The 50,417-nt window shown below is 57.4% G+C and carries 49 protein-coding genes and 2 tRNA genes (1 of these 51 only partly in view); 33 read left to right on the top strand and 18 right to left on the bottom strand.

Annotated elements, in window-relative coordinates:
* Window positions 1-190: 190 nt before the first annotated feature.
* Both cysE and ACYVIS_RS05350 read right to left on the bottom strand, forming a co-directional pair.
* Complete coding sequence (gene cysE, locus ACYVIS_RS05355) at window positions 191-1,138, bottom strand: serine O-acetyltransferase (RefSeq protein WP_460873432.1); 948 nt, start codon at window positions 1,136-1,138, stop codon at window positions 191-193.
* Window positions 1,139-1,212: 74 nt separating this feature from the next.
* A complete protein-coding gene (locus ACYVIS_RS05350; protein WP_232743931.1) occupies window positions 1,213-1,986 on the bottom strand; it encodes an RNA methyltransferase in 774 nt (257 codons plus the stop codon).
* A gap of 107 nt (window positions 1,987-2,093) precedes the next feature.
* Here ACYVIS_RS05350 and ACYVIS_RS05345 point away from each other — a divergent pair, with 107 nt between their 5' ends.
* The 3 genes from ACYVIS_RS05345 (at window position 2,094) to ACYVIS_RS05335 (ending at window position 5,456) form a co-directional block, all read left to right on the top strand.
* Entirely contained in the window at window positions 2,094-2,885 is a 792-nt protein-coding gene (locus ACYVIS_RS05345; protein WP_232743930.1) for an inositol monophosphatase family protein, read from the top strand.
* A 79-nt stretch (window positions 2,886-2,964) separates the two neighbouring features.
* Window positions 2,965-4,539: a TerC family protein gene (locus ACYVIS_RS05340; RefSeq protein WP_232743929.1), complete on the top strand. Its 1,575-nt coding sequence runs from the start codon at window positions 2,965-2,967 to the stop codon at window positions 4,537-4,539.
* Window positions 4,540-4,598: 59 nt separating this feature from the next.
* Window positions 4,599-5,456 carry an undecaprenyl-diphosphate phosphatase gene (locus ACYVIS_RS05335; RefSeq protein ID WP_460873430.1) on the top strand — a complete coding sequence of 286 codons (858 nt, stop codon included), beginning with the start codon at window positions 4,599-4,601 and terminating at the stop codon, window positions 5,454-5,456.
* Here ACYVIS_RS05335 and ACYVIS_RS05330 read toward each other — a convergent pair.
* From ACYVIS_RS05330 to ACYVIS_RS05320, 3 genes are all read right to left on the bottom strand, one after another.
* Window positions 5,453-6,220, bottom strand: a complete 768-nt coding sequence (locus ACYVIS_RS05330) for a UDP-2,3-diacylglucosamine diphosphatase (protein ID WP_460873434.1) — start codon at window positions 6,218-6,220, stop codon at window positions 5,453-5,455. The genes ACYVIS_RS05335 and ACYVIS_RS05330 overlap by 4 nt on opposite strands.
* On the bottom strand, window positions 6,213-6,722 hold the full coding sequence (locus ACYVIS_RS05325; protein ID WP_232743927.1) for a peptidylprolyl isomerase: 510 nt from the start codon (window positions 6,720-6,722) through the stop codon (window positions 6,213-6,215). The genes ACYVIS_RS05330 and ACYVIS_RS05325 overlap by 8 nt, the downstream gene beginning before the upstream one ends.
* A 140-nt stretch (window positions 6,723-6,862) precedes the next feature.
* A complete protein-coding gene (locus ACYVIS_RS05320; protein ID WP_460873429.1) occupies window positions 6,863-7,684 on the bottom strand; it encodes a tetratricopeptide repeat protein in 822 nt (273 codons plus the stop codon).
* A 187-nt stretch (window positions 7,685-7,871) separates the two neighbouring features.
* Here ACYVIS_RS05320 and cysS point away from each other — a divergent pair, with 187 nt between their 5' ends.
* From cysS to ACYVIS_RS05285, 7 genes are all read left to right on the top strand, one after another.
* The gene (gene cysS / locus ACYVIS_RS05315) at window positions 7,872-9,320 is read left to right on the top strand and encodes a cysteine--tRNA ligase (protein WP_460873428.1); all 1,449 of its coding nucleotides are present in this window, start codon (window positions 7,872-7,874) and stop codon (window positions 9,318-9,320) included.
* A 16-nt stretch (window positions 9,321-9,336) separates the two neighbouring features.
* Window positions 9,337-9,981, top strand: coding sequence for a DNA-3-methyladenine glycosylase family protein (locus tag ACYVIS_RS05310; protein WP_370635997.1), 645 nt, complete (start codon window positions 9,337-9,339; stop codon window positions 9,979-9,981).
* 35 nt (window positions 9,982-10,016) lie between these two features.
* Entirely contained in the window at window positions 10,017-10,982 is a 966-nt protein-coding gene (locus ACYVIS_RS05305; protein WP_232743923.1) for an acetyl-CoA carboxylase carboxyltransferase subunit alpha, read from the top strand.
* Window positions 10,983-11,025: 43 nt separating this feature from the next.
* A complete protein-coding gene (gene tilS / locus ACYVIS_RS05300) occupies window positions 11,026-11,997 on the top strand; it encodes a tRNA lysidine(34) synthetase TilS (protein ID WP_460873433.1) in 972 nt (323 codons plus the stop codon).
* 105 nt (window positions 11,998-12,102) lie between these two features.
* Complete coding sequence (locus ACYVIS_RS05295) at window positions 12,103-13,365, top strand: aspartate kinase (RefSeq protein ID WP_232743922.1); 1,263 nt, start codon at window positions 12,103-12,105, stop codon at window positions 13,363-13,365.
* A gap of 131 nt (window positions 13,366-13,496) precedes the next feature.
* Window positions 13,497-13,589 (top strand) — tRNA-Ser (locus ACYVIS_RS05290).
* A 421-nt stretch (window positions 13,590-14,010) separates the two neighbouring features.
* Entirely contained in the window at window positions 14,011-14,490 is a 480-nt protein-coding gene (locus tag ACYVIS_RS05285; protein WP_460873427.1) for a VOC family protein, read from the top strand.
* Between the two features lie 149 nt (window positions 14,491-14,639).
* Here the strand turns inward: ACYVIS_RS05285 and ACYVIS_RS05280 are convergent, their stop codons facing one another.
* Both ACYVIS_RS05280 and ACYVIS_RS05275 read right to left on the bottom strand, forming a co-directional pair.
* Window positions 14,640-15,476, bottom strand: coding sequence for a pirin family protein (locus ACYVIS_RS05280; protein ID WP_460873426.1), 837 nt, complete (start codon window positions 15,474-15,476; stop codon window positions 14,640-14,642).
* Between the two features lie 47 nt (window positions 15,477-15,523).
* Window positions 15,524-16,765, bottom strand: a complete 1,242-nt coding sequence (locus ACYVIS_RS05275) for a hypothetical protein (RefSeq protein ID WP_460873425.1) — start codon at window positions 16,763-16,765, stop codon at window positions 15,524-15,526.
* Between the two features lie 558 nt (window positions 16,766-17,323).
* On the opposite strand from ACYVIS_RS05275, the gene ACYVIS_RS05270 reads away from it, so the two are divergent.
* The 6 genes from ACYVIS_RS05270 to ACYVIS_RS05245 all read left to right on the top strand — a co-directional run bounded on the left by ACYVIS_RS05270 (window position 17,324) and on the right by ACYVIS_RS05245 (window position 22,696).
* Window positions 17,324-18,589, top strand: coding sequence for an ABC transporter substrate-binding protein (locus tag ACYVIS_RS05270; RefSeq protein WP_232744415.1), 1,266 nt, complete (start codon window positions 17,324-17,326; stop codon window positions 18,587-18,589).
* Window positions 18,590-18,785: 196 nt separating this feature from the next.
* On the top strand, window positions 18,786-19,655 hold the full coding sequence (locus ACYVIS_RS05265; RefSeq protein WP_232744414.1) for a branched-chain amino acid ABC transporter permease: 870 nt from the start codon (window positions 18,786-18,788) through the stop codon (window positions 19,653-19,655).
* Between the two features lie 53 nt (window positions 19,656-19,708).
* Window positions 19,709-20,599: a branched-chain amino acid ABC transporter permease gene (locus tag ACYVIS_RS05260; protein WP_232744634.1), complete on the top strand. Its 891-nt coding sequence runs from the start codon at window positions 19,709-19,711 to the stop codon at window positions 20,597-20,599.
* Window positions 20,596-21,345: an ABC transporter ATP-binding protein gene (locus tag ACYVIS_RS05255; RefSeq protein WP_460873424.1), complete on the top strand. Its 750-nt coding sequence runs from the start codon at window positions 20,596-20,598 to the stop codon at window positions 21,343-21,345. Before ACYVIS_RS05260 ends, ACYVIS_RS05255 begins: the two co-directional genes overlap by 4 nt.
* The gene (locus ACYVIS_RS05250; RefSeq protein WP_232744412.1) at window positions 21,342-22,064 is read left to right on the top strand and encodes an ABC transporter ATP-binding protein; all 723 of its coding nucleotides are present in this window, start codon (window positions 21,342-21,344) and stop codon (window positions 22,062-22,064) included. The genes ACYVIS_RS05255 and ACYVIS_RS05250 overlap by 4 nt, the downstream gene beginning before the upstream one ends.
* A gap of 38 nt (window positions 22,065-22,102) precedes the next feature.
* Window positions 22,103-22,696 (top strand): phenylacetic acid degradation protein PaaY, encoded by a 594-nt coding sequence (locus ACYVIS_RS05245; protein WP_232744411.1) that lies wholly within the window; start codon window positions 22,103-22,105, stop codon window positions 22,694-22,696.
* 5 nt (window positions 22,697-22,701) lie between these two features.
* On the opposite strand, the gene ACYVIS_RS05240 is transcribed toward ACYVIS_RS05245, so the two are convergent.
* Window positions 22,702-23,541, bottom strand: a complete 840-nt coding sequence (locus tag ACYVIS_RS05240; RefSeq protein ID WP_232744410.1) for an IclR family transcriptional regulator — start codon at window positions 23,539-23,541, stop codon at window positions 22,702-22,704.
* A gap of 402 nt (window positions 23,542-23,943) precedes the next feature.
* On the opposite strand from ACYVIS_RS05240, the gene ACYVIS_RS05235 reads away from it, so the two are divergent.
* The 7 genes from ACYVIS_RS05235 to ACYVIS_RS05205 all read left to right on the top strand — a co-directional run bounded on the left by ACYVIS_RS05235 (window position 23,944) and on the right by ACYVIS_RS05205 (window position 29,553).
* The gene (locus ACYVIS_RS05235) at window positions 23,944-24,627 is read left to right on the top strand and encodes an amino acid ABC transporter permease (RefSeq protein WP_232744409.1); all 684 of its coding nucleotides are present in this window, start codon (window positions 23,944-23,946) and stop codon (window positions 24,625-24,627) included.
* Between the two features lie 11 nt (window positions 24,628-24,638).
* A complete protein-coding gene (locus ACYVIS_RS05230) occupies window positions 24,639-25,286 on the top strand; it encodes an amino acid ABC transporter permease (RefSeq protein ID WP_232744408.1) in 648 nt (215 codons plus the stop codon).
* A complete protein-coding gene (locus tag ACYVIS_RS05225) occupies window positions 25,270-25,998 on the top strand; it encodes an amino acid ABC transporter ATP-binding protein (RefSeq protein WP_232744407.1) in 729 nt (242 codons plus the stop codon). The genes ACYVIS_RS05230 and ACYVIS_RS05225 overlap by 17 nt, the downstream gene beginning before the upstream one ends.
* 65 nt (window positions 25,999-26,063) lie before the next feature.
* The gene (locus ACYVIS_RS05220) at window positions 26,064-26,891 is read left to right on the top strand and encodes a transporter substrate-binding domain-containing protein (RefSeq protein ID WP_232744406.1); all 828 of its coding nucleotides are present in this window, start codon (window positions 26,064-26,066) and stop codon (window positions 26,889-26,891) included.
* 110 nt (window positions 26,892-27,001) lie between these two features.
* A complete protein-coding gene (locus tag ACYVIS_RS05215; RefSeq protein WP_232744405.1) occupies window positions 27,002-27,748 on the top strand; it encodes an SDR family oxidoreductase in 747 nt (248 codons plus the stop codon).
* Window positions 27,749-27,772: 24 nt separating this feature from the next.
* Complete coding sequence (locus ACYVIS_RS05210) at window positions 27,773-28,630, top strand: fumarylacetoacetate hydrolase family protein (RefSeq protein WP_232744404.1); 858 nt, start codon at window positions 27,773-27,775, stop codon at window positions 28,628-28,630.
* Window positions 28,631-28,728: 98 nt separating this feature from the next.
* The gene (locus tag ACYVIS_RS05205; protein WP_232744403.1) at window positions 28,729-29,553 is read left to right on the top strand and encodes a transporter substrate-binding domain-containing protein; all 825 of its coding nucleotides are present in this window, start codon (window positions 28,729-28,731) and stop codon (window positions 29,551-29,553) included.
* A gap of 222 nt (window positions 29,554-29,775) precedes the next feature.
* Here ACYVIS_RS05205 and ACYVIS_RS05200 read toward each other — a convergent pair.
* Window positions 29,776-29,852 (bottom strand) — tRNA-Arg (locus ACYVIS_RS05200).
* A gap of 246 nt (window positions 29,853-30,098) precedes the next feature.
* Here ACYVIS_RS05200 and ACYVIS_RS05195 point away from each other — a divergent pair.
* The 3 genes from ACYVIS_RS05195 to ACYVIS_RS05185 all read left to right on the top strand — a co-directional run bounded on the left by ACYVIS_RS05195 (window position 30,099) and on the right by ACYVIS_RS05185 (window position 33,407).
* Window positions 30,099-31,274, top strand: coding sequence for an alpha-hydroxy acid oxidase (locus ACYVIS_RS05195; RefSeq protein WP_255696722.1), 1,176 nt, complete (start codon window positions 30,099-30,101; stop codon window positions 31,272-31,274).
* Window positions 31,275-31,385: 111 nt separating this feature from the next.
* Entirely contained in the window at window positions 31,386-32,267 is an 882-nt protein-coding gene (locus ACYVIS_RS05190) for a LysR family transcriptional regulator (RefSeq protein ID WP_460873423.1), read from the top strand.
* Between the two features lie 117 nt (window positions 32,268-32,384).
* The gene (locus tag ACYVIS_RS05185) at window positions 32,385-33,407 is read left to right on the top strand and encodes an NAD(P)-dependent oxidoreductase (protein ID WP_460873422.1); all 1,023 of its coding nucleotides are present in this window, start codon (window positions 32,385-32,387) and stop codon (window positions 33,405-33,407) included.
* Between the two features lie 933 nt (window positions 33,408-34,340).
* On the opposite strand, the gene ACYVIS_RS05180 is transcribed toward ACYVIS_RS05185, so the two are convergent.
* From ACYVIS_RS05180 to ACYVIS_RS05170, 3 genes are read right to left on the bottom strand one after another with little or no spacing between them, the layout of a single operon-like run.
* Window positions 34,341-35,504 (bottom strand): acyl-CoA dehydrogenase family protein, encoded by a 1,164-nt coding sequence (locus tag ACYVIS_RS05180; RefSeq protein ID WP_460873421.1) that lies wholly within the window; start codon window positions 35,502-35,504, stop codon window positions 34,341-34,343.
* Between the two features lie 8 nt (window positions 35,505-35,512).
* Complete coding sequence (locus ACYVIS_RS05175; RefSeq protein WP_232744399.1) at window positions 35,513-37,621, bottom strand: acetate--CoA ligase family protein; 2,109 nt, start codon at window positions 37,619-37,621, stop codon at window positions 35,513-35,515.
* 27 nt (window positions 37,622-37,648) lie between these two features.
* Window positions 37,649-39,001 carry an MmgE/PrpD family protein gene (locus ACYVIS_RS05170; RefSeq protein WP_232744398.1) on the bottom strand — a complete coding sequence of 451 codons (1,353 nt, stop codon included), beginning with the start codon at window positions 38,999-39,001 and terminating at the stop codon, window positions 37,649-37,651.
* A 236-nt stretch (window positions 39,002-39,237) separates the two neighbouring features.
* Here ACYVIS_RS05170 and ACYVIS_RS05165 point away from each other — a divergent pair, with 236 nt between their 5' ends.
* A complete protein-coding gene (locus ACYVIS_RS05165) occupies window positions 39,238-40,251 on the top strand; it encodes a Bug family tripartite tricarboxylate transporter substrate binding protein (RefSeq protein ID WP_232744397.1) in 1,014 nt (337 codons plus the stop codon).
* A gap of 18 nt (window positions 40,252-40,269) precedes the next feature.
* Here the strand turns inward: ACYVIS_RS05165 and lon are convergent, their stop codons facing one another.
* The 3 genes from lon to ACYVIS_RS05150 all read right to left on the bottom strand — a co-directional run bounded on the left by lon (window position 40,270) and on the right by ACYVIS_RS05150 (window position 43,779).
* Entirely contained in the window at window positions 40,270-42,690 is a 2,421-nt protein-coding gene (gene lon / locus ACYVIS_RS05160; protein WP_460873420.1) for an endopeptidase La, read from the bottom strand.
* 22 nt (window positions 42,691-42,712) lie between these two features.
* Window positions 42,713-43,117: an Hsp20/alpha crystallin family protein gene (locus ACYVIS_RS05155; protein ID WP_232744395.1), complete on the bottom strand. Its 405-nt coding sequence runs from the start codon at window positions 43,115-43,117 to the stop codon at window positions 42,713-42,715.
* Between the two features lie 110 nt (window positions 43,118-43,227).
* Entirely contained in the window at window positions 43,228-43,779 is a 552-nt protein-coding gene (locus ACYVIS_RS05150; protein ID WP_255696721.1) for a DNA-3-methyladenine glycosylase, read from the bottom strand.
* A gap of 167 nt (window positions 43,780-43,946) precedes the next feature.
* On the opposite strand from ACYVIS_RS05150, the gene ACYVIS_RS05145 reads away from it, so the two are divergent.
* From ACYVIS_RS05145 to ACYVIS_RS05120, 6 genes are all read left to right on the top strand, one after another.
* A complete protein-coding gene (locus ACYVIS_RS05145) occupies window positions 43,947-44,483 on the top strand; it encodes a hypothetical protein (protein ID WP_460873419.1) in 537 nt (178 codons plus the stop codon).
* Window positions 44,480-45,970 carry a cbb3-type cytochrome c oxidase subunit I gene (locus ACYVIS_RS05140; protein WP_232744392.1) on the top strand — a complete coding sequence of 497 codons (1,491 nt, stop codon included), beginning with the start codon at window positions 44,480-44,482 and terminating at the stop codon, window positions 45,968-45,970. Before ACYVIS_RS05145 ends, ACYVIS_RS05140 begins: the two co-directional genes overlap by 4 nt.
* Complete coding sequence (locus ACYVIS_RS05135) at window positions 45,942-46,562, top strand: SCO family protein (RefSeq protein ID WP_232744391.1); 621 nt, start codon at window positions 45,942-45,944, stop codon at window positions 46,560-46,562. The genes ACYVIS_RS05140 and ACYVIS_RS05135 overlap by 29 nt, the downstream gene beginning before the upstream one ends.
* Window positions 46,559-47,134 carry a hypothetical protein gene (locus ACYVIS_RS05130; protein WP_232744390.1) on the top strand — a complete coding sequence of 192 codons (576 nt, stop codon included), beginning with the start codon at window positions 46,559-46,561 and terminating at the stop codon, window positions 47,132-47,134. The genes ACYVIS_RS05135 and ACYVIS_RS05130 overlap by 4 nt, the downstream gene beginning before the upstream one ends.
* Before the next feature lie 239 nt (window positions 47,135-47,373).
* The gene (locus ACYVIS_RS05125; protein WP_013741470.1) at window positions 47,374-47,583 is read left to right on the top strand and encodes a cold-shock protein; all 210 of its coding nucleotides are present in this window, start codon (window positions 47,374-47,376) and stop codon (window positions 47,581-47,583) included.
* Between the two features lie 238 nt (window positions 47,584-47,821).
* On the top strand, window positions 47,822-48,268 hold the full coding sequence (locus ACYVIS_RS05120) for a hypothetical protein (protein WP_232744389.1): 447 nt from the start codon (window positions 47,822-47,824) through the stop codon (window positions 48,266-48,268).
* Here the strand turns inward: ACYVIS_RS05120 and ACYVIS_RS05115 are convergent.
* The 3 genes from ACYVIS_RS05115 to hexR all read right to left on the bottom strand — a co-directional run.
* Window positions 48,255-49,118, bottom strand: coding sequence for an alpha/beta hydrolase (locus ACYVIS_RS05115; RefSeq protein ID WP_232744388.1), 864 nt, complete (start codon window positions 49,116-49,118; stop codon window positions 48,255-48,257). The two genes, ACYVIS_RS05120 and ACYVIS_RS05115, sit on opposite strands and share 14 nt — an antisense overlap.
* 52 nt (window positions 49,119-49,170) lie before the next feature.
* Entirely contained in the window at window positions 49,171-50,220 is a 1,050-nt protein-coding gene (locus tag ACYVIS_RS05110) for an adenosine deaminase (RefSeq protein ID WP_232744387.1), read from the bottom strand.
* A gap of 130 nt (window positions 50,221-50,350) precedes the next feature.
* On the bottom strand, window positions 50,351-50,417 hold the end of the coding sequence (gene hexR, locus ACYVIS_RS05105) for a transcriptional regulator HexR (RefSeq protein WP_232744386.1). The gene runs 767 nt beyond the window's last position; only the last 67 of its 834 coding nucleotides appear in the window; its start codon lies off the right edge, out of view — the gene reads right to left on this strand; its stop codon occupies window positions 50,351-50,353.

The raw sequence follows: 50,417 nt of genomic DNA, 5'->3' as shown, positions 1-50,417 counted from the left end.
CGCGCCAGCGGCGTAGCGAGTTTGGCCCGACGCCCGCCTGGACGAGGTAGATCCGGATCCAGCACGCCGTGCCGGTCCTGACCCCAAGCCCCGATAGACGGCGTCTTTAAATACCAAACCGTCGAATGCACAGTAAACACTTCGAACAAAAAATGCGCTGGAAATGACGCTCCACCGAGGCAAGAACGGCTTATTCGACCATGCGGTTCAGGCGCTCGGCATCCAGCGGCGTCTGACCGTTTTCCACGCGCTGTCCCAGTTCCTCCATGGCCTTGCATAATTTACCGATGCGTTTTTCCTGGCTCGCCGCATGATTGATAAGCTCATGCAATACCTTGACCAGAGGATCGTCGTCATTTTGATCGACCCCGTACGGGGCAAAGCCCTCCGTATGCTGGGCGGCTTGTTCGGGCCGATTGTTACGGCGCAACAATTCTTGCAGGGGCTTGCCGTTCCAGTCGGTTTCACAGGGCGAGCGCTCGCCTTCGGCGGAATTTGCCGGCGTCGCGGCCGGCGTCGGTACAGCGGCGCCGGCTGCGCTATCCGGAACGACAAGCTCCTGCTCGGCGTCCAGGCCGGCAGGCTGCGCTTCACTGCTTGGCGCAGTTGTCGCGCCCGCGTCTTCCCTGAGTATGATGCGGGCTGGATTGCCGACTGCGGTAGCGCCGGCTGGAACCGGCTTGACAACGACCGCGTTGGAGCCGATGCGCGCATCTTCGCCCACGGTAAAGCCGCCCAGAATTTGCGCTCCGGCGCCCACCACCACTCCGCGCTCAAGAGTAGGGTGGCGTTTTTCGCCTTTGTACAGACGCGTGCCACCCAGCGTTACACCCTGGTAAATGGTGCAATCATCGCCTATGGCGGCGGTTTCTCCGATAACCACGCCGAAGCCATGATCGATAAACACGCGGCGTCCAAGCGTAGCCCCGGGGTGGATTTCTATGCCGGTCAGGATGCGGCCCAGGTGGGAAATGAAACGGCCCAGCCATAGCCAGTTGCCGCGCCATAGGCGGTGTGCCAGGCGATGCACGAGAATCGCATGCAGGCCCGGATAACAGGTCAGGACTTCCAGACGGCTGCGAGCGGCGGGGTCGCGCTCGAGAATGCAGGAAATATCTTCGCGTAGTTGTGTCAGCATAGGGGGAATCTTAATGCAGCCTTGTTTGCATTACAGGCTAAACCATGTATTTTGTCGGATATTCCAGTATATGGCTATGACTTGTTTGCCGTTTTTATCATGGCCGTGCATAGTCCGCGCAGCATATCGACTTCGTCTTTGCTGAGCGCATTGCGCGCGAACATGTGGCGCATGCGCGGCATGAGCTTTTTGGGGTGCAAGGGATCCAGAAACTGGACGCTGACCAGAGCCTGTTCCCAGTGTGTCATGAGCGCCTGGATTTTTTCATTCGAGGCGGGCTCGTCGCCCGCCTGTGCGTGGCCTTCGGTTTGAGGCAGCAGCGGCAGGGATGCGCTGAGAGCAAGCGCATAGCGCAGCTCCCAGGCAGCCAGTTGCAGAGCCTGCGCCACATTGAGCGAACTGTATTCCGGATTGGCCGGTATGTGGCAAATGCGCTGGCACAGGGAGATGTCGTCGTTGGTCAGCCCGGACCGTTCCGTACCCAGGACAATGGCGATTTGCCCGTCCGGGTATGAATTCAGGTGCTGGCAGCCCAAGCCGGCGGCTTCGCGAATGTCGCAGGCGGGAGGGCCCAGCATCCGTGCCCTGGCCGTCAAGGCGAAGGCCAGGGTGACCGGAGCCAGGGCCTCGGCCAGCGTTGGAACAATACTGACCGCGGCGAGCACGTCGCCGGCTCCGCTGGCCAGGGAATGCGCTTCAGGAAGGTCGAGCACATCGGGGAATCGAGGAGCAACCAGGCAGAGATTCTGGAACCCCATTGTCTTGATGGCGCGTGCCGCCGCGCCGACATTTCCCGGGTGGCTGGGATGCACCATAATGAAGCGAACGCGTGAAAATGCCTGAGTCATTTAAAATAACTGGTTTCCATAAGGTGTTGACTGACTATTTAGGCCTTGTTCAGGCCAAATTTGGTTAAGCTAAGCACTTACGATCTTTTTGTTTAATACGGAATTTTATGCACCCGATGCTCAACACCGCCATCAAGGCGGCACGCCGTGCCGGCACGATTATCAACCGCGCCAGTCTTGACCTGGAACGTTTGCAAGTGGCACGCAAAGGGCCTAAAGATTATGTCACGGAAGTCGACCAGGCGGCTGAAGAAGCCATTATCGACGTTTTGCGTACAGCATATCCCGATCATGGCTTTTTGGGCGAAGAGTCCGGCCTGCAACTGGCCCCAGGCCAAAATGCCGATGCTCAAGCTGAATTCCAATGGATTATCGATCCCCTGGACGGTACCACCAACTTCATCCACGGTTTTCCCGTGTATGCGGTGTCGATTGCCCTGGCCCATCGCGGGCAAATTACCCAGGCCGTCGTATACGATCCGTCCCGCAATGAACTGTTCACCGCCAGTCGTGGCGGCGGCGCTTTTTTGAATGATCGCCGCATTCGCGTATCGGGACAGTCCCGCTATCACGATGCCCTGCTCAGCGCCCATGTGCCCGGGTCGGCGGGGGGGGCCACTCTGTCTTCGCAGTTTTCCAGCCTCTTGTCTGAATGCGCCAGCGCGCGTCGCGTTGGGTCCACCGTGCTTGATCTGGCCTATGTGGCCAGTGGCCGTTTCGATGGCTTTTGCGGTGTCAATCTGAAGCCATGGGATGTCGCCGCCGGAAGTCTGCTCGTACTTGAGGCGGGCGGCCTGATTGCCGATTTCGACGGCGAGCAGGGCTGGATGAAAAGCGGCAGCGTGCTGGCGGCCAGCCCCAAAATATTCACCCAGATGCTGAGCTACGTCCAGGCATAAGCGGGGTGTTGCACGAACGCGGTGGCGTATGGCTTGTCGTGGCGATAAGCGATTGTTTTTCCATTAACGGAGCTCTCTGATGGAGTGGATGCTGGACCTGTCGTCATGGGTCGGCTTGTTAACCCTGGTCGTTCTTGAAATTGTTCTGGGGATAGACAATTTAATTTTTATTGCCATTCTGGTCGAGAAGCTGCCGCCCGCCCTGCGCGACCGGGCCCGGGTAATGGGATTGTCGCTGGCGCTGGTCATGCGTCTGTTGCTGCTGTCGGTGATGTCGTGGCTCATCAAACTGACAGACCCCTTGTTTTCTGCCGGCCCCCTGGCTTTTTCGGCGCGCGATCTGATACTGATCGTGGGCGGTTTTTTCCTGTTGTTCAAAGGCACGATCGAGCTGCACGAGCGTATAGAGGGGCGCACCGCGCACGTGTCGGGTTCGCGCCTGCATGCCAGTTTCTGGGTCATCGTCACGCAAATCGTGATTCTGGATGCGGTTTTTTCCATTGATGCCGTAATAACCGCTGTGGGCATGGTCGATCACCTGGCCATCATGATGATGGCAGTCATCATTGCCATAGGCGTCATGCTGGTAGCGTCCAAGCCCTTGACGCGTTTTGTCAACGCCCATCCCACCGTTGTGGTCCTGTGCCTGGGGTTTTTATTGACGATCGGCTTTTCACTGGTGGCTGAAGGCTTCGATTTTCCCGTGCCCAAGGGCTATCTGTATGCCGCCATTGGTTTTTCGGTAGGTATCGAAGCCCTCAACCAGATTGCGCGCCGCAACTTGCGGCGCGTGGATGCCAAGCGCCCCATGCGGGAGCGAACGGCAGAGGGCGTGCTTCGCATGTTGGGCAAGCGCCCGATAGAAGGCCCCGAGCAGCAGGCTGAGGTATCCGAGGCGCCGGTGCCTGTGTTCGGCGTGGAGGAACGCAATATGGTCAGCGGCGTGCTGACGCTGGCGGATCGTTCCATACACTCGATCATGACGCCGCGCACGGATGTTTCCTGGATCAACCTGGACGATGCGCCGGCCACGCTGCGCCAGCAGATTGCCAAGGCGCCGCACAGTTTTTTTCCGGTATGCCGGGGTTCGCTGGACGAGGTCATCGGTATAGGCCGCGCCAAGGAAATGATCGCCGATCTGATCACGCAGGGAAATATCAAACTGTCGCGCCTGCGCGATCCCATCATTGTGCACGAATCCATAGGCGTTCTGCGACTGATGGATACACTCAAGCGCTCGCGCGGCCAGCTGGTCCTGGTTACCGATGAGTTCGGCGAAATCGAAGGGGTGGTCACGCCTATTGATGTATTCGAGGCGATCGCCGGCGAATTCCCCGATGAGGATGAAACTCCCGACATTGTCGCCGAAGGCGATGATCGCTGGCGTGTCGATGGCGCGGCCGACTTGCATCATCTGGAGCAGGTGCTGAATACCGAAGGCCTGGTCGATGACGACGAAGGCTATTCGACCCTGGCTGGATATTTGCTGGAGCGTTTTGGGCATCTGCCCGCTCCGGGCGATAGCTGCGAATTGAAACAACCTTACGCCACTTACCGGTTTACAGTACTGCGTCTGGATGGACGGCGCATCGCTACTGTGCAGATCGAACGCCAGCATGGATCGCAGATCGACGATATCGACGATCAGGATTAGCGTGTGGCGCCGGATTGCTCCCCTGTCGAGTGACGATTTTCTTTATGTCTTGAGGATGTATGACCGAAAGCACGTTTTATTTTATCAAGGCCTTGTTTCTGGGCATTATTGAAGGTTTTACCGAATTCATTCCGGTATCAAGCACCGCGCACCTGCTGTTGATTGGCGACTGGATTCATTTTTCCTCGAACGACGCCAAAGTCTTCGAAGTGGTGATCCAGTTCGGGTCCATACTGGCCGTCATGTGGGTGTTCCGGGAGCGCCTGTGGCAATTGATACGCGGCACGTTTGGCGGTGTGCGCAGCGAGATGATGTTTACGCGAAACCTGCTCGTTGCCTTTTTGCCTGCGGCGGTGATAGGCGCCCTGGCAATCAAATACATCAAGGCCATGTTTCATCATCCCGCTGTGTTTGTCGTGACTCTGATTGTGGGCGGCCTGATCATGTTGTGGGTGGAACGCAAGCCCCATTTTTCCAAGCACGCGGCCGAGGCCGACGATAGCGTGGCCAACGAGCATGTGTCGGCCCGCACCCTGGAAGAAATTACCTGGAAGCAGGCACTGATCGTCGGTTTCGCTCAATGCCTGGCAATGGTGCCTGGCACGTCGCGGTCGGGAGCAACCATTATCAGCGGCATGATGGCGGGAATACAACGCAAGACGGCAACCGAGTTTTCGTTTTTCCTGGCCATGCCCACCATGCTGGCGGCCACGGCCTACGATCTGTACAAGCACGGCAGCGTGCTGTCCGGACAGGAAACCACTGCAATTGTCATTGGCTTTGTCGCGGCGTTTTTAAGTGCGCTGGTGGTTGTGCGCGCGGTGTTGCGCTTTGTCTCCAGGCACACGTACCGTCCTTTTGCCTGGTACCGGATTGCCCTGGGTCTGGTGGTGCTTGCCTGGCTGGCCCTGGCCTAAGGCAGCCGGCAAAATTCGGGACCGTTCCGATCGATTGTCAGCCAGCCGCCGCGTGGAGGCTGGCTGTGGTCGTAATCCCAGTCGGGCAATACGATACGGGTGCAGGCCCGAGTGCCGATCTGGATACGATGGAACGCCGGGCGGTGCGTGTGGCCATGCACCATCAGGTTGATGTCGGTGGCTGTAAAGGCCTGTTCCACGGCGCTGGGCGCGACATCCATGATGCGGTTTGTCTTGTAGCGGTTCGACGATTTGCTGCGGCCCCTGGCCCACGCGGCAATCTTGCTTCGCAGGCTCAAGCTTAGCGATAGAAACAGGCGCTGCACGCGCGGGTTGCGCACCACGCGGCGAAAGCGCTGGTACGCGAGGTCTTCGGTGCAGTATTCGTCGCCATGGCTGAGCAGTACGTCGCCATAGTCTGTCTGCAGGCAGCAGGTATCGGGCAGCAATTGCGCACCCAGGTCATCGACCAGGGTGGCGCCCATTAAAAAATCGCGATTGCCATGGCCCAGCCAGAGCGGGATGGCTTGCGCCGTCTGGCGGAATTTCCGCATTGTTTCGATCAGCCAATCGGGGGGCGCCGCCAGGGCAAAGTCATCGCCTATCCAGGCATCGAAAATATCGCCGCATAAAATCAAGGCATCCGCCTGGGCGCATGCCTTGTCGAGAAATGCGTGGAAGGCAGCTCGCGTGGCCGGTGTTTGGGGCCCCAGATGAATATCCGAGGCAAACCAGACCGCGCCCGCGAGCCGTATCTTATTCAACAATCGAGGCTTTCTCGATAATGACATCTTCAAGAGGTACGTCTTGGTGGAAGCCTTTGCTGCCGGTTTTGACGGCTTTGATTTTATCGACGACATCGGTGCCTTCGACCACCTTGCCAAAGACGGTATAGCCCCAGCCGTTGGGAGTGGGTGCGGTGAAATTCAGGAAATCGTTGTCGGCGACATTGATGAAAAACTGCGCGGTGGCCGAATGCGGATCGCTGGTGCGGGCCATGGCCAGGGTGTAGCGGTCATTCTTGAGGCCGTTGTTGGCTTCGTTGTCGACGGGCGCGTGGGTTTGTTTTTGTTTCATTCCAGAATCGAAACCGCCGCCCTGGATCATGAAGTTGTTGATGACGCGGTGGAAAATGGTGCCGTCGTAAAAGCCTTCTTCCACATAGGTCAGGAAATTAGCGACGGTTTTGGGGGCTTTTTCAGCGTCCAGGGCGATAATCATGTCGCCCATATTGGTATGTAGTTTGACGCGGGGAGTTGTGCTCATTACAGATTTACCTTGAGTAGAGGTTGAAGAGGCTGCCTGCGCTGCGCCACCAGGGCAAAAAGCCAGCGACGCGGCGCAAACAAGGGCAAAAGTGCGTACTGAAGGACTCAAAACGCGGGTAATAAAGGAAAGTAGGCGCATTAGTCTGCTTTGTTTTCAGATGGTTTCTTTTGATTCGGGCTGTTTTCGAGAATGGACTGGGTTTCCACGGCTTTGCTGCGCGCATTGCTGACTCCCAGTTGGGCGGCCTGTTCGAATGACTGCCGGGCAAGCATAAGCTGCACCTGCCCCATATTGGCTTTGGCGGTAGGGTAATTGGGGTTGGCGGTGAGGGCCATTTGCAACGCATCCCGGGCCATTTCCAGTTTTCCCTGCTTGATATACAAGGCGGCGAGATTGTTCCAGGGCTCGGGGAGTTCCGGATAGAGCGTGGTCATGTTCTGGTAAATCGTGATGGCTTCATTGCTGCGCCCCAGGGCTGCCAGCGCCCGCGCATGCAGGAACAGCAGTTGGACATCGGTACCCAGCATATAGCCTGACTGCTCCTGGGCAATGCGCTTTTCGATAACATCGAGAGCTTGCTGGTTTTGTCCCTGGTTCAGCATGGCGCTGATGCGGTCGGTGATCTGCGAGGCCGTCAATGGGATTTCAGTATCTACGCTGGGTGTCAGAGCCTCGAGCACATTGGCCAGCCCCTGCCAGCCGCCGTCCTTTTTGGGAGGTTCGGTAAAGAGCTTGGCGCCGTTTTTTTGATGAGCGGGTGTGCCGACCGGGACCACCATTGAAGTAGACTGTGGGCTTATTCCCTGGGCATCGCCCAGGCCGGTTGACGAAAGAGACGCGGAGAGATCGACATGGGGCTGGAGTCCGGTCGCCGTTGTTTGAGCAATGGCAGCGCGGCACGACAGGCTGCCGGTGAGCAGGGCGATGACTACAAGAGGGCTGGCTAGGTTTCGAAACACAGACTGCGTACCTATATATGTGTAAAAGAGGTTGGTTTGGTGTGAGCGCGCTATTATTTTTTCCCGCTTGCTATACTTATCGACCGCCATTTTAGCCTTGGTTCGAGCCTGGGACGAGTTTTTCGGCATTGAAACCCTGGCCGCTTCGGCGTTAAATCGTCATTTAATCAGAGATCCATCACTGCGCATGCTGCACATTTATAACACCCTTTCCCGTGCCAAGGAGCCTTTGAAAACGGTCGAGCCCGGCAAGGTTCGCATGTATGTTTGCGGCATGACCGTCTATGATTTTTGTCATTTGGGGCATGCGCGCATGCTGGTGAGCTTCGATGTGGTGCAGCGCTGGCTGCGTGCCAGCGGCTACGACGTCAATTATGTACGCAACATCACCGATATCGATGACAAAATCATCCGACGTGCGGTGGAAACCAATCGGCGCCTGAATCAGGTTACCGAGTTTTACATTGCCGCGATGCATGCCGACGAGCATGCGCTGGGGGTTTTACCGCCCAGCGCGGAGCCGCGTGCAACCGAACATGTCAGTGAAATGCTGGGTATTATCGGGCGGCTTCAGGCCAATGGCCTGGCCTATCAGTCGGCGGACGGCGACGTTAATTATTCTGTGCGCGAGTTTGCCGGGTATGGAAAGTTATCGGGTAAATCGCTCGATGACCTGCGGGCGGGCGAGCGTGTGGCCGTCGCCTCCGGCAAGCGCGACCCGCTTGATTTCGTCTTGTGGAAATCGGCAAAGGCCGAAGAGCCGCCCGAGTCCAAGTGGGAGTCGCCCTACGGTCTTGGGCGCCCCGGCTGGCACATTGAGTGTTCCGCCATGAGCAAAGCGCTTCTGGGCCTGCCCCTGGATATACACGGCGGCGGCCCGGACCTTAAATTTCCCCACCACGAAAACGAAATTGCTCAAACCGAGGGGGCATTTGGCGGTACGCTGGCCAATATCTGGATGCATTGCGGGCCATTGATGGTGGATGCCGACAAGATGTCCAAGTCTTTAGGCAATTTTCGTACCATTCGTGAAACCGTTTCCGGCGGCGCCAGCCTGCCCGACGATGCCGCATCGTACCCGGTGAATCATCGGGAGGCGGAAATGCTGCGTTTCTTTATCGTGCGCAATCATTACCGCAGCATGCAGAATTACACGCCTGATAATCTGCTCGACGCGCAGAATTCGCTTGACCGCCTGTACCAGACGCTGCAAAACGTGCCTCCCGCATCCGTGAAAATCGATTGGCAAGACCCGGCGGCTCAGGGCTTTCGTGCCGCGATGGACGATGACTTCAATTCTTCGGGCGCGGTTGCCGCCCTGTTCGAACTGGCTTCGGAGGCCAACCGCACTGGGTCCGCGCAGTCGTCGGGCTTATTGCGTGAATTGGGGGGCGTGCTGGGACTGCTGCAATCCGATCCAGCCGCCTATTTGCAGTCGCCCAGCCGTTATCAGCGCGGTGGCAGTGTTGCCATTGCGCTTCCGGAAGCGCGTATCGATGCCTTGATCGAAGCGCGGGCCGCGGCCAAAAAAGAACGCAATTTTGCCGAGGCCGATCGGATTCGCACCGAACTGCACGAGGCGGGCATCGAGCTTGAAGACAAGCCCGGCGGTCTTACTCAATGGCGCCGCGCTTAAGGGAAGGGGCATGACGATTCAATCAGCAAGCATAGCCGCCGACAAACCCCATTTTTGGGATGAGGCATCCGCGCATTTGATGAAACGCGACCGGATACTGAAAAAACTCATACCCAAGCATGCTTCCGAGTGGCTGTCACCCACGGCCACGCCTTTCATCACTCTGGCGCGCGCCATCATTGGCCAGCAAATTTCGGTCAAGGCCGCCGATGCGGTGTGGGCCTGCTTTACCGAGCATTGCGGGCGCCGGCCCACGCCCGGGGCGGTCATGCAGGTAGAGGAAGAAGTACTGCGCGAGGCAGGCCTTTCCAAGCGCAAGGTCGTATACATACGTGATCTGGCGCAACATTTTGCCGAAAAAAAGATACGCCCGGCCGCCTGGACCGATATGGACGACGAAGCCGTTATTGGAGAGTTGTGTGCGATTCGCGGCATTGGCCGCTGGACCGCCGAGATGTTTTTGATTTTCAATTTGCAGCGTCCCGATGTTTTGCCTTTGGACGATGCCGGCTTGCTCAAGGCAATTTCGTTACACTATTTCAGCGGCGAGCCCGTCTCGCGCTTTGAAGCGCGCGAGGTAGCGCAAGCCTGGGCCCCGTGGCGTACTGTCGCAACCTGGTATTTATGGCGCAGTCTTGACCCTCTCGCCATTCAGTACTAAACAGAGTGAATTCACTCGTCTGGAAACCTGCACTTATGCGTAATACTTTCCTCGAATTTGAACAACCCATGGCCGAACTTGAGAACAAGATCGAGCAATTGCGATTTGTTCAGACTGACTCCGCGGTTGATATTTCCGAAGAGGTCGGGCGCCTCCAACAAAAAAGCCAGACCCTGGCCAAGAGCATTTACGCCAAGCTGACTCCCTGGCAAACGGCCCTGGTGGCGCGCCACCCGCAACGGCCGTATACCTTCGATTATGTGCGAGAGATATTTACCGACTTTCATGAGCTGCATGGCGACCGCATGTATGCCGACGATCTTTCCATTGTGGGCGGTCTGGCACGCTTCAACGGCACGCCCTGCATGGTGATCGGCCATCAAAAAGGGCGCGACACCAAAGAGCGCGCCATGCGCAATTTCGGCATGCCGCGGCCTGAAGGCTACCGCAAGGCCCTGCGCCTGATGCGCCTGGCCGAAAAATTCCGCGTGCCGGTGTTTACTTTTGTCGATACGCCGGGCGCCTATCCCGGCATCGGTGCTGAAGAACGCGGGCAATCCGAAGCCATAGGCCATAATCTGTACGCCATGGCCGAGCTCAGGGTGCCCATAATTTCCACCATTATCGGGGAAGGGGGCTCGGGCGGCGCGCTGGCCATTGCGGTGGGCGATGTGGTCATGATGCTGCAATACTCCACCTATGCGGTCATCTCGCCCGAAGGGTGCGCTTCGATCCTGTGGCGTTCCGCCGACAAGGCGCCCATCGCGGCGGAAGCGCTGGCCGTCACTGCTCCGCGCCTCAAGGAGCTGGGCCTGATCGATCGCATCGTCAACGAGCCTGTGGGCGGGGCGCACCGCGATCCCGTCATGATGGCGCGCCAGCTCAGCCGCGCTCTGGCCGATTCCCTGCGCCAGCTCTCCGGCATGACGGCCGACCAACTGATCGAGCACCGCCTGCAGCGGCTGATGACCTACGGCCGTTTCACCGAGACCCGTGCTTAAAATTGGCCCCGGAGCGTTTGGCTCGGCGGCGCTGGTTCAGGCTATTGCCGCAGCGGTCGCCGGCTTGCCCGATCGACCTTCCAGTCTTGGTGTAGGCATTAGCGGCGGCGCCGATTCGGCCATGCTGGCGGTGCATGCCACGCTTTTTGCCCGGCAGCAATTATTGCCCCTGCATTTTTTCCACATTCATCACGGCCTGCAAGACGCGGCGCAGCAATGGCAGGCGCATGTCCACGACCTGGCCCTGCGTCTTCAAGTCCCTTGCCACAGTGTCAGGGTGCAGGTCGATCTGTCGCAAGGAGACGGTATCGAGTCGGCGGCCCGCGACGCGCGTTATCAGGCTTTTGCGCGGCTCTCGGAACAAACGGGCGTGCGGCATGTTCTATTGGCGCATCATCGCAACGATCAGGCCGAAACCGTGCTGCTGCGCTTGCTGCGCGGTGCCGGCCCCGGCGGTCTGGCTGCCATGGCGCCGTGTTCCACGCAATACGGCCTGACGTACCTGCGTCCCTGGCTGGATGTGGATCGCCCGGCCATTCTTGCCCTGGCGGATTCTTTTTCCGAGTTGAGCGGCTGGCACCCGGTGCTCGACCCCACGAACGCCAACGACCACTACACGCGCGCCGCCCTGCGTGAGCGCCTGGTACCCGAGCTCGATGCGCGCTGGCCCGGGTGGCAGCGCAATCTGGCCCGCCATGCGCGCCTCAGCGGCGAAACACAGCAGATTCTGGATGAGGTCGCGGCCGCCGATTTTGCCGGCCTCGAACCCGCGCCCGATCAGGGCAGTTTTTCGCTTGCCGCCTGGCGCGAGCTGTCGCCGGCGCGCCAGGCTCTGGTCTTGCGCTACTGGTTGGCGCTGCAGGGGCAGCGCATGCCGACCGAGGCCCGCTTGTCGGACCTTATGCGTCAAATGCGCGGCCTGCATGCCTTGGGCCATGACAGGCAAATGCAGGTCAAGCATGGCCAGGTATGGATTCGCTGCCGTGTGGGGCGAGTGCTGCTGAGCGCAGCCTAGCCGGGTTTGCCGCGGTTTCCGCCGCGCAAAGCTAAGGCATTGAAAAAAAGCTAAAATAATCAGCTTTGTCTGTCTAAAGACAGTGTCCTTGATGCAGAGTGGAAGATGTCCCTGATTGTTCACAAATATGGTGGCACGTCGATGGGCTCGGTAGAGCGCATCCAGAACGTGGCGCGCCGCGTCGCCAAATGGCATGCCGCCGGCCACCAGGTCGTGGTGGTGCCGTCGGCCATGTCGGGCGAAACCAATCGCCTGCTGGGTCTGGCCAGAGAAATCAATTCGCAGCCCGATGGCCGCGAGCTCGACATGCTGGCCTCAACTGGCGAACAGGCCAGCAGCGCCTTGCTCGCCATGGCCTTGCAGTCGCAAGGCGTGCCGGCTCGCAGCTATACAGGCTGGCAGGTTCCTGTGCGTACGGATTCGTCCTATACCAAGGCGCGTATTCGTTCCATCGACGATGCACGCCTGCGCGCCGATCTTGATCTGGGGCGCGTTGTCATTGTGACCGGTTTCCAGGGAATTGACGACGAAGGCCATATCACCACTCTGGGGCGCGGCGGGTCGGATACATCGGCCGTGGCCATCGCCACGGCCCTCAAGGCCCATGAATGCCTGATTTTTACAGACGTGGATGGTGTCTACACGACCGACCCGCGCGTGGTGCCCGAGGCTCGGCGCATGACCGTTATTTCCTTCGAGGAAATGCTTGAAATGGCGTCGCTGGGGTCCAAGGTCCTGCAAATTCGTTCCGTGGAATTCGCAGGTAAATACCGCGTACCGGTGCGTGTGCTGTCGTCGTTGACCGATCCCCTGTTGCCGCTTGAAGAAGAAATGACTTCGGGCACTCTAATTACTTTTGAGGAAGACCAGAAAATGGAAGCCGCTGTCGTATCAGGCATCGCCTTTAGCCGCGACGAAGCCAAAGTCACTCTGTTGGCCGTACCGGACACCCCGGGCGTCGCTTATTCGATTCTGGGGCCGGTGGCCGCCGCCAATATCGACGTCGACATGATTCTGCAAAATCAGTCGGTCCAGGGTACGACCGATTTTTCATTCACCGTCAATCGCAACGACTTCGTCCGCACGCTCGACTTGCTGAACAACCAGATCGGCCCCGCTGTCGGCGCACGTGAAATCGTATCCGATGACAAGGTATGCAAAGTGTCCATCGTGGGTATCGGCATGCGCAGCCACGTCGGCGTTGCCAGCCTGATGTTCCGCACGCTGTCCGAAGAGGGCATCAATATCCAGATGATCAGCACCAGCGAAATCAAGACCTCGGTGATCATTAACGACAAGTACATGGAACTGGCCGTGCGCGCTCTACACAAGGCATTTGAACTGGATCAGGACAAAAGCGCGGTCTGATCCAAAGAGTGGGGGCAAGCGATTGCCGGTTTTGACACCCCAAGGGATGGCTGCTTCCTGCGCACAAGGCCTTTGATCATGCCTTTGCCAGACAAGCAGTCTATTCTCGTGATAGAATTCTGGACTCTTTCGGAGACGTGGCCGAGTGGTTGAAGGTACTCCCCTGCTAAGGGAGCATGCGGCTTATACCCGCATCGAGGGTTCGAATCCCTCCGTCTCCGCCAGTAAGTTAGTAAACAAGCGCCTTTCGGGGCGCTTTGTTGTTTCTACCCACCACATTACCCATCGCACCGGGTTTAGCGTCTCTGCAAATAATGGTCGGTTCCTGGGCGCATCAAACAACAATGCAGCAGGAACAGGGTTTTGATACTATTTAAACTGCTTCAGTATCAATGTTGAGGCAGTCATGGCCAATACCGTGAAGGTTGCCGAAATCAAGCGCCGAGGGCGGTGTATTCCAGGCACCTTGCTGATCGAATTTGCCTGCAACCGGGCCCGAATCATTTGCTCTCGATGGTCTGATGGCAGATCGGCATACGGACTGCCGCTTATGCGCATCACCCCCTGGTCTCCCAAGTTGCTGAAGTAGTCCGAATGCCTGCGTGGCTTGAATGCACGTATCTGCCTCAATTCAGGAGAACCGAAATGGTCAGCAAAAACACGATTTGCCTCTGGTACGACGGCGCCGCGCTGGATGCCGCGAAGTTCTACGCCGAAACGTTCCCGGACAGCGCGGTGGAAGCGGTTCATCACGCACCTGGCGACTATCCCTCCGGCAAGCAGGGCGATGTTCTGACCGTCGAGTTCACGGTGATGGGCATTTCTTGTCTCGGCTTGAATGGAGGCCCGATGTTCAAGCACAACGAGGCGTTCTCGTTCCAGGTTGCAACCGACAGCCAGGCTGAAACGGATCGCTTATGGAACGCGATTGTCGGAAACGGCGGCCAGGAAAGCGCTTGCGGCTGGTGCAAGGACAAATGGGGGTTGTCGTGGCAGATCACGCCACGCGCGCTGACGGCTGCGATCACAGATCCTGATCGAGCGGCCGCCAAGCGCGCGTTCGACGCCATGATGGGGATGGGAAAGATCGACATCGCCGCGATCGAAGCGGCTCGACGCGGCTGACGCTTCCTGTGCGTCATTTTGGCCGACTACCAGGACTATCACTGGGAGATCCACGAGCTTTGCCATTTGATTCGCCATGACACCCGCCGGGGTTTTGGCGGGGGACGACTGTGTTTTTGTGGATCGTCGATGGCTGGCGCGGCGCTGTATTAGAAAGGAACGCCGTCCAGCCGCCCCATTTTGCCGCTGGCAAAGTCCCGCTTGGTCTGGGCCAGGCGCTCGGGGGTATCCATGACGAACGGGCCGCCAAACAGGACGGCGCCCTGAACGGGAGCGCCGCCCAGCAAGGCGACATCGGCGCTTTGGGCTTTCGCCGCCGTCAAGGTGATTTGCTCGCCTGGGGTGAGGACAGCCAGGGCGCCTGGGCTGAGTTGGGAGCCACCTTCCAGATCAAGACTGCCGTCCAGCACATACAGGCCGAGTTCAGCCACATCGCCCACCGGCAGCGTAATGCTTGCTCCCGGTTCCAGGTGTACATGAGCGAAGAGGGTTGGGCTGGTGGTCTGCATTGGGCCTTCCACACCTTCCAGCCGACCTGCAATAACCCGAGCCTGCGCGCCTGTGCGTTTGATTTCGGGAATGTCCGCGGCGCGAAACGAGGCGTATGCCGGCTCCGCCAGCTTTTGTTCAGGCGGCAGGCTGGCCCAGAGCTGCAGGCCATGGCGCCCGCCGCTGGGTTGTTCCGCGTGCAGCATGCCGCGCCCGGCACGTATCCATTGCGCGTCGCCGGCTTCCAGGCGATCTTTAAAGCCCAGGCTGTCGCGATGTTCGACCCCGCCCTCCAATAAATAGCTGATCACTTCGATGCCGGCGTGAGGATGAGGCGAGTCGCCGATGCCACGCCGACTGCGGTGCCGGTAATGATCAATGAATACAAATGGCCCAAGCGATGTTCGAGCCGGCAGGGGCAGGGCGCGCCACAGTCGCATATCGCCATCATCGATGACGCGCTGGGAGGGCAGGATGGCTTCAATAGTGCGTTGCATAAAATGGATTCCGATTGTGGGGCAGCGACGAGCGCCATGAGGATGGTTCAGGCAGCGGCCTTGACTCCGCCGCTGATGCACAGCGTACCTACAGACCCCAGCAGTTCGACTGGGGCAATGCCTTCGCCATGGGTCACGACACCGCCGTCGATTTCGATCTTTCGCGCCGAGCCACCGGCTTTGACACTTAACGCAATCGCAGAAAGTTTGACCACTACGCCTTTTACCAAGGAGTCACCCGTCGCCCCGAACGTTTCGATGCCGCGGCGCACGACCAGGCTGCCGATGGGCTGGCTGATCTGGATTCCCACTGCGCCATCCGCATGGGTCGTAATGCGATCGAAATCAGCCGCGTTGACCGTGCCATCATACACATTGAAGCCGCGCGCACCTTGGCCGAATGTTTCGATGGGAGCGCTGACTTTCAGTTCGTTGACCACGCCGAAGTTGACGAAACCAATGCCGCTGGGGCCGTACGAGGTGAGTTTCTCCTGGGCGATCCAGCGATCCACCGTTCCCCAATTATCCAGCACCATGTCATTCACTCCATAGGTGACGACCGGCCCAAGATTACGCACCACATCGACAAACGCGCTGAATACAGTAAAGACTCCGCCGGTGATTGCATCGGGTGTGCCAGGAGCGATTTTGCCGTCGCTGTAGACGGCACCCGTTTCCAGTTGGGGAACGACCAGCCGACCCCCTTTAAAGCCGGCGCCGCTGACAAAAATGCCGCTGCCCAGCACCGGCGCAACGGGCCGTCCGGCGGACAAGCCTTTCAAGCTGGCACTGATGGCCACTTTCTCATCGGCCTGCATGTTCCACAGGGTGAATGCCCCTTGTGTCACATAGACGCCAAAACCCTGGGGCTTATCGGTTTGGGCCCGGGCATCGGCGGCGATAATATCCAATCCATCGACATCAACGTGGCCGCTGCGCACCTTGTCGCGCGCCAGAATTTGTACCTGGCCAATGGTGGCAACGCCCGCGAGTCGTATCCGGCCCAGGCTATCGACATTGGTGTCGTTAAAAATCGCTCTTTTGTCGACCGACGTTTCCAGGCGTATATCGGTCACCTCGTTATCCGAACTCAACTGCAGGCCATCGCTGCCCGCCGCAAAGGAAAGGCGCACCTGACCGCCTTCGCCCGCCAGTTTCTGCCCAGGGGCAAGCCGAAACGAGGGGAGCCCCGACAATGCGCCGCGCACCACGATGCTCTGTACTGCCGTGTCGCGGCTGGCAGCCAGCATTTCTTCATTGGTCGCCACAAGTTTTTGCTGGGAGATCATATTGATTCCTTTTGCGTTTTCACACAGGAGCGCGGGACAGCCGGGAGGGCTGCCAAATTATGAATCGGGGAGAGGTTGACCTTGCGCCTGCCGTGGCAATGTCTTGCCTGAAAAGGCTGCGGCGCGCAGGAGCTGCAGGGATGTCATCGTCCAAGGCTCCTTATGCATGCAAAAGAGAGTAAGAACAAAACAAGAGGCTGGAAGATATGCTACTCCCGATTCCTTACAGGCTCCTTGAATTCATATTGAAAAAAAACGCGTTTCAACGCGCGCTGAACTCCTTGGCATACTGGGATTCCTGGCCTCGATTTGCCGTTGCGCGGTGTGCTGATCGGGTATTTTTACCAGGCCGCTGCCAGGCATCTCCACGTTGCCCCCAGGGGAAATATTTGTCTTGACAATGGGGTCTGTCTGGGGCAAATTAAAAAGGGCCGTCTCGTTTTGATACATGAGAAATACAGCTGCAATAAAAGCAAGAAATAAAAAAGAAAAGTCGGTCCTGCATCAAAAAGTCGCTACTGCATCATTTCCGCCAACCCGAGTAGGAGGAGTGTTCAAATGGAAGACAAAAAAAAGAGCTCGACCGGCATCAGCCGCCGTGCAGTCCTGCAGCTTGCCGCCGCAACCGGCATTGCGCAGTTGGCGCCGCCGTTCATCATCCAGGCGCGTGGCGAACAGTCCGTCAAGCTTGGTCTGGATAACCCTCTGACCGGCACTTATGCGCAGACCGGCAAGAACGAAATGATCGGCTGCCAACTGGCGGTTGAGCAAATCAATGCCAAAGGCGGAATCCTCGGCCGTCCGGCCGAACTGCTGGTCGAAGACTCGACCAGCGGCGACGCGGGTACGGCTGTACAAAAGGCGCGCAAGCTGATCGATCGCGACAAAGTCAATTTCCTTCTTGGCAATGTGAATTCAGGGCTTTCGGTCGCCATGGCGGCCGTCTCCTTCGAGAAAGGTGTGCTGCATGTCGTACCGGGAGGCCACACTGACACGGTTACCGGCAAGACCTGCCACTGGAATGTCTTCCGGGTGTGCAATACCACGCGCATGCTGACCAATGCCATCGCCAAATCGCTGATGGACATGTACGGCAAGAAAATGTATTTCCTCACGTCGGACTATGCCTTTGGCCATACCCTGCAAGAGGGTTACGACGCCAATCTTAAAGAAGGCGGCGGCGTGGATCTGGGCGTGGACATGATCCCGCTGGGCACGTCGGATTTCTCGTCCTACCTGATCAAGGCGCAGGCGGCCAATCCGAACGTCATTGTGTTCCTCATGAATGGCGATGACCTGACCAACGCGCTCAAGCAGGCTGTACAGTTCGGCCTCGACAAGCGTTTTCATCTGGCCGGCGCCAATCAGGAACTCGAGACGCTCGAGGCGCTTCCTCCGGAAGCCCGCCTTGGCGACTGGGTGTTCGAATGGTACTGGAACCAGCCGAAAGTGCCTCATGTCCAGGAGTTCGTCGATGCCATCAAGAAAAAGACCGGCAGGGTTCCAACCTCGCGCACCTGGTTTGGCTTCGTAGGCGCCTGGACCTGCGCCCTGGCTGCCAATAATGCCAAATCGCTCGACGCCGTGAAGATGGCCAAGGCATTGCAGGGCTTTACGCTTCCGCCTGAAGTAGGCCTGATGCCCAATCCACCGTTTTACCGCGCCGGACAGAACCAGCTCATCGGGTCGCTTTATGTCGGTACCGCGCAGCCCAAAGGCAGTCTTCCCGACGACCTATTCCATGTCACCCGGGTGGTCGACGGCAAGACCGTGGCGGGCACGGTTGAGGCCTCGGGCTGCAAGATGACGTGGCCGGCCGCCTGACACATAGGCATCCGGGACACTGCATGCACTGCGGTGTTCCGGAATTTCCTGTTTGACCAAGCATGGAGTCCAATTCTGGCAATTGCGCACAACCGTCATCGAATGCATCTCATTGCCCGTTCAAATCTAGCCGCTCGATCTGTTGTCGCGAGCGGCTGTCTATGTCCGGCGCGAGAGCCATGAAAGGGAATACAAAGTGACTCAATTACTTCTTTTCAATATTTTCAACGGCTTGATCGTAGGTGCCTTCTATGCCTTGATGGCCCTGGGCCTTTCGCTGATCATCAATCTGACCAGTGTCATCAATTTCGCCCATGGTGGTTTCCTGGCGCTGGGCGCTTACATTGCCTATACGCTGGCTCCTTATCTTGGTTTCTGGGGCGCGCTGATAGTCGCCCCCGTGCTTACGGCAATCCTGGGCCTGCTGGTCGAGCGCGTACTGATTCGCCATTGCTACGGGCGCGATCCGCTCTACAGCCTGCTGCTCACTTTCGGCCTGGCCTATGTTTTTGAAGATTCCATCCGGTTTATCTGGGGCGCGCAAGGCTTGCCTTTCCAGATACCCGGTTGGCTCACACAGCCTTTGAGCACGTACTTTTTCTTCCTGACCGGCTATCGTGTGTTCATGGTTGCGCTGGTTGCGGTTGCCGTCATTGGTTTGTTCTTTGTGTTGAATCGCACGCGTCTTGGCATGCGCATTCGTGCCGGTACGCTTGATCTTGAAATGGTTTCGGTACTGGGCGTGAATGTACGCGTACTGCGCAATCTCAATTTCGGGCTGGGCATTTTCTTTGCCGGCCTGGCCGGCGTGCTTGCTGCCGGCCTGCTGGGCTTGCAGCCCACCATCGGCGATTCACTCATCATGCCCAGCTTCGTGGCCATTATCGTGGGCGGGATAGGCAGCCTGACCGGAACATTGCTGGGTGGTCTGTTAATCGGTGTTGCGGCGGGAGTGACCACGGTGTTTTTTCCCTCCGCCTCCGAGGCGGTCATTTACGTGATGATGGCGCTTGTTTTGTTGGTCAGGCCACGCGGCCTGCTTGGTGAAGAAGGAATGACCCTGTGAACCGCAAGAACAAAGCTATTTCCCTTGCCATACTCTGGCTTGCTCTGCTGACCATGCCTTACTGGATGGTGCCGATCGGCGGCTACACGGATCTTGCAACGCGTGTGCTGGTTCTGGGCCTGGCGGCGATGTCCGTGAATTTTCTGCTCGGTTTCACCGGGGTGCTGTCCTTCGGGCATGCCGCCTATTTCGGCTTGGGCGCTTATGGTGTGGGGCTGACGCTGAAGTACCTGGTTCCCAGCACACCGGTCGGTATTCTTGTCGGCATTCTTGTCGGTACCGCTGCCGCCGCGCTGGTCGGCATCCTGATCGTCAAGCTGCGCGGGATCTATTTCGCCATGGTCACGATCGCCATCGGCCAGGTGTTCTACTTCATTGCGTTCCGCTGGAGTTCGGTCACGGGGGGGGATGATGGCCTGACCGGATTCAAGCGCCTGCCCCTCGATCTTGGCTTTACCCAAATCGATATTCTGGGCAACGACAAGGCTTATTACTACATGGTGCTTGCCGTCTTTGCCGTGGCCGTGGGCGCCATGGCGCTGATACTGCGTTCCCCGTTTGGCAGAACCTTGCTTGCCATCCGCGAAAACGAACGCAGAGCCCGGTTCCTGGGGATTCCCGTAGACCGGCACATCTGGATCGCCTTTGTGATTTCATGTTTTTTCGTAAGCGTTGCGGGAACCTTGTATGCGCTGCTGAGCAATTTTACCGACCCCCGTGCCTTGCACTGGACTCTTTCCGGTAATTTTGTGATCATGGCCGTTCTTGGCGGCATGCGGTCTTTCTGGGGGCCGCTGGTGGGGGCCGCAATCTTCGTGGTGTTGCAGGATTACGTTTCCAGCCAGACCCAGAACTGGATGTTTTTCATAGGCGTGTTTTTTGTACTCGTCGTGCTGTTTTTCCCCAGGGGTGTGCTCGGCCTCATTCGGAGAAAGTCGTCATGAGCCTGTTGCAAGTAGAAAATGTCTCGCAGCACTTTGGCAGCCTGGTTGCCGTCAATGGCGTTTCCCTGGTGGTCGAGCCTGGCGAACTGCACGCAGTGATCGGGCCCAACGGCGCGGGCAAAACAACTTTTTTCAACCTGATCAGTGGGTTTTTCAAGCCGACGTCGGGTCGTATCCTGTTCGACGGCCAGGATATAACGCTGCTGCCGCCGCATGAGCGTGTCGCAATGGGAATGGCGCGAACCTTTCAGATTACCGAGATTTTCCCGGAACTGACGGTGCGCGAAAACCTGCGCATCCCGGTTGAACTGGCTCTTGGGCTGCGGCTTAAGCTTTGGCTGCCGAGGGCTCAGAACGCCCAGATCAGCGAACGGGTCGATGAACTGATCGCGCTGGGCGGCCTGACCGAAAACGCCGACAGGCTGGTGGGGGAACTCTCCCATGGCGATCAACGGGCCACGGAAATCATGATGTCGCTGGCCTTGAAGCCGCGGCTGTTGCTGCTCGACGAGCCCACCGCCGGCATGGGCAACCAGGAAACCTACAACACGGCGCTGCTGATTCGCAGGCTGCATAAATCGCAGAGCCTGACTATCGTGCTCGTCGAGCACGATATGCGCGTCATTTTCAATCTTGCCGACCGCATCACGGTGCTTGCGGAAGGCGCAGTGCTCGACGCAGGCACGCCGAGCGAAATCGCGGCAAGCGAACTGGTCCAGACTGCTTACCTGGGGAAAGCGGCATGAAAGCGCTCGAGGTCGAAGGGGTTCACACATACTACGGGAAAAGCCATATTCTGAAGGGCGTGGATCTGTATGTGGAAGAGGGCGAACTGGTAACCTTGCTCGGACGCAATGGCGCCGGGAAGTCAACCACGCTGCGCAGCATTGTGGGGCTTACCCCCGCGAAGACGGGAAGCATACGCATACTGGGCCAGCCTGCGATGCAATGGCCGCCCTATCGAATCGCCATGCTTGGGGTAGGTTTTGTTCCGGAAGGGCGGCGCATTTTCGCCAACCTCACGGTTGAAGAAAACCTGAAGGTTCCGATGGACCGCCCGGGGCCGTGGACGATCGCGCGGGTCTATGAGCTCTTCCCCCGGCTGGCCGAGCGCAAGAACAATAAAGGCCGCCAGTTGTCGGGCGGCGAGCAGGAAATGCTGGCCATTGCGCGGGCATTGCTGCTGAATCCCAAACTGCTGGTTCTGGATGAGCCATCGCAGGGCCTGGCGCCGCTGATTGTGCAGAATGTCTTCAAGGTCATTGTCGCAGCCCGCAATGAAGGCATGTCGGTGCTGCTGATCGAGCAAAACGTGCGGGCGGCGGTTGAAGTAGCCGATCGCGCTTATGTGCTCGATGACGGGCACATTGTTTATACTGGGGCCGCCGCCGAGTTTGCCAAGGATGAGGACCAGGTTCGCGCGCTCGCCGGGGCCAGCGCCGAAAAATGGGAAGCCATGGAATAGGTGCGGGCTCCGCGCCTTGCATTCCAGAGGGAAAGCCGATGTTCAAAGTCTATGCCATCAACGGGATCACGCCGGTCGTCGATCCTTCCGCCTACGTGCATCCCAGCGCTGTATTGATAGGCGATGTGATTGTCGGGCCGGGCGTCTATATCGGTCCCTTGGCCAGCTTGCGCGGCGATTTCGGGCGCATTGTGATCGAGGAGGGCGGCAATGTCCAGGATACCTGTGTGCTGCACGGCGTGGCCGGGACCGACACCGTTGTCGAGATCGATGGTCATATCGGCCATGGCGCCGTGCTGCATGGGTGCCGCATTGCCCGCAATGCGATGGTGGGCATGAACGCGGTAGTCATGGATGGCGCCGTTATTGGCGAGTCCAGCATTGTTGGCGCCATGGCGTTTGTGAAAATCGGCCTGCTTGTGCCGCCCCGCCATCTGGTGGTTGGGGCCCCCGCGCGCATCCTGCGGGAACTGAGCGACGACGAAATTGCCCAGAAAACCTGGGGCACGGCGCAGTACCATCACCTGGCGCGGCGCTCTTTGCAAACCATGCAGGCGGTGGATCCTCTTTCGCGGCCTGAAGCCGGCCGCCGCCGGCTTGCTTCGGCGGAGATCGATCCGCCGCGGGAGTAAACGGCTCAGCCTTGAGCGTCCATCCAGTTGGGGTCGAAACCTATGCGGGTCGAGAGCCGGGTGCAGATATTGGCCATGATTTCTTTTATTTGGGCAATGTCGGGGCGGGGTGTGCCGTCGATGCGCGCGATATGGGGAATATTGATGGCGGCAACCACGCGGCTGCCTATGCCGCGAATTGGAAAGGCAATATTGGTGACCCCCTGGGTCTGGATGCTGGGCATCGATGCGTAGCCGTCGGCGCGCACCTCTTTGAGCAGGGAAAACAGCTGGCCGGGGTCCATGTCCAGCTCGCCCTCGACTTTGATATGGCTGCTGAGCATGCGTGTGCGCTCGATTTCGTCCTGATAGGCCAGTAAAACGTGGCCCGACGAGGTATCGGTCAGGCCCATGACCACGCCGACCTTCAGGCCGAACGACCAGCGTTCCGGACTATCGACTTGCGCAATGACCACCACACGCCCATTCTGATAAATCGACAAGTGGCATGATTGCCGTGTGCGTTCGGCCAGCTCGTGCAGCAAAGGCAGGGCGGCACCGACCAAGGCCTTGATGGGTTGCTGGCGATGCGCCAGCCGGAACATTTTCAGAGTCAGGGTATAGCGGTCATTCTGATCGGCCTGGATATAGCCGCGGCGCTGCAAGGTAACCGCCATGCGAAATATTTCGTTCACATTGCGGCCCAAGGCCTGGCACAGCTCGTTGAGGGTATAGCCCTCGGTACTTTCGCTGAGCGCTTCCAGGATATCCAGGCCTTTTTCCAGTGCAGGCGCCGTGTAGCGGGCTCCGTTCTCCCTGGGTTCCTGTGGCGAGTCGAGAGTCTTGTCGTGTTGTGTGCCGCCCATACATGTGTTCCGGTGTTCGCGGTTAAGGCCGAGTGTTGAATGATACGTACAAAAGCCTGGCTTTTTCTATCGTGGCTATTATCTTAGCGGAAATAATTTTATATAAGAAATTTATTTTTATCAGAAAAATAAAATAACAAGAAAATCGGTTGAATTCTATCGCTTTGCTGTAAAAATAAATCATCTATTTAGGGAAAGCCCTAATTAAAACCACGCGTTTATCGCTTGATCGGCAACCCATTCATGGCTTAGGATAGCTTTCTATATATCAAAATTAATTTTATAAATAAAAACATTGCGGAAGTGTTTCATTGCGAAGCAATCCGCTGGTCTGGAAGTGGAATAACACGGTCGGCTGCAAATTTACGCGCTCTCAATAAGGTTCAACTGTGCAGGAGTCGAATGAGTTACGAGTTTGATTTTCAAAGTGTGCTGGCTTATTGGCCCATGTTTCTGAGTGGCGCGTGGACTACTTTGCAGATGTCGTTCTGGGCAACGCTGGTGGGGTTCGTGCTGGGAGTCTTGTGTGCCGTCGCACGCACCGGCGGCCCGTTGTGGCTGCGCAAGGTCGTTGGGGCGTATGTTGAAGTCATACGCAACACGCCTTTGCTGATCCAGAGTTATTTCCTGATATTCGGCATGTCCAATATCGGCATCAGAATGCCGATCATGGCGGGCGCGATCCTGGCCCTGGTGATCAATATCGGTGCGTACACCTGCGAAATCGTTCGCGCCGGAATCGAGTCCATACACAAGGGGCAGCTCGAGGCTGCCGAATGCCTGGGCCTGTCGCCCGCCCAGGTGTATTGGCATATTATTTTGCGCCCCGCAGTCGAACGGGTCTATCCGGCGCTGACCAGCCAGTATGTCCTGCTGATGCTGGTAACCAGTATCTTGTCGGCAGTGGGCGCCAACGAGCTGTTCGGGGTTTCCAATCAGGTGCAGGCCAATACCTTTCGGAATTTCGAGGTATTCATTGTGCTGTGGGTGGTTTATCTGGCCCTGTCGGTGCTGGTGCGCGCGGTATTTTGGCTTGTTGCGCAGTGCGTATTCGTGCGTCGCCGCAAGCTCGGCACTTCCTTGTAAAGCGAGTCATAATGAATCCGCAACAGTTCGACTATTTGCTGCAAGGTGCATGGGGGACGGTGGTGCTGTCCTGTCTGACTTTTGTCTTTGCGGGCTTGCTGGGCCTGCTGGTGGCGCTGTCGCGCATATCACCCGTGAGGGCGGTGCGCGGCGCCGCCTCGTTGTATATTCAGTCGATACAAGGCACTCCTTTGCTGGTTCTGATGGGCGTGTGTTTTTACGGCCCGAATCTGTTGGGCATGACAAGCGTGCCCGCCTTGTTTGCCGCCACGCTGGCGCTCACCATTCAATCCAGCGCCTATTTCGGCGAGATCTGGCGCGGCTGCCTTCAATCGGTTGCCAAGAATCAGTGGGAGGCCGCCGAATGCCTGGGCCTGAGCCGCCTGCAGCGCATGGTCAAGGTCATTTTGCCGCAGGCCATGCGTATTGCGACCCCGCCCACCGTGGGTTTCATGGTGCAGATCGTGAAGAACACCTCTATTGCATCGTTGGTCATCGGCTACGCCGAGCTGTCCTACAACGCCAAGATTCTGAACAATTCGACGTTCGAGCCATTTCTTTATTTTGGCTGCGCCGCCGTTTTGTATTTTGTTATTTGTTACCCCCTGTCTCGCTGGAGCCGGAAACTGGAAAGGAGGCTGAATGTCGCCCATAGTTGAGTTGAAGAATGTGCACAAGCGATTTGGCGATCAGCACGTTCTCAAGGGGATATCGCTGTCTGTCCACAAAGGCGAGATTGTTGCCGTGATCGGCCAGAGCGGGTCGGGGAAAAGCACGGCATTGCGCTGCATGGACCGGCTGGAAAAAATAGACGAAGGTGAAATTACCGTATGCGGCCATGAGCTGACCGGTGATCGTGTCGACCTGGGCGGCCTGCGCCAGGATGTGGGGATTGTGTTCCAGAGCTACAACCTGTTTCCGCATCTGACGGTGCTGCAAAACATCACTCTGGCTCTGATCCATGTCAAGAAACTGTCCCGGCACAAGGCCCGCGAGGTGGCCCATGACGTGCTGGTGCAAGTAGGCCTGGTCGACAAGATTGACGCGTATCCGGAGCAATTATCGGGTGGGCAGCAGCAGCGGGTGGCTATTGCCCGTTCCCTGGCCATGGATCCCCAGCTCATGTTGTTCGATGAAGTGACCTCGGCCCTGGATCCCCAACTGACCGGCGAGGTGCTCAAGGTAATCGAAGGGCTGGCCAGCAAAGGCATGACCATGGTTCTGGTGACGCACGAGATGGCGTTTGCCTATAAATTGGCCAGTCGTGTCATTTTCATGCACCAGGGGCTGGTTTGGGAAGAAGGCAGTAGCCAGATCCTCAAAAATCCGGCAACCAAGGAATTGCAGGATTTCGTGGGCAATGGTTTGTAGTTCGGCGCCGGCTGTGCCGCGGCATTGCGGCACAGCCGGATAAACACCATAAGGAGAGTGTCACTATGAATGTGAATAAAACAGGTATAAAAAAAGCGGTATCCCGCGCATTGGGGTTCGGTGTCATGGCAGGCTTGCTGGGACTGGCGAGCGTGTCGGCGCAGGCCAACGACTTGAGCACGGTCAAGGCCAACAAAGTGATTCGTATTGCGATCGACCTGGGCGCGCCGCCGTTCGGCACCAAGGATGCCACGCTCAAGCCGATAGGCTCCGACGTCGAGACCGCCGAGCTGCTGGCCAAAGACCTGGGTGTAAAGCTCGAAATCGTTCCTACCACCGGCGCCAATCGTGTTCCGTTCCTGTTGACCAACAAAGCCGACCTGGTGATAGCGAGCTTCTCGATTACTCCCGAGCGTGAAAAAGTAGTGGCGTTTTCCGTGCCCTACGCCGCCATCCAGGCCGTGGTGGGCGCCCCGAAAAGCATGAATATCAAGTCGCTGAAAGATCTGGTTGGCAAGACCGTCATTTCGACCCGCGGCACGACCAACGATCTGGCCATTACCAAGCAGGCCTTGCCCGGAACCAATATTTTGCGCTTCGATGACGACGCGACTTCGATTACGGCGGTGGCCAGCGGGCAGGGCGATATTTTCGCCACCGCGCCTCCTTTGCTCAAGGCGATCAATAAAAAGTCGCCCGGCAAGAATATGGAATCGAAGATTTTGCTGTCCACGGCCATGCTGGGTATCGGCCTGGACAAGAAAAGCACCGAACTCAAAGCCTGGGTCGACAACTGGGTGCGCGCCAATCTGAAAAACGGCAAATTGAATGGTATTTACGAGAAATACCATGGCTCTCCTTTGCCCGAAAATGTGTTGAGCGCCGGCAAGTAATACAGGCGGCGCACGCCCGCCGGCAAATCGGGCAGGGTGCGCGTCGTCAGGCAGGATGGGTGGGGCGCATGGGGCGCCGCATCTTTGAAGTATCGTACTTGGAGTGAATAATGGCAGGTCGTTTAGCAGGAAAAGTAGCATTGGTGACAGCGGCGGGACAAGGGATCGGTCGGGCGACCGTCGAGCAGTTCATGGCCGAGGGCGCACAGGTCATTGCGACCGATATCAACGAGCACTTGCTGGCCAGCTTGCAGGGTTGCCAGACTCGCCGCCTCGATGTGACCAAGCCGGCGGAAATCGCGGCGCTGGCCAAAGAGCTGGAAACCGTCGATGTGCTGTTCAATTGCGCTGGCTACGTCCACGACGGATCCATCCTGAACTGCGATCTCGATGCCTGGAATTTTTCCTTCGATCTGAATGTCACGGCCATGTACCACATGATCCAGGCATTTTTGCCCGGCATGCTGCAGCGCAAGCGCGGTTCGATCATCAATATGTCGTCGGCGGCTTCCAGTATCAAAGGGGTTCCCAACCGCTTTGTCTATGGCACGACCAAGGCCGCGGTCATTGGCCTGACCAAATCCGTGGCGGCCGATTTCGTGTCTCAGGGCATACGATGCAATGCGATTTGCCCCGGTACGGTCGAGTCTCCTTCACTCAAGGGGCGGATTGCCTCCCAGGCGAGCAAATACGGCAAGACAGAACAGGAAGTGCACGAAGCCTTTGTGGCGCGCCAGCCTATCGGGCGCGTCGGCAAGCCCCAGGAAATTGCCGCCCTGGCTGTGTACCTGGCTTCGGACGAGTCGTCATTCACGACCGGCACGACGCAAATTATTGACGGTGGCTGGTCGAACTAGCTTTTGTATTTACAAGGAAGAATCATGAAATTATTACGTTATGGCCCAATCGGCAGTGAAAAGCCCGGGTGCCTCGATGCCCAGGGCAAAGTACGCGATTTATCGGGCAAGCTGTCCGATATCGACGCCCGGACCCTCAGCCCGGCACAATTGAAAACATTGCAGGCTATCGACATTGCAAGCCTGCCGGTCGTGGCGAACCCCGGCCGTATCGGCGTTCCGTACTCCGGCCTGGGAAAATTCATTTGCGTAGGCTTGAACTATAGCGATCACGCCGCGGAGACGGGGGCCGAAGTACCCAAGGAACCTATCCTGTTCAACAAGTGGTCCTTGCCGTCCGGCCCGACAGATCCCATCGTCATGCCCAAAGGCTCTGTCAAGACCGACTGGGAGGTCGAGCTTGGCGTGGTCATCGGCACCAAGGCGCGCTATGTCGGCCTGGACGATGCCTTGAAGCATGTGGCGGGTTATTGCGTGGTAAATGATGTCTCCGAGCGCGAATACCAGATCGAACGCGGCGGCACCTGGGACAAGGGCAAGGGCTGCGATACCTTCGGACCGGTGGGTCCGTGGCTCGTTACCGCCGACGAAATCGCCGATCCCCAGAACCTGGGCATGTGGCTGGACGTCAATGGCAAGCGTTTCCAGAACGGCAGCACCAAGACCATGATTTTCAATGTGGCCTATCTGGTCCACTACATCAGCCAGTTCACCACGCTTTATCCCGGAGACCTGATCTCCACAGGCACTCCGCCCGGCGTCGGCCTGGGGCAGAAGCCGCCTCTTTACCTGAAAGCCGGCGATGTGGTGCGCCTGGGCATTGAAGGCCTGGGAGAACAAGAGCAAAAGGTCCATGCCTGGGATGCAGGCTTGCTGGACTGATGCTTTTGCGTGTTTTGGTATGGGCATTGCGCGGCTCCCCGGAGGCGCGCAATCCGAGCAAGTGAACTAGTTGAAACTGCATTATCCGGAGACTGTTGATGTTTGGAATATCGTTTAAATATGTGGTGGCCACAAAAGCCCTGGCTCTGGCCGGGGCGTCTCTGATTGCCATGACTTCTTTTGCCGCGCATGCCGAGAGCTATCTCGACAAGATCAAGCAGCGTGGCGTGATCAAAGTAGGGATCGTGGTGGATTTTCCTCCCTACGGAATTACCAATGCCGCCAATCAGCCCGATGGCTACGATGCGGATGTGGCCAAGCTGCTGGCCAAGTCCCTGGGGGTCAAGCTCGACCTGATTCCGGTTACAGGCCCCAATCGCATTCCTTATTTGCTGACCGACAAGACCGATGTGCTGGTTGCATCGCTGGCCATTACGCCCGAGCGGGTCAAGCAGGTTCAGTTCTCCAAGCCGTATTCGGCCGCCAGCATGGTCCTGATGGGGCCTGAAAAAACCCATATCAAGGCGCCGGCCGACTTCGTCAACTACACGATAGGCGTCCCGCGTGCCGGCACAGCCGATCTGGGCTTGATGAAAGTGGCGCCCAAAGGCACCAATATCCGTCGCTTTGACGACGACGCCTCGTCGCTGCAGGCCATGATCGTGGGCCAGGTGGATGCCGCCGGAACATCGTCGGTCATCGCCGGGGACATCCAGAAGCGTTATCCGGGAAAATTCCAGGTCAAGTACATCATCAACGAGCAGGTCATGGGCATCACCATGCAGTACAAGCGCCCCGAGCTGCTCGATGCGGTCAACAAATTCATCAAAACCAATATCGATAACGGCGAATTCAATACGTTGTTCGAAAAATGGATAAAAATGCCTTTGCCGCAATCGGTGGTCGTGGCATCGGCCAAATAGCCCAGGGGCGCGAGCCTGCTTATGCAGGCCCGTCCGGATTGGCGTGGGCCGGGCGCCCGAGGCGCCCGCCAGCCCGTCAATAAGGGCATGCAGGCAAGGGGCTATGCAGGTAAGGCGCGCGCGGGTAAGGGCATTACCCGAAAATCTCCCGCCCAAAGAAAAACCGCCTAGAGAGTTGGTGCTCTAGGCGGTTCTAACTAGCTGAAAATACTAGTGTAATTCTGGTGCGGCTGGCAGGATTCGAACCCACGACCCCTTGGTTCGTAGCCAAGTACTCTATCCAACTGAGCTACAGCCGCTGCAAAGAGGCGTAACTATAACATATATTTTTTTCTTTGTCGTGAAGTGCTGTAATAGCGCCTGTCGTCTGCCCAGGGCAGGCGCTTCGCCCGATGCGGGCCGTTTGGCGGGTTCGTCAGGTCGTGGCCGAAAATGACCGCTTGCGCCGCTTGCGAGAATATTGATTATTATTCATTCTACGTCTTGGGCTCGTCGCACGATCCAAGTCCGGTGCCGGTAGCACCTCAACCAACCAGGAGGCATTCTTGTCCAACTCACCCAAAATCACTTGCGTTGAAGACTTTCGACGGCTGGCCGTGCGCCGCGTACCCAGAATGTTCTACGATTACGCAGATTCTGGTTCCTGGACGGAAGGCACCTACCGCTCGAACGAAAGCGATTTCCAGAGACTGAAGCTGCGGCAACGAGTCGCTGTCGATATCGAAAAGCGCTCCATACGCAGCACCATGATTGGTACAGACGTCGCCATGCCGGTGGCCATTGCCCCTACCGGACTGACCGGCATGCAACATGCCGACGGCGAAATCCTGGGCGCCAGGGCCGCGGAGAAATTCGGCATTCCGTTTACGCTGTCCACCATGAGCATTTGCTCGATTGAAGATATTGCCGCCCATACCCACCAACCCTTCTGGTTCCAGCTGTATGTGATGCGCGATCGCGACTTCATCGAGCGCCTGATAGATCGCGCCAAGGCCGCCAATTGTTCGGCGCTGGTATTGACCCTGGACCTCCAGGTTCTGGGCCAGCGGCACAAAGACATCAAGAATGGCCTGTCGACCCCGCCCAAGCCCACGCTCGTCAATCTGCTCAACCTGATGACCAAGCCGCGCTGGTGCATGAACATGCTGGGTACCAAACGCCGCACTTTTGGAAATATCGTTGGCCATGCCAAGGGAGTGGGCGACCTGTCTTCCCTGTCGTCCTGGACGGCCGAGCAATTCGATCCCAGCCTGAGCTGGGGCGATGTTGAATGGATCAAAAAACGCTGGGGCGGAAAACTCATCCTCAAAGGCATCATGGATGCCGAAGATGCGCGCTGCGCGGTCGATAGCGGCGCCGACGCGTTGATCGTATCGAATCACGGCGGGCGCCAGCTCGACGGCGCACCGTCGTCGATTTCCGCCCTGCCTCATATTGTCGAGGCAGTGGGCAAGCATATTGAAGTCTGGATGGATGGAGGGATACGCTCGGGGCAGGATGTGCTCAAGGCGATAGCGCTGGGCGCGAAAGGCACCATGATAGGCCGGTCGTTCCTTTATTCGCTGGGTGCCATGGGCGAAGCGGGCGTCACGCGCTGCCTGGAACTTATCGCCAACGAACTCGATGTAACCATGGCATTTTGCGGGCGTACGAATATCCGCGATGTGGACCGTTCGATCCTGCTGAACGCCGATCTGTTCGACAGGCCAGGCCGGTCCTGAAATAGGGCGGCTTTGGCCAGGCGCGCATGCGATCGCTCGGAAATGAGCGATGGCCGCGCCCATTTGCGGGTAGACTGATTGCGAAGAACAAGATTCCTACAAGCAAAGGCAATGAAAAAATTGGATATTCCCACCCTGGAGATTTTTGTTGCCGCGGTGGAGGAAAAAAGCTTATCGAAAGCGGCGGAGCGCGAGAACCTGGTTACGTCCGCGGTCAGCAAACGCATGACGGAACTTGAACGCCACCTGGGCAAGGCGGTGTTGTTGCGCCACGGACGGGGTGTCGACCCGACCCCGGCGGGAATACTGCTTTACCAGCGCGCCAAGTCTCTTTTGCGCCACGTCAAGCTCACTGAAAAGGCGATTAACGAATTTACCAGCGATGGCGTGGCAAAAATAAGACTGCTGGCCAACCCTTCCACGGTGCTGCAGTTCCTGCCCATCGAGATGAAAAGCTTTTTGGCCAAAAGCAAGAACATCAGTATTGATCTCGTTGAAAGCCATAGTTATGACATTCCTCGCCTGGTTGCCGATGACCAGGCGGATCTCGGAATCTATCATGCCGACTATCCCGCCTCGGGGATACTTTCGTATCCCTACAAAAAAGACCGCGTCGGGCTCGTTGTGCCCAACGGCCATCCTTTGTCGAACGCGACCGAGCTTTTTCTGGAAGATGCGCTGGAGTATGACTTGCTGGGTTATTTCCCGCGTCATTCCCTGGGGCAGTTCCTGGACTATGTGGGCAAGTCTATTTCCAGGCCGCCCATCGTAAAACTGCAGGTGTCGAATTTCGAGACGCGTTGCCGCATGATCCAGGAAGGCTTGGGGCTGGGCATAGTCCCGCAGAATATAGCCAGGAATTATTTAAGCCAGATGGGTCTGGTATTTATCAATCTGCGCGATGCCTGGGCCGAACGGCAATTCTATCTTTGCGTCAATAATGACTCCAAAGATACCGACGCTGTACAGAAGCTTATCAAGCACCTTATATAAAAAAATGCTGCTGTCGCAGAGTGTGAAAGGAAGGAAATTCAGCATTGAAATTTTGGAAACGAAAAGGCGCTTCGGGCTTGTAGAATTGGCGCTTGGCATTCCTTCGCGCACTGGGTCATGGTTCAGAAAAAAATTCACCTGCTAGCCTCGTCAGAGGCCATAGAATTGATCAACGCCAAAGACCCCGGTTTCCTTTCACGGCATATTGATTCCATTGTGCTCTATTCCCCAGGCGAGTTGCCGGATGCCAGGCAGTCCGACAAGGTTAATGTTGCATTGCTGTCCAGGGACATAACAGGCGCCTCGACCAAGCATCGTGTACTGCCGCCTCTGGCCGCCTTCAGCTCTTTATTGCTGTCGGCCAGGAGCCTGCAATGGCTGCATACTCATTCCGCGGGAACCGATAGGCCCATCTATCAGGATTTGAAGGCACAGGATGTCGCGATCACGACGTCGACGGGGGCAAATGCGGCAATCGTCGCACAGAGCGCGCTGGCGGCGGTCTTGGCCTTGAACCGGAAATTCAAATTGCTGCAGGCGGCGCAAGCTGCCAGGGCATGGCGGCCCTTGATGGGAGAATATTTGCCTAAAGACCTGGCAGGGCAGTCGGCCGTGGTTGTCGGCTGGGGCCAGATAGGCCGGAAAATAGCGGCGTATCTGCAATTGCTCGACATTGAAGTCACAGCGGTCCGGCGCAATCCATCGACGGCGGAAAACCAGGGGGGCTTCAATGCGGTGAAGATGATCTCTTACTCCGAGTTCAAGAAAAGTACGGTTCAGCATGACTGGCTGATTCTGGCGTGCCCTTTGACTGAAACAACGTTTAAAATAATAAGCAGACAGTTCATATCCGGGCTATCCGACCGCACCCACATTATCAATGTGTCGCGCGGCGATGTGATCGACGAGCCGGCTCTTGTAGAAGCCTTGAAAGGCAACAAGCTCGCGGGAGCGTATCTGGACGTATTTGCTCACGAGCCGCTCGGGCGGGATTCCGAACTATGGGATGCGCCAAATACGATAGTCTCACCCCATTCCGCGGGGCATGCGTCGGGCAATTACGGCAGGGCCATCGATATCTTCATGAAGAATATTCCGCTATGGCTTGAGGGCAAGCCTTTGATCAACGTGGCGTTCTAAAACGTTTTTGGCTTGCGTGTTTGTGGCATTCTTCGATGGATGGGGTATTGGTATTTACGTTTTGGTCGCTTTGGTATTTAAAGACGCCGTCTATCGGGGCTTGGGGTCAGGCCCGGCACGGCGTGCTTGATCCGGATCTACCTCGTCCAGGCGGGCGTCGGGCCAAACTCGCTACGCCGCTGGCGCGGCTGCGCTCAAACATGGCCCGCCGAAGGCCCCCGCCTTCCCTACGGTAGCATCCGGCGCACGCCTTACGCCGGCCCTGACCCCAAGCCCCGATAGACGGCTCACGTAATGGCCTGCCTGGAATTGCATCACGGGATGCCCGGAATTTACGTGCTTGCCCCTACCGTTAATGGGCCTGCACCCCTAGAACCGTTAACGTGCCCGCACTCATGCCTCCATCACGTCGCCACATCTACCTCGATTGACGACTGGATGTACTAAAAGCACCCACCGCTTCAATGTAGTCTGTGATTGGCTCAACGCCGCTTCCCCAACGTATCTCTCGATGCATTGCCTCAACGCAAGCCGCAGGGTGGGCGGTGCTGTGTAGTCCGGCGGTAGTCCAGCGCCGGGTGCTGACGAAGGGAAGGCGGGGGCTTTCGGCGGGCGCTGTCTGAGCCCGGCCTCGCGAGGCCGGGCGAGTTCGCCCGACGCCCGCCTGGACGAGGCAGACCCGGGCAGTCGGGGTGCGTAGCACCACGACCGCTGGACGTGCCGGACTACACAGCACCGCCCACCCTGCGGCGTCTTTATAGAAATAACCGCCCACACAGACAACGCACCAAAGCCCAATCCAAAGTCACAGCTCAAACCAGTACAGGCAGCCCAAATTCACAACTGAAGCCTAAAAACAGCCCAAAACGAAAGCCGCTAAAACACGTTCAGCGCCATAAACACACTTGAACCGAAAATGCTTTAGCCTGTGTTCTAAGCAGGCGACCGTGTCGTTGGGCGTTGAGAAAAACTGCGTTCGAATATGCCTTCGGCTATTCTGTTTTTAAGAATTTCTATAGACCCGCCAGCGATCATCCAGCCGCGGCACCGGCGCACGCAATACTCCACCAGCGATTCCCGGCTATATCCCATGCCCCCCATGACCTGCAATGCATCGTTGGCCACATCAAAGCCGATCTGATTGCAATAGGCCTTGGCAATCGCGGTTTCCGTGGCTGACGGAAATCCGGTGTCGGCGCTCTGGGCCGCGCGATACAACAGCAACTGGGCGGCATCGAGCTTGATACGCATGTCGGCAAACTTCCATTGCAGCCCCTGGAACTCGCATAAAAGCTTTCCGAACTGCTTGCGTTGCATGGCCCAGCCTTTGGCCTCTTCGTACGCGTATCGACCCAGGGCCAGGGAGCGCGAGGTATTGCCAATGCGTTCGACGTTAAACCCGGCAATCTGTTTTTTAAAGCCGCCTTCGCCCAACACGACGTGCGTGTCAGGTACATGGACATTATCGAAAAATATTTCCACCCATTCCTCGTCGGACATGAACGCCGAGCGCTTGCCCAGCTTTACGCCTTCCGAATCGGTTTCAATCAGCACCGAGCCTATGCCTTGAGTGCCTGGACCGAAACGGACATAGGCCAGAATGAAGTTGGCGTGAGGCCCGTGGGTGGTGAAGATCTTCGTGCCATTTATGCGCCAGCCGCCTGCATCCCGGGTGGCGCTGGTTTTTAATTCCGTAACAGCGGAGCCCGCCTCGGGTTCCGTCATGCCCACAGAGATAAGCGCTTTGCCCTGCAGCAGCGGGCCCAGGTACTTTTCCTTTAAAAAGGCGGAACCGTATTCGGCAAGAACCCGTATAGCTCCAAAATTACCTGCCTGGATCACATCGGCGCTACGGGGACACACCGAGGCGATGGTTTCGATTGCGATAACCGCATCCATCAGCGTGCCGCCTATGCCGCCATCGGCTTCCGCGATAGTGATGCCCAGCAGGCCTTGCGCAGCCATAGATCGGGCCACGTCCCATGGATACTCAAGCGAGTGGGCGCGTTCGACCGCCTGATTGCGCAGTTCTTTGTCAGCGTAGCGGTAGACCGCCGACTGGAAGTCTTTCTGTTCGGGAGTTAAAGAAAAATCCATGCTCTTCCTTAGGGGTTGAATCGTAGGCGCACGACGCCGTCGACAGCCACGACGCGCTGTGCTTGAATGAATAGCGGGTTTATTTCGGCTTCGGCAATCGGCTGCCCGGGCAGCAGGGCCAGCTTTGAAAAATCGACGATGGCTTGGGCCAATACACCGCAGTCGGCTTGCGGCAGGCCGCGGAAACCCCTGACCAGTTTTGTATGCCGCACTTCATCGATCATGTCGCGTGCGTCATTCAAGCCGATTGGGGCGAGCCGGGTGGCATAGTCGGGCATCAATTCGGCGGCAATGCCACCCGCGCTCAATACAATGATCGGGCCGACCAGCGGATCGTGCCGATAGCCCAGCATCAATTCGATCAAGCGGCTTTCCATTTTCTGGACTAGCATTCCGTCTATTTTTGCGTCTGGCTGGTGATGCTTGACGGCCTTGACGAGTGCCGGCAGCGCCGCACGCAACGCCTGATCGTCCTCCAGGCCGGTTACGACACCACCTGCTTCGGTTTTGTGCAGGATGTCGCGTGAAACGATTTTTAGAACAATCGGGTAGGGTACGTCGTGAGCCGTGTCGGCACCTTGCAGAAGCGTGCTTTGCGCCGTTTCAATGCCCAGCAGGGAAAACAGAGAGTTTGCCTCGGGCTCGTTCAAATTCCCCGACGTGGGCAGGTGGTCCGGCCAGGCGACGGCCTCGGCGGTTTCGTCCTGGTAGTGCGGCGCGGGCTTCAGGAAGGCGCGCAGGGCATCGGCACAGGCCTCTGGGGTGCGGAAAGTGGCGATTCCGTGCTGCTGCAGCAGACTTAGAGAGACAGCTGCTTCCGGCGCCAGAAACGCGATCAGCGGTTTGTCGGCGGGCTTGGACGCGTCAACCAGCGGTTTGACGACGAGCTCAGGGTGAAATTGCGCCGAAGATCCTGCGACACTCAATACTGCGTCGCACCAGTCGGACTGAAGCAACTGCTCCAGCAAGTCTTTGTACTGTTCGCCGGTGGCGGCAAGTGTCAGATCGATGACTGGCGTTTCTCGCAGCGCCAGGCCTCTGCTTTTCATATGCGTGATGAAGTCGGGCGGCGGCGGCACCGCTTCGATATTGTGCAGGCCCAGATTATCGACCACTGTGGCGGCGCCGCCGCCAGTCGTGGTAATGACCGCGACACGAGATGCCCGGGATGGCCTTGTATGCAATCTGGCGGAATGATAGCGTTCGGCCAGAGGAGCCATTTCGAACAGCGTTTCCAGCATATCCACGCGCATTACACCGTATTTGTCAAAGTACGCATCGACCGCGGCATCGTTGCCCGCGATTGCGCCGGTATGGGACTGTGACAAGGCATCCCCTTGCGCCGAACGGCCCAATTTATAGGCGATGACAGGCTTGCCTGCCAGGCGAGCCCGCGATAAGGCGCGGCTTAACGAGGGGGTATCACGCAGGGTTTCCAGAAAGAGCAGGATGACAGTTGTTTGTTTGTCGTCGACCAGGGCATCGACGACTTCGCCCACCGAAATATCGCTTTCGTTGCCTACCGAAACGGTTTTGGCGAAGCCGAAACCTCGGCCTCCGGCGCGCGACAGCAAGGAACCCATCATTGAGCCGCTTTGCGAAACCAGGCTTATGCGGCCCGGTATCAGCGTATTCATTTCAAAGGCGGCATTCACGGAAATAATTCCGCCGGTCTGGATATTGGCGACACCTATGCTGTTGGGTCCCAGGATGCGTATGCCCAAGCTTCGAGCCAGTTCGAGAAGCCGTGCCTGCTTTACCTGGCCTTCAGGACCCGTTTCGCCAAAGCCGTCGGAATAAATGGTGACTACCGGGATGCTTTTGCTGGCGCAGTCCCTGAGAGCGGCTTCCACATGCTCGCTGGAAATCATGATGAAGGCATGATCAATGTTTTGCGGCACGTCGCATACCGAGGCATAGGATTTTTCACCGAAGATTTCCGGGCTTGTGGCATTGATCGGGAAAACCAGGCCTTTGAAACCATGCTTGCGCATGAACCTGAAAGGCCGGGCGGTATTCTTTTTGCTATTGCTGGATGCTCCGATCAGTGCGATCGATTCGGGTTCCAGCAGGGCTTTGGCGAAGGATGCTTGTTTATTGTTGCGGGTGTCTTGCATGGCGGTGTCGATTTATTCCCAGGATTTTCAGGCGAGGCTAGAATCAAGCTGCAGTTCGCGAACCGGGAGCCGGTCGACATCCCATATTTGATTTCGCAGGACTGCCGCGGCACCTGGTCCAAGAACAGGGCTTGCCAGTTCCTCGAATTTTTCGTTCAGATCCTGATCCGATAAAGGCAGCTCCGGGTCTCCTTTGCGATACGGCGAAAAATGCTCGAAGGATTGGCCGTCGTCCAGCGCAATAGTGACGCGGGCGGCGCGCTGGCCCGGAAAGGCGGCGCTCAGGCCGGCGTCTTCAACCAAAGCCAGTTTCGCCATAAGCCGGCGAATATCGGAATTCTGCAATCGTTCCGCGCTAAAGGCATTCAATCGCACAGAACCGAAGCGCAGCGCATGGCAGACCACATACGCCAAGCTGAACTTGGCCTCGAACGCAGTTGTCGGATTTCGGTTGCCGGTTACGTCCAGTGCGACCTGGTAGCTTGCAACCTTGATTTCCCGGATATCAGTGGGTGCGATATTGAATTTTTCTTTAAGGATCAGGGCTGCGTCAATGGCTGCGAAGGTATGGCCGCAGCAGCCGTGATTCTTCTGCGTGATTCGAGTAATGTTGTAGTGCTCGCCAAGCCCTTCGGTGGCAACCGCCCAGTTCGGATTCGTTGCCAGGGCAGCGCCGAAGCCGGCGTCGCCTTCAAGAATATCCGGAACCCCCGTGACGCCGGCGGCAGCGGCCAGCCCGGCCCTGACACCTACCGCTGCGGCGTGTCCCGCGTGCAGGGCTTTGGTCATGGCATCGGATCGAAAGGCTTGCTGCAGGCCGGATGCAAAGGTGCATGCCGTGGCGATTGCGTGCTGCATGACCGTTGCATTGCCTGGTGCGCAGAGGGCTGCGACGGCGGCGGCAGCCCCTATGCATCCGACGGTACCGGTAGTGTGAAAAAACCGGTAATGCGAGGGTTGTATGGCCGCGCCGATGCGGGTGGAGATTTCATAGCCGACGACGATCGCGTTCAATAGCTCTGCGCCCGAGGCATTTCGCGCGTCGGCGATGGCCAGGCTTGCGGATATGACGGGGCATCCAGGGTGGTAGACGGCATCTTTGAAAATATCGTCAAACTCCACGGCGTGGGACATGCTGCCGTTGATCCATGCGGCGGTCGCAGGTAGCGAGGTCGTGCGATGGCCTGGGAGCCGGCTGGCGCCCAAACCTAGTTCGTCTTTGTATGCGGCAAGCAATTCGCGTCCGGGCGAAACCCGGGTACCCGGGTACAGGGCGCCCAGCCAGTCCAGCAAGGCGCGTTTCGCGTGATGCGCAACATCTGGAGCCAGTGCGTGGCGCGATTGCTGCGCGCCGTATTGAGCCAGGGTTTGAAGGAGCATGCCGGTTGCCTTATTGAACAGTGCGAAGCCCGAATCGAGCTATGGGTACTTTATGAGTATTTGTAGTGATGAGGATTGAAAAAAAAAGAAAGCAGCTTTCAATTAACAGTATTTCAATGCATGCGGGTTTTCATGCATTTCATATTTATTCAAGAAAACCTTGCCTAATTCTCAAAGCTTTGAGAGGGCGTTCCCAACATAATTGTTTCTTCTTGATAAAAAATATGGAGACACGCATGTCCAGAAGCTATGCTCGGAAACTATTGCAAACGAAGAGGCCGGGCGGCCTGAGGGCGGCCTTGCTGTCGGCTATCATGCTGCCTTGTTTTGCCGCTACGGCAAGCGCCGCGGGTGCCTGGCCGCAAAAACCTGTGAAGGTGATCGTTGCGTTTACCGCCGGCGGCACGACCGATATTCTGGCACGTGAAGTTGCCGCCGGTTTAACCACGAAATGGGGCCAAAGCGTTGTAGTCGAGAACAAGCCCGGGGCAGGGGGCAATATCGGTACGCAGGCTGTGATTAATTCAGCGCCCGACGGCTACACCATACTGATCAATTCAATCGGGCCCATCGCCATCAATCCCTATCTTTACAAACATGTGAATTTCAGCACGATCAAGGATTTGAAGCCTATAACCATGGTGGCCGATGTTCCCAATGTTCTGGTTGTGGCGCCGTCCCTGAAAATAAACTCTGTTAAACAACTGGTCGAGGCCATAAAGAGCAAGCCCGATTTCTACAATTGCGCTTCCACGGGGGTGGGAACCGCTGCCCATATTTCATGCGAGGAATTCGCAAAGCAGGCAAAGCTGAAGATTTCGCATGTGCCGTACAAGGGGGCCGGTGCATTGACCGACGTGGTTGCCGGCCGGGTCCAGTTCATGTTTGCCACGCTTCCGTCGGTTATCGGATTTATCAAGGCCGGCACCCTGGTGCCCCTGGCGGTCTCGACGGCAAAACGTTCACCGGTTCTGGCCGATGTGCCCACGATGCAGGAACAAGGGTTTCCCAAGTTTGCATTGGGTTCCTGGTTCGGGTATTTCGCCCCGGCCGCCACGCCCGATAGCATCGTCAAGAAAATCAGCCTTGATATCAATAGCGTTATCAAAGAACCCACGGTTCGAAAACAACTGCTGCAGCAGGGAGCCGAGCCTGTCGGAGGTACGCCGGAAGAATTTGGCGAATTCGTCAGGTCGGAAAACAAAAAGTGGTCGGCCGTCGTGAAGGAAATGGGCATTTCCCTGGATTAGCCTGGGCCTGGGCAGGTGTTACGGCGTGGCCGGCTCGAGCGCGGCACGCATGGCATCGTCGACGGTGTCCAGCCAGATGAATTCAAGCCTGGCTCGTGCATCGTCGGGAATGTCCTCCAGGTCTTTCCGGTTGCGAGCGGGAAGCAGTACAGTGGTAATGCCTGCCCGCAACGCTGCCAGCACTTTTTCCTTGATGCCTCCGACCGGCAGCACCAGGCCGCGCAGGCTGATCTCGCCGGTCATGGCGCGCTCGCTGTGCACGGGTCTGTTGGTGACTTGCGAGGCCAGGGCAATATACATGGCAACGCCTGCACTGGGGCCGTCTTTCGGGATTGCGCCCGCGGGCACATGGATATGGATGTCGCTGTGCTCGAACAGGTCCGGATCCAGCTTGAGTTCCGACGCCCGGGCCTTGAGCAAGGTAAGCGCCGCCTGCGCGCTTTCCTTCATGACGTCGCCAAGCTGGCCTGTGAGTATCAGTTTGCCGTGTCCGGCGGTCCGGCTTGCTTCGATGAAGAGTATGTCGCCGCCTACGGGAGTCCAGGCCAGGCCGGTGGCCACGCCGGGCAGGCTGGTGCGCATTGCCAGTTCGCTCTCGAATTTTATCGGCCCCAATATTGCGTGCAGATCGTCTGCATCGATTCGTAGCGATCCTGCCTGGCCTTCGGCCACGCGCATCGCGGTATGGCGGAACAGATGGCCGATTTCCCGTTCGAGATTGCGCACGCCCGCTTCGCGGGTGTAGCTGCCGATGATCGCATGCAAGGCCTGGTCGGTGACCTCGCACTGTCCGGGCGACAGGCCGTTGGCCGTCAGTTGGCGGCCGATCAGGTAGCGCCTGGCGATCTGTACTTTCTCGTCTTCCGTATAGCCCGGCAGGTTGATCATTTCCATGCGGTCCCGCAGTGGGCCAGGAATGGTGTCCAGCATATTGGCCGTGCATATGAACATGACCCCGGACAGATCGAATGGAACCGTCAGGTAATTGTCGCGGAAGGTTGCGTTCTGTTCCGGGTCCAGCACTTCGAGCAGCGCGGCGGAAGGATCGCCCTGAACGCCTATGCTGAGCTTATCGACTTCGTCGAGCATCATGACGCAATTCTTTACGCCGGCCTTGCGTATGTTCTGGATGATATTGCCCGGCAGCGCGCCGACGTAGGTTCGGCGATGCCCGCGGATCTCCGCTTCATCATGTACACCGCCCAGGCTTACCCGGGAGAATTTACGCCCCGTGGCTTTGGCTATGCTCTGGCCGAGGGAGGTCTTGCCTACGCCGGGAGGCCCCACAAAGCACAGGATCGGACTTTTGCCCCGGGGGTTGAGCTTGTGCACTGCCAGGTATTCCAGAATGCGCTGCTTGACCTTTTGCAGCCCATAGTGGTCTTCATCCAGGATCCGGCGCGCTTCGGCGATATCGATGCGCTCTTCGGTGGTGGCCGACCAGGGCAGTTCGACGAGCCATTCCAGGTAGGTGAGCAGCGTCGAGTATTCGCCGGCCGCCTCCGGAGTACGATCGAGCCGTTTGAGCTCCTTCCTGGCATAGGCCTCGATTTCCTCAGGCATTTTGGCTTTGGCGATGGCCGCTTCCAGCTGTGTTATTTGCTCGCTTGCACCCTCGGGTTCGCCCAACTGCTTCTGTATGGTTTTAAGTTGTTCCCGCAGCAGAAACTCGCGCTGCTTTTCTTCGAACCGATCTTTGGTCTGCTGACTGATGTCATGGCTCAGGCGCAGTACTTCGAGCCGGTGTGTAAGAAAGGCCAGAACTTTGTCCATCCGGGCTTGCAAGCCCAGGGTTTCCAGCAAATCCTGTTTTTCGACCGGTGTCAGGTCCATTAGCCCGCTGACCCAATCGGTCAGCATGGAAGCCGATGTGATGCTCTGCGCCGTGGCGGCGAGTTCAGCCGGCGCATCGGGCATGAAGCCGAGGATTTCGGCGGTCTGTTCTTGAAGCTGAACCATGCGTGCTTCGATTTCAGTGCTGGTTTCCTTGGCGTCGTCCAGGCGCTCGATGCGTGCAACTTGAAACGGATAGCCCTGCAGAAACTCAATCACACGGAAACGCTGCTCGCCCTGGCAGACAATGTGGTGCGCACCGTCCGGCGTAGTGACATAGCGCAAGATGCTGGCGGTTGTACCGATCTGATACAAGTCAGCGGCCCCGGGAGCGGCCGTTTCGGGATCGAGTTGCAGCAGGACACCGACCTGGCGATTGCTGCGCGCCGCCTCCTGGGCGCCAGCCACCGTACTTTTGTGGCCTATTGTTATAGGCACCAGCAAGCCCGGGAACAGCACAACGTTGCGCACGGGAATGATGATCAGCGCGTTCTCGGGAAGCTCCGGGGATTGGTGCGATTCCTGTGTGGCTTTGGCGCCGGCCGTTTGTTCGGGGGTGGCGGCGTCGCGTGCGTGCGGGGAGTTGATAGGCTGATCGTTGTTCATGCGTCACCTGTCGTGCTTGTATTTACGCAAGTTTGCGCAGGGTCAAACGCAAACATCCGTTTGACAGGTTTTGCTCTTCGATCTCAAACAGGCCTGCTGGTAAATCGAAGCGTCGTTCAAAACGACCGTAGGGAATTTCGATGCTGCGAATGATGGCATTGACGGGGGCCGGCATGAGCCTGTCGCCCACGACGATTAAGGCACTGCTGTCGATCAATACGGTGACGTTATCGGGCAAGACCCCGGGCAATGCGATCAGGATCACCAAGGCGTCGTCGATTTCGAAAATGTCGGCGGGCGGCTCCCAGGTCGGACCGCCGTTGCGGCTTCTGCTCAACTGAAAAAACCGGCGATGCAGACGGTCGGCCCGTTCCAGCATGGTGAGCGCGTCGGCCCACATGGATTTGCTTGGATTGCGCAATGTCATGAATCATGCCTCCGTGGCACAATGCCTCTTGAACGCGCCGACGCCAGACGGCGGGCGGTTCATTTTCTTATTTTAGGCACAGAATGGCTCAAGGCACCACTGCGGCCTGTTTATTTTTTTGAAATGAACTTATTGCCCTCTATATAGAAGCGCAAGGGCTTGCTGGCCCACTCGCCGGCATAATCCACGCCAATGCGCGGGCGTTCCACGATGGCCATGGGTTTGCCAGGCGTGGGTGACGCAATATAAAAATCTTTGCTGCACAGGTCGTGCCCGTAGTCCTGAAGCGTGACACCCATGGCTTTGCATAACAGGCCGGGCCCGCTCGTTTTGCCAGTTACGTTCTGTATTGGTTCCAGTGCCCGAAGCAGTACGGCCGCTCCAGTGCCGTCGGCTTCCGTGACGACATTCATGCAGTGGTGCATGCCATACACAAGGTATACATAGACGTGCCCCGGCGGTCCATACATGACTCGGGTGCGTGGCGTAATGCCTTTCGAGGTATGCGCCGCCAGGTCGTGGGGGCCGAGATAGGCCTCGACTTCGACGATTCTGGCTATGCGTTCTTCGCCCTGGACATGGCGCACGAGCAGTTTGCCCAAAAGTTCTCTGGCGACCAGGCAAGTGTCGCGATTGTAAAAGTTCCTGGATAATTTTTGCATGGGATGTAAGGGGCGCATGGGCGGCAGGGTGTTGCAGCCTTGTTCTTGCGGCCTTAATCATACCGGTTTTCAATGCTATTGACGGGTAAGGTGTTCGGGAGTAGATTGCCAGGAAGATGTGTCGCTAGTTCCTGTTTCTTAACGCGTGTTAAGTGAAGGAAGCCGCCATGATTTTGCAAAACCAAATCTGGCTGTTGACGCTGACGGGCATTGGCCTGGTCTCGTTGGTATTTATCTGGATCATCGTTCAGGCAGGCAAGCCTGCCGATTCTGCGCAAGTGCAGAAAACTGCCCATACCATTCGACGATGGTGGTTCCTTGCCCTGGTTCTGCTGGGGGTCGGTGTGGCCTATGCCACGCTGAAACCGTTCCCTATCGCCGATCAAAATGCCTCATCGCCCGCAGGGCAAATCGTTGATGTAGTAGGGCGGCAGTGGTCGTGGACGCTCAGCCAAAACCAGATCAAGGCCGGGGTTCCCGTGCAATTCAATGTAACCAGCCTGGACGTCAACCACGGTTTCGCGATCTACGGCCCGAACGACCTGATCGTCACGCAGACCCAGGCCATGCCCGGTTTCACCAATCGCCTGCACTATACCTTCACCCAGCCCGGCAAGTATCGGGTAATGTGCCTTGAGTATTGCGGCGTTGCGCACCACGGCATGGTGACGGAATTCGAAGTCGTCAAGGGAGGCCAGCCATGAATGCATCGCAATCCGCCGGCGCACTGCACCCGGCCAATGAAGCCCTGACGCGCAACGAACGTATCGTCTTTAACCTGTATACCATCTCGGCGCTGCTGGTGTTTGTGCTGATGATGCTGCTGGGATTGACCATGCGCATGGCCCAGAGCAATTGGGCCGGTGTCCTGCCCAACGTCTTCTACCAGATAATGACCGCGCACGGAGCCGGCATGGTCGGCACGATCGGCCTTGCAACAAGCGCGGTAATGTGGTTTTTCCTGCGCAAATATGTGAAGCTCAGTCTGTCGATATTCCTGGCAAACTACGTGCTGTTCATGCTCGGCGCGGTGGCGTTGCTGGCGGCCGTCTTTATCGGTGGATACGCGGGCGCGTGGACGTTCCTGTATCCGCTTCCCCAACATCCGATGGGACTATGGAGCGGCAATGCGGCCGCGTTGTTCATGCTTGGTTACCTGCTGATCGGGGTGGGCTTCCTGCTGTTTTATCTGGATGTCATGAGAGCCATCATTCGCATGTATTCCAATCTTGGGCGCGCACTGGGCTTGCAGTGGCTATTCAGCGGAGACATCGACAAGTCGCATCCCAAGACTGTGGTGGCCAGCACCATGGTTGCCATTACCAATTCCATCGGCATCCTCGCCGGCGCCATAGTGCTGGTCATGTGCCTCATCAATATCTATTTTCCCTCGGTCGCGCTAAATGCATTGCTGGTCAAGAATCTAACCTATTTGTTCGGCCACATGTTCATCAACGCCAGCATCTACATGGGCGTGATCGCAGTCTACGAATTGCTGCCTCGCTACAGCGGACGTCCTTACCCTATATCAAGGCCATTTCTATGGTCCTGGGCGGCAAGCTTGGTGATGGTGCTGATCGTCTATCCACATCACCTCATGATGGATTACGTCATGCCGCATTGGATGCTGGTGATGGGGCAGATCATTTCCTATTGTGCGGGATTGCCGGTATTTACCGTGACAGTGTTCGGTGCGCTGGCGAACATTTATCGTTCGGGAATGCGCTGGAATATGCCGTCCAGGCTTCTGGTCCTGTCGATGTTCGGCTGGGCCGCGGGCATTGTTCCGGCTATTATCGACGGCACCATCAGCGTCAATAAATTAATGCACAACACTCAGTGGGTGCCCGGCCATTTTCATTTTTACCTGCTGCTGGGCGTCCTGCCTATGGTGCTCGCGCTGATGTTCCACGTCATCGGCCAGAACGCGCCTTCCCGTTCCAGCGACAAACTGAGCTTCCCGCTGTATATCCTGGGCGGCCTGATATTCGTCTTTTCCTTCCTCGCAGCGGGCCATATCAGCACTCCTCGACGCTATGCCGTGCATCTGCCTCAGTGGCTGTTATATGATCAGTTCGGATCGATAGGCGCCATTCTACTGATTGTCGCGATGCTGGTGTTCGCCCTGCATATTGTGGTCGGGCTATTGAGGTCACCTGGCAATGGCGATTCTGCGCACGCTACTGGCTAGCCTGGTCCTGTTACTGGCCGGCGGCGCCGCATTCGGCGTAGTCACCGATCAGTTTCAGGCATTCACCACCGAAACCGCGCGTCGGCTTGCGGTGCGTCGGCATCCTGTCCAGATTCCGCCAGTCGAGCTGCAACTCCAATCGGGCTCACGCATCAGCCTGGCGGATTTGCGTGGCAAATGGCTGCTGGTCGATTTCATTTATACCCGATGCCCCACCTACTGCGTTGCGCTTGGAAGCGAATTTGCGCAACTCCAGGACCTCCTCTCCAAACCGTTGGCGCAAGGCAAAGTGCAACTGCTCAGCATCAGTTTCGATCCCATCCATGACACTCCTGCGCAACTCAAGGCTTATATGCAGCGCTCGCGTGACCGGGGGCTGGGCTGGATCGCTGCCCGGCCCGTCGAGCCCCAAGGGCTTGGGAACCTGGAGCGAGCCTTCGGCATTACCGTCATTGCCGATCCGTCCAGCGGCGGCTATACGCACAATGCCGCTATTCATCTTGTCGATCCCGGCGGCAGGCTGGTAGAGATTTTCGACGAAGATGCCCCGAATCTCGCGGGGAGAACCGTGCTGCAGCGCCTGGGGCAATGATTATCCGCTCGCCGCACCATCCAATCCGTATCGCGGCATTGACCTATCTCGTATTGCTGGCACCGCCGCTGCGGCATATCCTCGAATCCAGCATGACCGGACAAATGCTGCTGCAGATCCCATTGCTTATCGGTGTGGGACTTCTACTGCGGCAAGCGCTGCCTGCGCGCGCCCTGAGCATTGTCGCCAGCTGCAATTACCAGGGTATCGCCGGGCTGCTGCTCGCAAGCGTGATCAGCGCCTTCTGGATGTTGCCGCTGGCGCTGGATGCCTCGGTAACCGAGCCTTTCATCGCCGCAGCAAAGTATCTGTCGGTGCCGCTTCTGATAGGCTTGCCCTTGGCACTCAGTTGGCCGCGCATGGGTTTCATTGTCAGGGGAGTGTTTCTGCTTGAGTTGACAGCCTCTTTCTTTCGGCTGGGTTGGCTCTATCTTATCTGGCCCGGGCGTTTGTGCAATAACTACCTGCTCGACGACCAGCAGCGGCTTGGCCAGTACATGCTGTGGATCGGCGGCGCGCTATTGCTTGGCATTGCGATCAAGCTTATCTGGGGTCGCTTTGGTTCCGTATAATGGACATGTGGCAATAAAAGCACATTCTATGCATGCAAAACCGGACATTTCATTTGTTTCTTCTAATGCTTGTCTTGACCTGTGGTTTGTTTTAGTGCTACTATACCTTGCTAGATTTTCAAGTTCGTTGATGTTTGTACAATTCAGTACCAAAAAAAGTACTTTTTTGCTCTGATCTCTACTCCTTGACAGTCTTTTTATAGAGCATAGTGCTCGTCATTTTTAGGGATTGCAAAAAAATGCAAACAGAAACTGGTATTGTTAAATGGTTCAACAACGAAAAAGGCTTTGGTTTTATCAAGCCTGAATCGGGCGGCAAAGATTTGTTCGCTCACCACACCGACATCATCGGCACCGGCTTTAAATCGCTCGAAGAAAACCAGCGTGTTTCCTACGTAGCGGCCGAAGGCCAAAAAGGCCCTCAAGCCAAATCGATCCAAGTTATCTAATACATAACTTAGTTGCGGTTTAAAAGCCCGCCTGAATAAGGTGGGCTTTTTGCATTTGGCCTTTCCGTTTGCCGATACAATATTTACCATGCTGTAAATATTCGGTGCTTGGCTATGCGCCGTAATGCGGGTCTAATCAAACTGGCTTTTCGGATGGAAGAATGAACCGCCCGATCGATATTCGTACGAAATAAGGTTGCGTCGCGCAAGCCGCGTATTCGAAATCAAGGGAAAATTTGTGCAAAAACTGCTGATAGCGATGGTGCTCAGTGCGGGTGCATTGACGGGGTGCGCGCCCATGCTGGCCGGCCAGGCGGCCGAGGCCGGCTATAGCGCGGCGAAGAATTCACTGGGTGGCGTTCTGGGATCGTCGAACGATAAAAAAACGGCTTTGGGCGAGGATGCGCGCCAGCAGAAATTGCAGTCGATCCTGAATTCCATAGAAGTAGGGCAAATTGTGGCGCCTATTCTTGATTCGATGGGCGAACAGCCAAAAGAAAAATCGGGCAACACGTATGGTTATACCTGTTACGAATACCCTGCCGTATATTCGGCCACCGATGCGGCCGTAATTGTCGCCAAAAACGGAAAAGTCGTATTTTTCGGCAATTCCCGTTGCGTGACAGAAATGCAGGACCAGAACTTTACCGGCACGGGCAAGTACGCAGGCGTCAAGGCTTCCTGAAACCACATTGCCGGTCTATGTATTTCAGCGCTTTGGGCAAGGCGTCGCGAAAGGTCATCCATTCGTGAGCGCCATCCACGATGCGCAATTCCACCTGCTTGGGCTGAATGGCATAGAGCGCTTCGTACAGGCTGGCGGTCACGACAGGGGTGACATCACTGTCATGGTCGCCACTGCTGATAAACATGGGAACAATTTGTTTTTTTGCCTCGTAGCCGGCCAGTAATGCGGGGTAGCTTTGCGCCGCCCAGAGTGACGGACTGAATTTGCCGTTTTCTTCAAACTGGCCACTACCGCTGCGGGCACTGGATTTTTCCGGAGGGCTGGCCTGGACGGCCGGGCTGAGCAGTCCAGCCGCGCATACCAGTTCCGGATGACGCAGGCTCAGGTTCAGCGCGCCAAAACCGCCCATGGAAATGCCGGCGATGGCTCGATGATGGCGATCGCTTTTTGCCTCGTACTGTTTCTCCACATAAGGAATCAATTCAGTCGCGAGCGCGGTCTGGATCTTTGCGGCACTGCCGTCGACCCACCAGGAGGACTCGCCAGCTGGCATGACAGCGATGACCGGCTCTATTTCGCCGCGCCGAATCAGGCCATCCAGGGTTTCGCGGGCGCCGGCGTAGTTGGTCCAGACGTGCTCGTCTCCACCGGATCCATGTAAAAGGTAGATTACCGGGAATTTATCGAAGGAATCGTAATAGCCGTCGGGTAAATACACGGTAAAAGGCAGGCTGCGACCCAGGATCCGGGAGTCGAGTTTGTCGCTGACGATTTCCCCGGCCTGGGCGCCGGCAACGATTGCTGCCAGAGCGAACGCCAGGCAGGTTTTGGATCCGCGAAAATGCATGAGTGTCTCCGGTAAGGCAATTTATTCAGTTTACCGTAAGGTGAGGCAGACTTCAGCTTTGATTCAAGTAGGCGTACAGCGTATCGAGCAGATCCTGTTTGCGGTCGGTGGGCAAAAAAGAAGCGCGCAGGCTATTTTCGGCCAGGGTGCCCAGTTCCTGCCGGCTGAGTCCCAGCGCCAGGGCGCTTGCCAGATAGTTGCCGGCCACATAGCCCCCAAAATAGGCCGGGTCGTCCGAGTTGAGGGTAACCATTGCGCCGCGCCGAAGCAGGCGGGCCAGATTATGCCGGGCCAGTCTGTCCACAACGCGCAGTTTCAGGTTCGATAAAGGACAAACCGTCAGGGGGACTTGCTGTTCAATAAGGCGCTGCATGAGTACTGGATCCTCTTCGCTGCGCACGCCGTGGTCGATGCGTTCAACGTGCAGCAAATCAAGGGCATCGCGTACATACGCCGCGGGGCCTTCTTCGCCGGCATGAGCGACCAGGCGGAAACCCAGTTCCTTGCAATGGGCAAAGACGCGGGCGAATTTTTCAGGAGGGTTGCCGCGTTCGGACGAGTCCAGCCCTATGCCTATCCATAAATCGCCGTATTGTTCGCGCACGGGTAGCGCGGCGGCCAGCGTTTCGAAGGCTTCCTGCTCGGATAAGTGACGCAGGAAACTCAGCAGCAGATAGCTGCTCATGCCGGTGCTTGCACGCATTTCCCGCAAGGCCCGGGCAATGCCGGAAAATACTGTTTCGATCGGGATGCCGCGCGCCGTATGGGTTTGCGGATCGAACATGAGCTCCGCATGCACGACGCCGTCAGTGTGGGCACGCTGCAGATACGCCATCGTCATGTCGTAGAAGTCCTGCTCGGATATGAGTACGCCGGCGCCCGCGTAATACAGATCCAGAAAAGACTGCAGGTCGGTAAAGGCATAGGCGGCGCGCAGCGTTTCGACCGAGTCGTAGGGCAGGGCAATCTGATTGCGCTTTGCCAGTTTGAAGATCAACTCGGGTTCCAGCGTGCCTTCGATATGAAGATGCAGCTCGGCCTTGGGCAGGCCTTGGATAAAGGCGTTCAGGTCGATGGCGTGGCGGGATGCTGGTGGGGGCATGTCTGGGCGATGATTTGGGGTCGAAAGAGGCATTATAGGAAAACCGCGCTTGCTCACGGAGTCGGCCTGCCTGGTGGTCTTGGCCGCATGTGCCGTCAGGCTTTCCCTTGGCCGGATGGATGCGCCGGGTTTAGACCTGCCTGCGGCTCCTCAGGCTTTCTTTGGTTTTTTCCAGCAGCAGGCTGATATCGGTGCCG

The organism is Paralcaligenes ginsengisoli, assembly GCF_054781135.1.
This window is presented reverse-complemented; position numbering and strand designations above follow the sequence as displayed.

Bases quoted from the DNA above. Each gene is read 5' to 3' on its own strand.
- ACYVIS_RS05325 (WP_232743927.1), bottom strand. From the start codon at position 6,722: ATGAGCACAACTCCCCGCGTCAAACTACATACCAATATGGGCGACATG.
- ACYVIS_RS05210 (WP_232744404.1), top strand. From the start codon at position 27,773: ATGAAATTATTACGTTATGGCCCAATCGGCAGTGAAAAGCCCGGGTGC.
- cysE (WP_460873432.1), bottom strand. From the start codon at position 1,138: ATGCTGACACAACTACGCGAAGATATTTCCTGCATTCTCGAGCGCGAC.
- ACYVIS_RS05145 (WP_460873419.1), top strand. From the start codon at position 43,947: ATGATTTTGCAAAACCAAATCTGGCTGTTGACGCTGACGGGCATTGGC.
- ACYVIS_RS05150 (WP_255696721.1), bottom strand. From the start codon at position 43,779: ATGCAAAAATTATCCAGGAACTTTTACAATCGCGACACTTGCCTGGTC.
- ACYVIS_RS05220 (WP_232744406.1), top strand. From the start codon at position 26,064: ATGAATGTGAATAAAACAGGTATAAAAAAAGCGGTATCCCGCGCATTG.
- ACYVIS_RS05270 (WP_232744415.1), top strand. From the start codon at position 17,324: ATGGAAGACAAAAAAAAGAGCTCGACCGGCATCAGCCGCCGTGCAGTC.
- ACYVIS_RS05170 (WP_232744398.1), bottom strand. From the start codon at position 39,001: ATGCTCCTTCAAACCCTGGCTCAATACGGCGCGCAGCAATCGCGCCAC.
- cysS (WP_460873428.1), top strand. From the start codon at position 7,872: ATGCTGCACATTTATAACACCCTTTCCCGTGCCAAGGAGCCTTTGAAA.
- ACYVIS_RS05130 (WP_232744390.1), top strand. From the start codon at position 46,559: ATGATTATCCGCTCGCCGCACCATCCAATCCGTATCGCGGCATTGACC.
- ACYVIS_RS05240 (WP_232744410.1), bottom strand. From the start codon at position 23,541: ATGGGCGGCACACAACACGACAAGACTCTCGACTCGCCACAGGAACCC.
- ACYVIS_RS05275 (WP_460873425.1), bottom strand. From the start codon at position 16,765: ATGATCTCCCAGCAAAAACTTGTGGCGACCAATGAAGAAATGCTGGCT.
- ACYVIS_RS05245 (WP_232744411.1), top strand. From the start codon at position 22,103: ATGTTCAAAGTCTATGCCATCAACGGGATCACGCCGGTCGTCGATCCT.
- ACYVIS_RS05280 (WP_460873426.1), bottom strand. From the start codon at position 15,476: ATGCAACGCACTATTGAAGCCATCCTGCCCTCCCAGCGCGTCATCGAT.
- ACYVIS_RS05305 (WP_232743923.1), top strand. From the start codon at position 10,017: ATGCGTAATACTTTCCTCGAATTTGAACAACCCATGGCCGAACTTGAG.
- ACYVIS_RS05345 (WP_232743930.1), top strand. From the start codon at position 2,094: ATGCACCCGATGCTCAACACCGCCATCAAGGCGGCACGCCGTGCCGGC.
- ACYVIS_RS05115 (WP_232744388.1), bottom strand. From the start codon at position 49,118: ATGCATTTTCGCGGATCCAAAACCTGCCTGGCGTTCGCTCTGGCAGCA.
- ACYVIS_RS05180 (WP_460873421.1), bottom strand. From the start codon at position 35,504: ATGGATTTTTCTTTAACTCCCGAACAGAAAGACTTCCAGTCGGCGGTC.
- ACYVIS_RS05260 (WP_232744634.1), top strand. From the start codon at position 19,709: ATGCCTTACTGGATGGTGCCGATCGGCGGCTACACGGATCTTGCAACG.
- ACYVIS_RS05155 (WP_232744395.1), bottom strand. From the start codon at position 43,117: ATGACATTGCGCAATCCAAGCAAATCCATGTGGGCCGACGCGCTCACC.
- ACYVIS_RS05295 (WP_232743922.1), top strand. From the start codon at position 12,103: ATGTCCCTGATTGTTCACAAATATGGTGGCACGTCGATGGGCTCGGTA.
- ACYVIS_RS05335 (WP_460873430.1), top strand. From the start codon at position 4,599: ATGACCGAAAGCACGTTTTATTTTATCAAGGCCTTGTTTCTGGGCATT.
- ACYVIS_RS05340 (WP_232743929.1), top strand. From the start codon at position 2,965: ATGGAGTGGATGCTGGACCTGTCGTCATGGGTCGGCTTGTTAACCCTG.
- ACYVIS_RS05285 (WP_460873427.1), top strand. From the start codon at position 14,011: ATGGTCAGCAAAAACACGATTTGCCTCTGGTACGACGGCGCCGCGCTG.
- ACYVIS_RS05175 (WP_232744399.1), bottom strand. From the start codon at position 37,621: ATGCAAGACACCCGCAACAATAAACAAGCATCCTTCGCCAAAGCCCTG.
- ACYVIS_RS05250 (WP_232744412.1), top strand. From the start codon at position 21,342: ATGAAAGCGCTCGAGGTCGAAGGGGTTCACACATACTACGGGAAAAGC.
- ACYVIS_RS05225 (WP_232744407.1), top strand. From the start codon at position 25,270: ATGTCGCCCATAGTTGAGTTGAAGAATGTGCACAAGCGATTTGGCGAT.
- ACYVIS_RS05350 (WP_232743931.1), bottom strand. From the start codon at position 1,986: ATGACTCAGGCATTTTCACGCGTTCGCTTCATTATGGTGCATCCCAGC.
- ACYVIS_RS05205 (WP_232744403.1), top strand. From the start codon at position 28,729: ATGTTTGGAATATCGTTTAAATATGTGGTGGCCACAAAAGCCCTGGCT.
- ACYVIS_RS05230 (WP_232744408.1), top strand. From the start codon at position 24,639: ATGAATCCGCAACAGTTCGACTATTTGCTGCAAGGTGCATGGGGGACG.
- ACYVIS_RS05215 (WP_232744405.1), top strand. From the start codon at position 27,002: ATGGCAGGTCGTTTAGCAGGAAAAGTAGCATTGGTGACAGCGGCGGGA.
- ACYVIS_RS05185 (WP_460873422.1), top strand. From the start codon at position 32,385: ATGGTTCAGAAAAAAATTCACCTGCTAGCCTCGTCAGAGGCCATAGAA.
- ACYVIS_RS05190 (WP_460873423.1), top strand. From the start codon at position 31,386: ATGAAAAAATTGGATATTCCCACCCTGGAGATTTTTGTTGCCGCGGTG.
- ACYVIS_RS05140 (WP_232744392.1), top strand. From the start codon at position 44,480: ATGAATGCATCGCAATCCGCCGGCGCACTGCACCCGGCCAATGAAGCC.
- ACYVIS_RS05235 (WP_232744409.1), top strand. From the start codon at position 23,944: ATGAGTTACGAGTTTGATTTTCAAAGTGTGCTGGCTTATTGGCCCATG.
- ACYVIS_RS05165 (WP_232744397.1), top strand. From the start codon at position 39,238: ATGTCCAGAAGCTATGCTCGGAAACTATTGCAAACGAAGAGGCCGGGC.
- ACYVIS_RS05135 (WP_232744391.1), top strand. From the start codon at position 45,942: ATGGCGATTCTGCGCACGCTACTGGCTAGCCTGGTCCTGTTACTGGCC.
- lon (WP_460873420.1), bottom strand. From the start codon at position 42,690: ATGAACAACGATCAGCCTATCAACTCCCCGCACGCACGCGACGCCGCC.
- ACYVIS_RS05255 (WP_460873424.1), top strand. From the start codon at position 20,596: ATGAGCCTGTTGCAAGTAGAAAATGTCTCGCAGCACTTTGGCAGCCTG.
- ACYVIS_RS05125 (WP_013741470.1), top strand. From the start codon at position 47,374: ATGCAAACAGAAACTGGTATTGTTAAATGGTTCAACAACGAAAAAGGC.
- ACYVIS_RS05110 (WP_232744387.1), bottom strand. From the start codon at position 50,220: ATGCCCCCACCAGCATCCCGCCACGCCATCGACCTGAACGCCTTTATC.